Origin of the sequence: Nisaea acidiphila (assembly GCF_024662015.1) — a bacterium.
Classification (GTDB): Bacteria; Pseudomonadota; Alphaproteobacteria; order Thalassobaculales; family Thalassobaculaceae; genus Nisaea; species Nisaea acidiphila.
On sequence record NZ_CP102480.1, the window covers coordinates 2,782,116 to 2,837,278 of the forward strand.

56 protein-coding genes, 1 tRNA gene, 1 pseudogene and 1 riboswitch (2 of these 59 cut by a window edge) are annotated in these 55,163 nt (G+C 64.4%); of the genes and pseudogenes, 23 read left to right on the forward strand and 35 right to left on the reverse strand.

Annotated elements, in window-relative coordinates; all coding sequences use genetic code 11:
* Both NUH88_RS12940 and NUH88_RS12945 read right to left on the reverse strand, forming a co-directional pair.
* On the reverse strand, positions 1-673 hold the 5' portion of the coding sequence (locus tag NUH88_RS12940; protein WP_257766828.1) for a matrixin family metalloprotease. Its footprint begins 611 nt before the window's first position; only the first 673 of its 1,284 coding nucleotides appear in the window; the start codon lies at positions 671-673; its stop codon lies off the left edge, out of view.
* A gap of 136 nt (positions 674-809) precedes the next feature.
* A complete protein-coding gene (locus NUH88_RS12945) occupies positions 810-1,871 on the reverse strand; it encodes an asparaginase (protein WP_257766829.1) in 1,062 nt (353 codons plus the stop codon).
* 122 nt (positions 1,872-1,993) lie between these two features.
* Between NUH88_RS12945 and NUH88_RS12950 the strand changes: the two genes are divergently transcribed.
* Positions 1,994-2,551 (forward strand): RNA methyltransferase, encoded by a 558-nt coding sequence (locus tag NUH88_RS12950; RefSeq protein ID WP_308220060.1) that lies wholly within the window; start codon positions 1,994-1,996, stop codon positions 2,549-2,551.
* Here NUH88_RS12950 and NUH88_RS12955 read toward each other — a convergent pair.
* Both NUH88_RS12955 and NUH88_RS12960 read right to left on the reverse strand, forming a co-directional pair.
* Entirely contained in the window at positions 2,548-3,210 is a 663-nt protein-coding gene (locus NUH88_RS12955; RefSeq protein WP_257766831.1) for a ChrR family anti-sigma-E factor, read from the reverse strand. The genes NUH88_RS12950 and NUH88_RS12955 overlap by 4 nt on opposite strands.
* A gap of 20 nt (positions 3,211-3,230) precedes the next feature.
* On the reverse strand, positions 3,231-3,770 hold the full coding sequence (locus tag NUH88_RS12960; RefSeq protein WP_257772205.1) for a sigma-70 family RNA polymerase sigma factor: 540 nt from the start codon (positions 3,768-3,770) through the stop codon (positions 3,231-3,233).
* Positions 3,771-4,027: 257 nt separating this feature from the next.
* Here NUH88_RS12960 and NUH88_RS12965 point away from each other — a divergent pair, with 257 nt between their 5' ends.
* From NUH88_RS12965 to NUH88_RS12975, 3 genes are all read left to right on the forward strand, one after another.
* Entirely contained in the window at positions 4,028-4,558 is a 531-nt protein-coding gene (locus NUH88_RS12965; RefSeq protein WP_257766832.1) for an invasion associated locus B family protein, read from the forward strand.
* Positions 4,559-4,657: 99 nt separating this feature from the next.
* A complete protein-coding gene (rlmN, locus tag NUH88_RS12970) occupies positions 4,658-5,800 on the forward strand; it encodes a dual-specificity RNA methyltransferase RlmN (RefSeq protein WP_257766833.1) in 1,143 nt (380 codons plus the stop codon).
* 180 nt (positions 5,801-5,980) lie between these two features.
* Positions 5,981-6,697 (forward strand): dimethylsulfonioproprionate lyase family protein, encoded by a 717-nt coding sequence (locus tag NUH88_RS12975; RefSeq protein WP_257766834.1) that lies wholly within the window; start codon positions 5,981-5,983, stop codon positions 6,695-6,697.
* Here the strand turns inward: NUH88_RS12975 and NUH88_RS12980 are convergent.
* The 8 genes from NUH88_RS12980 to NUH88_RS13015 form a co-directional block, all read right to left on the reverse strand.
* Positions 6,694-6,885, reverse strand: coding sequence for a hypothetical protein (locus NUH88_RS12980; RefSeq protein ID WP_257766835.1), 192 nt, complete (start codon positions 6,883-6,885; stop codon positions 6,694-6,696). The two genes, NUH88_RS12975 and NUH88_RS12980, sit on opposite strands and share 4 nt — an antisense overlap.
* Before the next feature lie 30 nt (positions 6,886-6,915).
* On the reverse strand, positions 6,916-7,746 hold the full coding sequence (locus NUH88_RS12985) for a DUF2272 domain-containing protein (protein ID WP_257766836.1): 831 nt from the start codon (positions 7,744-7,746) through the stop codon (positions 6,916-6,918).
* A 42-nt stretch (positions 7,747-7,788) separates the two neighbouring features.
* Positions 7,789-8,706, reverse strand: coding sequence for a hypothetical protein (locus NUH88_RS12990; RefSeq protein ID WP_257766837.1), 918 nt, complete (start codon positions 8,704-8,706; stop codon positions 7,789-7,791).
* Between the two features lie 21 nt (positions 8,707-8,727).
* Complete coding sequence (locus tag NUH88_RS12995; RefSeq protein WP_257766838.1) at positions 8,728-10,545, reverse strand: hypothetical protein; 1,818 nt, start codon at positions 10,543-10,545, stop codon at positions 8,728-8,730.
* Between the two features lie 52 nt (positions 10,546-10,597).
* Positions 10,598-11,071 (reverse strand): hypothetical protein, encoded by a 474-nt coding sequence (locus NUH88_RS13000; protein WP_257766839.1) that lies wholly within the window; start codon positions 11,069-11,071, stop codon positions 10,598-10,600.
* Positions 11,072-11,088: 17 nt separating this feature from the next.
* On the reverse strand, positions 11,089-11,475 hold the full coding sequence (locus NUH88_RS13005; RefSeq protein ID WP_257766840.1) for a hypothetical protein: 387 nt from the start codon (positions 11,473-11,475) through the stop codon (positions 11,089-11,091).
* Between the two features lie 150 nt (positions 11,476-11,625).
* Complete coding sequence (locus NUH88_RS13010; RefSeq protein WP_257766841.1) at positions 11,626-12,261, reverse strand: SIS domain-containing protein; 636 nt, start codon at positions 12,259-12,261, stop codon at positions 11,626-11,628.
* Positions 12,262-12,283: 22 nt separating this feature from the next.
* Positions 12,284-12,655, reverse strand: coding sequence for a hypothetical protein (locus tag NUH88_RS13015; RefSeq protein ID WP_257766842.1), 372 nt, complete (start codon positions 12,653-12,655; stop codon positions 12,284-12,286).
* Positions 12,656-12,835: 180 nt separating this feature from the next.
* Between NUH88_RS13015 and NUH88_RS13020 the strand changes: the two genes are divergently transcribed.
* Together NUH88_RS13020 and NUH88_RS13025 are read left to right on the forward strand one after the other, a co-directional pair.
* Positions 12,836-13,558, forward strand: a complete 723-nt coding sequence (locus NUH88_RS13020) for a Bax inhibitor-1/YccA family protein (RefSeq protein WP_257766843.1) — start codon at positions 12,836-12,838, stop codon at positions 13,556-13,558.
* 177 nt (positions 13,559-13,735) lie between these two features.
* Entirely contained in the window at positions 13,736-14,188 is a 453-nt protein-coding gene (locus tag NUH88_RS13025) for a hypothetical protein (RefSeq protein WP_257766844.1), read from the forward strand.
* On the opposite strand, the gene NUH88_RS13030 is transcribed toward NUH88_RS13025, so the two are convergent.
* Complete coding sequence (locus tag NUH88_RS13030) at positions 14,189-14,686, reverse strand: hypothetical protein (RefSeq protein WP_257766845.1); 498 nt, start codon at positions 14,684-14,686, stop codon at positions 14,189-14,191.
* Positions 14,687-14,692: 6 nt separating this feature from the next.
* Entirely contained in the window at positions 14,693-15,049 is a 357-nt protein-coding gene (locus tag NUH88_RS13035) for an XkdD/Y8K6 family phage-associated protein (protein ID WP_257766846.1), read from the reverse strand.
* A 160-nt stretch (positions 15,050-15,209) separates the two neighbouring features.
* Here NUH88_RS13035 and NUH88_RS13040 point away from each other — a divergent pair, with 160 nt between their 5' ends.
* A complete protein-coding gene (locus tag NUH88_RS13040) occupies positions 15,210-16,052 on the forward strand; it encodes a hypothetical protein (RefSeq protein ID WP_257766847.1) in 843 nt (280 codons plus the stop codon).
* A 30-nt stretch (positions 16,053-16,082) separates the two neighbouring features.
* Here the strand turns inward: NUH88_RS13040 and NUH88_RS13045 are convergent.
* Positions 16,083-16,158: transfer RNA gene (locus NUH88_RS13045), tRNA-Thr, on the reverse strand.
* Between the two features lie 99 nt (positions 16,159-16,257).
* Positions 16,258-17,325 carry a hypothetical protein gene (locus NUH88_RS13050; protein WP_257766848.1) on the reverse strand — a complete coding sequence of 356 codons (1,068 nt, stop codon included), beginning with the start codon at positions 17,323-17,325 and terminating at the stop codon, positions 16,258-16,260.
* A gap of 952 nt (positions 17,326-18,277) precedes the next feature.
* Between NUH88_RS13050 and NUH88_RS13055 the strand changes: the two genes are divergently transcribed.
* On the forward strand, positions 18,278-18,769 hold the full coding sequence (locus NUH88_RS13055) for a Fur family transcriptional regulator (RefSeq protein WP_257772206.1): 492 nt from the start codon (positions 18,278-18,280) through the stop codon (positions 18,767-18,769).
* 40 nt (positions 18,770-18,809) lie between these two features.
* Here NUH88_RS13055 and NUH88_RS13060 read toward each other — a convergent pair whose 3' ends face one another.
* Together NUH88_RS13060 and cobA are read right to left on the reverse strand one after the other, a co-directional pair.
* Positions 18,810-20,141: a cobyrinic acid a,c-diamide synthase CobB gene (locus NUH88_RS13060; protein ID WP_257766849.1), complete on the reverse strand. Its 1,332-nt coding sequence runs from the start codon at positions 20,139-20,141 to the stop codon at positions 18,810-18,812.
* Entirely contained in the window at positions 20,138-20,980 is an 843-nt protein-coding gene (cobA, locus tag NUH88_RS13065) for a uroporphyrinogen-III C-methyltransferase (protein ID WP_257766850.1), read from the reverse strand. Before cobA ends, NUH88_RS13060 begins: the two co-directional genes overlap by 4 nt.
* 152 nt (positions 20,981-21,132) lie before the next feature.
* Here cobA and NUH88_RS13070 point away from each other — a divergent pair, with 152 nt between their 5' ends.
* A complete protein-coding gene (locus NUH88_RS13070) occupies positions 21,133-22,224 on the forward strand; it encodes a cobalt-precorrin-5B (C(1))-methyltransferase (RefSeq protein WP_257766851.1) in 1,092 nt (363 codons plus the stop codon).
* A gap of 3 nt (positions 22,225-22,227) precedes the next feature.
* Positions 22,228-22,983 (forward strand): cobalt-precorrin-6A reductase, encoded by a 756-nt coding sequence (locus NUH88_RS13075; protein ID WP_257766852.1) that lies wholly within the window; start codon positions 22,228-22,230, stop codon positions 22,981-22,983.
* Between the two features lie 68 nt (positions 22,984-23,051).
* Here NUH88_RS13075 and cobM read toward each other — a convergent pair whose 3' ends face one another.
* From cobM to NUH88_RS13105, 6 genes are read right to left on the reverse strand one after another with little or no spacing between them, the layout of a single operon-like run.
* Positions 23,052-23,816, reverse strand: coding sequence for a precorrin-4 C(11)-methyltransferase (gene cobM, locus NUH88_RS13080; RefSeq protein WP_257766853.1), 765 nt, complete (start codon positions 23,814-23,816; stop codon positions 23,052-23,054).
* Positions 23,813-25,612 carry a precorrin-3B C(17)-methyltransferase gene (cobJ, locus tag NUH88_RS13085; protein WP_257766854.1) on the reverse strand — a complete coding sequence of 600 codons (1,800 nt, stop codon included), beginning with the start codon at positions 25,610-25,612 and terminating at the stop codon, positions 23,813-23,815. Before cobJ ends, cobM begins: the two co-directional genes overlap by 4 nt.
* Positions 25,609-26,328, reverse strand: coding sequence for a precorrin-2 C(20)-methyltransferase (gene cobI, locus NUH88_RS13090; protein WP_257766855.1), 720 nt, complete (start codon positions 26,326-26,328; stop codon positions 25,609-25,611). The genes cobJ and cobI overlap by 4 nt, the downstream gene beginning before the upstream one ends.
* The gene (gene cbiE / locus NUH88_RS13095) at positions 26,325-27,554 is read right to left on the reverse strand and encodes a precorrin-6y C5,15-methyltransferase (decarboxylating) subunit CbiE (RefSeq protein ID WP_257766856.1); all 1,230 of its coding nucleotides are present in this window, start codon (positions 27,552-27,554) and stop codon (positions 26,325-26,327) included. The genes cobI and cbiE overlap by 4 nt, the downstream gene beginning before the upstream one ends.
* Positions 27,551-28,204 (reverse strand): precorrin-8X methylmutase, encoded by a 654-nt coding sequence (locus NUH88_RS13100; protein ID WP_257766857.1) that lies wholly within the window; start codon positions 28,202-28,204, stop codon positions 27,551-27,553. Before NUH88_RS13100 ends, cbiE begins: the two co-directional genes overlap by 4 nt.
* A gap of 10 nt (positions 28,205-28,214) precedes the next feature.
* Positions 28,215-29,306, reverse strand: coding sequence for a sirohydrochlorin chelatase (locus NUH88_RS13105; RefSeq protein WP_257766858.1), 1,092 nt, complete (start codon positions 29,304-29,306; stop codon positions 28,215-28,217).
* A gap of 446 nt (positions 29,307-29,752) precedes the next feature.
* Here NUH88_RS13105 and NUH88_RS22300 point away from each other — a divergent pair.
* The 8 genes and pseudogenes from NUH88_RS22300 to NUH88_RS13140 all read left to right on the forward strand — a co-directional run.
* Positions 29,753-30,313, forward strand: a pseudogene (locus tag NUH88_RS22300) (CBS domain-containing protein); the annotation flags it as partial.
* A complete protein-coding gene (locus tag NUH88_RS13110) occupies positions 30,291-30,797 on the forward strand; it encodes a sugar phosphate nucleotidyltransferase (RefSeq protein ID WP_257766859.1) in 507 nt (168 codons plus the stop codon). The pseudogene NUH88_RS22300 and the gene NUH88_RS13110, both read left to right, overlap by 23 nt.
* A gap of 316 nt (positions 30,798-31,113) precedes the next feature.
* Positions 31,114-32,451 carry a surface carbohydrate biosynthesis protein gene (locus tag NUH88_RS13115; protein WP_257766860.1) on the forward strand — a complete coding sequence of 446 codons (1,338 nt, stop codon included), beginning with the start codon at positions 31,114-31,116 and terminating at the stop codon, positions 32,449-32,451.
* 113 nt (positions 32,452-32,564) lie between these two features.
* Positions 32,565-33,365 carry a Rossmann-fold NAD(P)-binding domain-containing protein gene (locus tag NUH88_RS13120; RefSeq protein ID WP_257766861.1) on the forward strand — a complete coding sequence of 267 codons (801 nt, stop codon included), beginning with the start codon at positions 32,565-32,567 and terminating at the stop codon, positions 33,363-33,365.
* 31 nt (positions 33,366-33,396) lie between these two features.
* Positions 33,397-34,050, forward strand: a complete 654-nt coding sequence (locus NUH88_RS13125; RefSeq protein WP_257766862.1) for an acetyltransferase — start codon at positions 33,397-33,399, stop codon at positions 34,048-34,050.
* A gap of 6 nt (positions 34,051-34,056) precedes the next feature.
* On the forward strand, positions 34,057-35,085 hold the full coding sequence (gene neuB / locus NUH88_RS13130; protein WP_257766863.1) for an N-acetylneuraminate synthase: 1,029 nt from the start codon (positions 34,057-34,059) through the stop codon (positions 35,083-35,085).
* 46 nt (positions 35,086-35,131) lie between these two features.
* Positions 35,132-36,376: an adenylate/guanylate cyclase domain-containing protein gene (locus tag NUH88_RS13135; RefSeq protein WP_257766864.1), complete on the forward strand. Its 1,245-nt coding sequence runs from the start codon at positions 35,132-35,134 to the stop codon at positions 36,374-36,376.
* The gene (locus NUH88_RS13140) at positions 36,369-36,821 is read left to right on the forward strand and encodes a GNAT family N-acetyltransferase (RefSeq protein WP_257766865.1); all 453 of its coding nucleotides are present in this window, start codon (positions 36,369-36,371) and stop codon (positions 36,819-36,821) included. Before NUH88_RS13135 ends, NUH88_RS13140 begins: the two co-directional genes overlap by 8 nt.
* Here NUH88_RS13140 and cobO read toward each other — a convergent pair.
* The 3 genes from cobO to cobW are packed head-to-tail and all read right to left on the reverse strand — an operon-like array spanning position 36,818 to position 42,316.
* Positions 36,818-37,450: a cob(I)yrinic acid a,c-diamide adenosyltransferase gene (gene cobO, locus NUH88_RS13145; RefSeq protein ID WP_257766866.1), complete on the reverse strand. Its 633-nt coding sequence runs from the start codon at positions 37,448-37,450 to the stop codon at positions 36,818-36,820. The genes NUH88_RS13140 and cobO overlap by 4 nt on opposite strands.
* A 48-nt stretch (positions 37,451-37,498) precedes the next feature.
* Positions 37,499-41,257, reverse strand: coding sequence for a cobaltochelatase subunit CobN (cobN, locus tag NUH88_RS13150; protein ID WP_257766867.1), 3,759 nt, complete (start codon positions 41,255-41,257; stop codon positions 37,499-37,501).
* Between the two features lie 30 nt (positions 41,258-41,287).
* On the reverse strand, positions 41,288-42,316 hold the full coding sequence (gene cobW, locus NUH88_RS13155) for a cobalamin biosynthesis protein CobW (protein WP_257766868.1): 1,029 nt from the start codon (positions 42,314-42,316) through the stop codon (positions 41,288-41,290).
* 89 nt (positions 42,317-42,405) lie between these two features.
* A riboswitch (cobalamin riboswitch) is annotated at positions 42,406-42,619 on the reverse strand.
* Positions 42,620-42,747: 128 nt separating this feature from the next.
* Between cobW and NUH88_RS13160 the strand changes: the two genes are divergently transcribed.
* Positions 42,748-43,143 carry a hypothetical protein gene (locus NUH88_RS13160; protein WP_257766869.1) on the forward strand — a complete coding sequence of 132 codons (396 nt, stop codon included), beginning with the start codon at positions 42,748-42,750 and terminating at the stop codon, positions 43,141-43,143.
* Between the two features lie 3 nt (positions 43,144-43,146).
* Here the strand turns inward: NUH88_RS13160 and NUH88_RS13165 are convergent, their stop codons facing one another.
* From NUH88_RS13165 to NUH88_RS13195, 7 genes are all read right to left on the reverse strand, one after another.
* Entirely contained in the window at positions 43,147-43,782 is a 636-nt protein-coding gene (locus tag NUH88_RS13165; protein WP_257766870.1) for a putative 2OG-Fe(II) oxygenase, read from the reverse strand.
* A 62-nt stretch (positions 43,783-43,844) separates the two neighbouring features.
* On the reverse strand, positions 43,845-45,044 hold the full coding sequence (locus NUH88_RS13170; RefSeq protein WP_257766871.1) for a class I SAM-dependent DNA methyltransferase: 1,200 nt from the start codon (positions 45,042-45,044) through the stop codon (positions 43,845-43,847).
* A 56-nt stretch (positions 45,045-45,100) separates the two neighbouring features.
* Complete coding sequence (locus NUH88_RS13175; RefSeq protein WP_257766872.1) at positions 45,101-45,814, reverse strand: acylneuraminate cytidylyltransferase family protein; 714 nt, start codon at positions 45,812-45,814, stop codon at positions 45,101-45,103.
* Positions 45,811-46,473, reverse strand: a complete 663-nt coding sequence (locus NUH88_RS13180; protein WP_257766873.1) for a glycosyltransferase family protein — start codon at positions 46,471-46,473, stop codon at positions 45,811-45,813. Before NUH88_RS13180 ends, NUH88_RS13175 begins: the two co-directional genes overlap by 4 nt.
* The gene (locus tag NUH88_RS13185) at positions 46,470-47,150 is read right to left on the reverse strand and encodes a glycosyltransferase family 2 protein (RefSeq protein WP_193188739.1); all 681 of its coding nucleotides are present in this window, start codon (positions 47,148-47,150) and stop codon (positions 46,470-46,472) included. The genes NUH88_RS13180 and NUH88_RS13185 overlap by 4 nt, the downstream gene beginning before the upstream one ends.
* Positions 47,147-47,689 carry a hypothetical protein gene (locus tag NUH88_RS13190; protein WP_257766874.1) on the reverse strand — a complete coding sequence of 181 codons (543 nt, stop codon included), beginning with the start codon at positions 47,687-47,689 and terminating at the stop codon, positions 47,147-47,149. Before NUH88_RS13190 ends, NUH88_RS13185 begins: the two co-directional genes overlap by 4 nt.
* 8 nt (positions 47,690-47,697) lie before the next feature.
* Positions 47,698-48,573: a shikimate dehydrogenase family protein gene (locus tag NUH88_RS13195; RefSeq protein WP_257766875.1), complete on the reverse strand. Its 876-nt coding sequence runs from the start codon at positions 48,571-48,573 to the stop codon at positions 47,698-47,700.
* A 325-nt stretch (positions 48,574-48,898) separates the two neighbouring features.
* On the opposite strand from NUH88_RS13195, the gene NUH88_RS13200 reads away from it, so the two are divergent.
* A complete protein-coding gene (locus tag NUH88_RS13200; RefSeq protein WP_257766876.1) occupies positions 48,899-49,819 on the forward strand; it encodes a pirin family protein in 921 nt (306 codons plus the stop codon).
* Between the two features lie 156 nt (positions 49,820-49,975).
* Here NUH88_RS13200 and NUH88_RS13205 read toward each other — a convergent pair whose 3' ends face one another.
* Positions 49,976-50,842 (reverse strand): phytanoyl-CoA dioxygenase family protein, encoded by an 867-nt coding sequence (locus tag NUH88_RS13205; protein WP_257766877.1) that lies wholly within the window; start codon positions 50,840-50,842, stop codon positions 49,976-49,978.
* Between the two features lie 53 nt (positions 50,843-50,895).
* On the opposite strand from NUH88_RS13205, the gene NUH88_RS13210 reads away from it, so the two are divergent.
* From NUH88_RS13210 to goxB, 3 genes are all read left to right on the forward strand, one after another.
* On the forward strand, positions 50,896-52,224 hold the full coding sequence (locus NUH88_RS13210) for a nucleotide sugar dehydrogenase (protein ID WP_257766878.1): 1,329 nt from the start codon (positions 50,896-50,898) through the stop codon (positions 52,222-52,224).
* 108 nt (positions 52,225-52,332) lie between these two features.
* Positions 52,333-54,387: a CTQ-dependent glycine oxidase GoxA gene (goxA, locus tag NUH88_RS13215; protein ID WP_257766879.1), complete on the forward strand. Its 2,055-nt coding sequence runs from the start codon at positions 52,333-52,335 to the stop codon at positions 54,385-54,387.
* A protein-coding gene (gene goxB, locus NUH88_RS13220; RefSeq protein ID WP_257766880.1) for a glycine oxidase maturase GoxB crosses the window boundary here: on the forward strand, positions 54,384-55,163 show its 5' portion. It continues 372 nt past the right edge of the window; the window shows 780 of its 1,152 coding nt (coding positions 1-780); its start codon is at positions 54,384-54,386; its stop codon lies beyond the right edge, outside the window. Before goxA ends, goxB begins: the two co-directional genes overlap by 4 nt.

Sequence of the window (55,163 nt, forward strand, 5' to 3'; positions counted from 1 at the left end):
TCGTTGAACTCGTGGTGCCGTAAAGCGATTGGATCACCTCGATATCGTATGCGGTGATGGTTGAGAGAGACGTATCGAGATAGGTCGACATGATCGAGGAGGTGTGATCGATATGGGCAAGACCAAGCCCGTGACCGGCTTCGTGGATCGCGGTCGTGAAGAAATACTGGGTGTCGGCCGGGTCCATCACGATCAAGACGTAGTCGACCCCCTGCTCCATTTTTCCGTCGCCGTCGAAATCGACGTAATAGGCCGTTCCCAGCACGCCGCCGCTGCCGTCCGAGTCCGGATCCCAGACGATCAACCAGTCCGCCGCTGCGGTACTGGTCTCGGCGAAGCCAATATCGGCGACCTCGGCCCAGCTGTTCATCGCCGTCTCGAACTCGGTCTGATAGAAGGAGCTGAAGCTCTCATATCCCTGACCGGAGCCGTCGAAGGAGTAATTGATGGTCTCGGTGTCCCAGACGATACCAAGCAGATCGGAGGACTGGACCGAGAGCCCGCCTTCGGCGGCGCGGATCTCGGCGTTGCTTTGGGCTACGCTGTTCTGGCAGAGGGGACAGCTGGAGTCCGCACAGCCTGCATGGTCGTGGCTGGCGACAAAATCGCCGTCGATGCCAATGCTGTGGCCACTGAGGCTGGTAAGCTGATAGGAACTCGCAAAAGCTGCCATTTAAGATCGTTTCCGCAGTCCAGAGACGACGCATAAGCGATTCAGGCACAAAGCAATCTTTGCACCAAATACCTTAACAAAAAATAATCTCGAGGCGCCGGGATGCGGGTGGCGGATATCACACGGCGACCCGGCTTCAGAATGCGGGCGTCGGCCGGATCACGCCGACCAGCCGCCCGGCCCAGTTGCGCACCTCCTGGGAGCAGGCCGCCTCGATGCGCGACTTCTGCACGGCGTCGATCACGCCGAGATGCACGAGGACCGCGAGCACCGCCGCCTGCGAGGCCCGTCCGGCGCCATCGTCGATCTTGATCGCGACGCCATATCCCTTGGCCGGGATCGATGCGGTGTAGTAGCCCTCGGCACCGCCCTTCAGCAGGCAGGTCTCGCCGGTTTCCGCGAGCACCACGGAATTGAAGCTGCCGGTGCCGGACAGCATCAGCGGATTGGCGGCGCAGGCTTTCGCGATCCGGCGGCAGGCCGCGGCCCGTTCGGCGCCGAGCTTGTCCGGCGCGGCGAAGCGGGCCATCGCATAGGCGATCCCGCGGAGCGGCGCGCCGAAGACCGGGATACCGCAGCCGTCGACGCCGCGCGCCGTCTGGCTTAGGTCCATCTCGCCCATTTCGCCGATCAGCTCGATCAGCCGGGTCTGCACCGGATGGTCGGCCCCGGTATAGCCTTTCGTCGGCTCGCCCAGATGGACTGCCGTCGTCAGCATGCCGGAATGCTTGCCGGAACAATTGTTATGCGCGCGGGTCGGCTCGGTCCCGGCCTTGATCAGCGCGTGGGCCGCGCTCTGGCTGTAGGGCAGTTGCGGGCCGCATTCGAGATCGTCGACCGACAGCCCGAGCCGGCCGAGCCAGGGGACCACCTTCTCGGTATGGATCGGCTCGCCCGCGTGGGAGGCGCAACAGAGCGCGATTTCCGCATCGGAGAGATTGAAGGCGTCCGCAGCGCCGCTCTCGATCACCGGCAGGGTCTGCAACGGCTTGATCGCGGAGCGCGGATAGGTCGGACGGTTAACGTCGCCGAGCGCGAGGACGTCCTTGCCGTCCGCGTTGACCACGGAAACGATCCCGCGATGCACGGATTCCACCATGTCGCCGCGGGTCACCTCGATCAGCAGCGGCGCGGCCTCCGCGTCGGCGATGTGCGCACGCACGATACGGTCGTCAGCGGCGAGGCTGTCGGGGCTCATGGGTCGTCTCCTGCTGGGTCATGGTTCTGTCCGGCTCTCGCGGCCGGTGAAGTGGCGATGCTGGCAACTTGCCTTGAGCCACAGGTTCGTGCAACACCGTCGCGATGCGAGGATATTTCGGAGTGGGCGTCGAGGGGATCAGCAAGTCCCGGAACGCCGGAGCGATCTACAGGACGGCGCATGCCTTCGGCGCCAGCTTTGCCTTCAGCGTCCAGGCGGCGATCTCGCTCAGGGAACTGAATCAGGTGGACACGTCCGGGACGGCGGATTCGTTGCCATTCTATCATTTCGACACGGTCGGGGAGATGCTGCTGCCGCGCGGCTGCGCGCTGGTGGGCGTCGAGATCACCGACGATGCGGTGATGCTGCCGAGCTTTCATCATCCGAAGAATGCTGCCTACGTGCTGGGCTCGGAACGCGGGGGGCTTTCGGAGGAGATGGTGGCGCGCTGCGATCACATCGTGAAGATTCCGACCAAGTTCTCGCTCAATGTCGGGCTCGCCGCCGCGCTGGTGATGTATGACCGGCAGACCTCGCTCGGCAATTTCGCGCGCCGCCCGGTCCGGCCCGGCGGTCCGACGGAGCCGCAACCGGAGAAGGTGCCGAGTTTCGGGCCGCCGCTCTGGGTGCGCAAGAAGCGCAAGCGCGATGCGGCCGCCGAGGATGCCGCGAACGACTAGCCCCGCGTCATCCGGTCGAAGAATCGGACCAGAGGATTGGAGAAGCGGAGCGGCCCGCCGGTGATCGCGACGCAGATGCAGCCCCGCTCCGGGTCGGCGAGCGGGGAGTGATGGTCCTCCTCGCCGTTCACCGCGAGATCGCCCCGACCGTAGTGGCCGGTCTCGTCGCTGAAGGCCCCGTCCAGAACCAGGGTGAGTTCGCTGCCCTCGTGACTGTGGTCCGGTACGGCGCGTCCGGGTTTGATGCGGATCAGCGACATCTCGAAACGGTCGTCACCGACCGGAACCCGGTATTCCTCGATGCCCGGACCGCGCTTGCGCCAGGCGAGCCGGGAAAGCGGTGCGCCGAGATAGCCGCGCAGCGGCTGCGGGACGACGGATGCCGTCTCGCCGTCGGCGATCCCGGATGCCTCCGCCTCCGTATCCACATCGTCGTTCGCGGAGATCCGCGAGAGCACGGCATCGAACGCGGTCGCCGAAAGCGGCGCCGGCTCGATCTCCTCCAGCAGGTGACCGCCGATCTGTTCGATCTCGCGCACCGTCCGGCGCAGTTCCGGGCGCAGGGCGAGCTGCGTTGCGACCAGCACCGAAATCGCTTCGGGCAGGGCGCCGCTCGCATAGCCGAGGAGAAGGTCCCCGACCGCGTCGTCTCGTTCCATTGAGGTTGCCTCAGCCATCGTCACTCGAAGTCCCTCATCTCGTGCCTCAGCCGGCTCAGGGCGAGGCGGATCCTTGATTTGACCGTTCCCAGAGGCAGACCGCTTTCCTCGGCGATCTGGCTGTGGGACAGGTCCTCGTAAAATGCCCGGCGGACCAGTTCCGCCTGTTCGTCCGGCAGCGCCCGCATCGCCGCCGCGACCCGGGCGCCGGCTTGCGCGGTTTGCAGCGATCGGTCCGGGGCCGGTTCCTCCGACGGCACCAGTCCCGGATCGTTCGGATCAAGCTCCGGGCGCTTCTCCCGGCGTAGCCGGTCGATCCGCTTGTTCCGGGCGATCGTGAAGATCCAGGTGCTGGCCCCGGCCTGGCGGCGGTCGAAACTCTCCGCCTTGCGCCAGACCATCACCATCGCTTCCTGCGCCACGTCCTCCGCCGCCGCCGGATCCGCGCCCAGCCGCATCAGGTAGGATTTCAGGCGCGGCGCGAAATGCTCGAACAGGAGGCGGAACGCCTCCCTGTCGCGCCTTTCTGCGATCGCCTCGATCAGATCCTCATGCGTCATCGTCAAGCGGCAGCCGGTTTTCTCGCGTGGTATCCGCACCGGTTCTACTGTTTCGTCGGCCCGCGACTCAAGGGCGCGCTCCAACTCGATTGTGCAGGTTTGCTCGAGCATAACGGAGATGTTACGGCTGGGCGGTGGGGACGGATCAATCGGCAACGGAAAAAATTAGGCCGAAATTCTTCTTACTCCCGCCACATTCTTTGCATTGAATCTTTGCCGCTCAGATGGCATCCAAATCCTCAGACGTGAAAACCGGAATGGCTGGCTCAGGACCCATGACGCATTTCCGCTCGTTCTGGCTCGGGGCTGTACTCGCGCTCGGCATCGCCGGCGTGGCGCAGGCCCAGGAGCCGCAGACTATCGGCCGAAACAATGACTGGATTGCCTACACCTACAAGAGCGGTGGCAAGACGGTCTGCTACATGGCCAGCACGCCGCTGAAGGCGGAGGGCAATTATTCCAAGCGCGGGCACATCTACGCGCTGGTGACGCACCATCCCGACGCGGAAAGCCGCGGCGAGTTCAGCATCGTGACGGGCTATACCTACAAGACGGACAGCGAGGTCGATGTCGAGATCGGTTCGCGGACCTACAAGCTTTTCACCGACAAGGACCGGGCCTGGGCGCCGGACGGCAAGACCGACGGCTCCATCGTCTCAGCGATGATCAAGGGGTCGAAAATGGTGGTGAAGGGCGTCTCCTCTCGCGGTACGCGGACCACGGATACCTATTCCCTGCGCGGCTTTACCGCGACCAAGAAACTGATCGACAAGACCTGCAGGAAATAGCCTCGGCCGGCCGGTGCGGGCGAGCCACGTGGGAGCGGCATGGCTGCTCTCTGCCGATTCGGCTTGCCTTGAGGGGCGTCTGGACTCATTTTAGCGCCCATGTCGACAGTAGCAGCCACAGTCACCGAAGCGCCGGTCCAGCCCGCGCTTAAAGATCTGGTCGGTCTCGACCGCGAGCAGCTCGCCGAAGAGCTGAAGATGCTTGGGCTGCCGAAATTCCGCGCCGGTCAGATCTGGCACTGGATCTATCATCGCGGCGTCACCGATTTCGCCGCGATGACGACGCTGGCCAAGCCGCTGCGTGCCCAGCTCGCCGAGCATTACAAGATCGGCCGCCCGGAGATCACCCGCGAGCAGTGGAGCGAGGACGGCACCGCCAAGTGGCTGCTGAAGTTCGACGACGGCAACGAGGCCGAAGCGGTCTTCATCCCCGATGACGACCGGGGCACGCTCTGCATCTCCAGCCAGGTCGGCTGCACGCTCACCTGTTCCTTCTGCCATACCGGCACCCAGCGCCTGGTCCGCAACCTGACCGCCGGCGAGATGGTGGCGCAGATCCTGGTCGCGCTCGACAGGCTGGAGGGCTTCCCGACGGCGCAGGAGGACCGGCGCCTGACCAACATCGTGCTGATGGGCATGGGCGAGCCGCTCTATAATTTCGACAATGTGAAACGCGCGATGATGATCGCCATGGACGGCGAGGGGCTCGGCCTCTCCAAGCGCCGCATCACGCTCTCGACCTCCGGCATCGTCCCCGAGATGGAGCGCTGCGGCGAGGAGATCGGCGTGAACCTTGCCGTGTCCCTGCATGCGGTCAACGACGAGCTGCGCAACACGCTGGTCCCGATCAACAAGAAATACCCGATCAAGGATCTCATCGAGGCCTGCAAGACCTATCCCGGCGTCAACAACGCGCGCCGCATCACCTTCGAATACGTGATGCTGAAGGGCGTGAACGACAGCCTCGAGGATGCCCGCGCGCTGGTGAAGCTGATCGAGGACATTCCGGCCAAGATAAACCTGATCCCGTTCAATCCGTGGCCCGGCGTCGCGTACGAATGCTCCGACGATGAGACCATCGAGAAATTCGCCCAGGTGGTCCTGAACGCCGGCTACGCCTCCCCGGTCCGCACCCCGCGCGGACGGGACATCCTGGCAGCCTGCGGCCAGCTCAAGTCGGCGAGCGAGCGGCTGCGGAAGAAAGACCGCATCGCGGCAATTGCGGCTGCGAGTGCGGGGTAATCCCAGGCGCGTTCTCTCCAAGTGACAATGGATCTCTAAAACGCCGTAATCACAACAGGTTGCGGCGTTTTTGGTGCAGAAATTCTCGCCTGGCCCTGCTTTTCTGTTCAGCGCGTGGGAAAGCTTGGCGAGCAGCTTTCGACGCTCTGCGAAACACGGTCGGCGGAGTTGTATCGGATCATGTTCGAGCTTCGGAGCGAGGCCGTCGCGCCCGCGGAAATCCCTGAGACACTTACCCTGCGCGATTGCCCGAACTGGGGCTATCTCCTGCAGGAATTCGAGACGCTTTACCGTTTCGGCTCAAACGGGGGCAGCAAGGCGATCCGCTCGCACCGGCGGCGGGTGCGGGATACGCTCTCGGCGATCATCGACTCGAATCCGGAGGTGATCACCCGGGTGCCGGACCAGAAGCCGGTGACGGCCCATCTGCCGCGCGCCTTCGATCTCGGCGCGCGCAATGTCCTCGGCGGCATGAGCCGCGCTTTGGAGCGGGTCTCGGACCGCCTCACCTGGGAATACGGCTACGACAAGGTGCCGAAGGCGCTGGCGCGGAAATACGGCTTCTGCCACATCCTGGGGCCGCAGGGACCGGTGAAGTCCGAGCGGCTGATCCTCGGCTTCGTGCTCTTCGCGCCGAACACGACCTATCCGCAGCACAGCCACAAGGATATCGAGGAAAGCTACATCTCGGTCGCCGGCGCCTGGTCGGAGAACGAGCAGGCGGTCTACGCGCCGGGCTCTCTGATCCTGAACAAGCCGGGGCAGGAGCATAGGATCACCACCGGGCAGGTCGATCCCTGTCTGCTCGCCTGGGCCTGGATCGGGCCGGGCGAACGGCTGGCGGCGCCGGAGATGAAGTTCTCGAAAAGCCGCAAGCGGGTCGAGCACGGGATCTAGCGATCCGCGCTGCCGGACCCGAACAGGGCGAGGAACTCTTTCAGCGCGTTTTTGCGGCTGCGGATCGCCCAGGCCGGACGCCAGGCGAGGCGGGCGATGAGATCGGCGCGCTGGGGGCTGTCGGCACATTCGAGCCGGTGGAGCAGCTCCTGTTTCTCCACGTCCTTCAGATGCGGGCTCCTACGCATGGCCGGCGGATCTCCCCGATAAGTACGCGTTCAGGCCGGTTTCAGATAACCGATATGGGCGAAGCCGTCGACATGGCCGTCGCCGAACATGTCGATCGGCGCCCAGCCCTCGGACAGCGCGCCGGCATAGACCAGCGTGCCGTTCGGCATGGTGCCGACCACCTCGCTGTCCTTGTCCGGCAGGCCGCGGAGCCTGAGATGAGGATTGGCGGTGACGACATGCGGATCGCCCGCGGGTTCGGGCGCCGGCATCGGCGCGAAATCCTCGAGGCCGTTCGCGATCACCGTGATCCAGTGCAGCCGCGGATCGGCGATGATACCGTCGCCGTCCAGCCTGAATTTCCGCCGGGTCACGGCGTCCGAGACATTGCCGCCGATGACCGTCACGGCGCCGTCCTCCACGCCGGTCACGATGTCGCCGTGACTGCTGAACCAGTCCGGCAGCGCGTCGTAATCGACCGGCAGGTCGCCCCGGGAGTAGGTGAGGATATCGCCCGGTGCCGGCGCCCGGTCCGTGGGCCTGTGGCCGATAAACGGCGCGGCGCCTCCGTCCTTCGCGGCGCGGACGGCTTTGTGGATATAGGTCGCGTGCCCGGCCGTGCGCGGGAAGGCCTCGCCGGCGCCGGCCCGCTGCATGCAGAAACAGACGAAGGCGGCCGACCAGGGCCAGTCCCGGTGATGCCCGGTCAGATCGTCCCGCCCGGCGCCGATCCGCCAGTAGGTCCCGATCCGGCTGGCATAGGGCTCGACATTCTCCCGCCCGCCGGCCTGGATCACACGGCCGTCCAGATCCCGCTCGGTCCGGCCCATCAGGGCCCATTCCCGTTCGGCGACGGCGACGAGGGCGGATGCGAAGGTCATGGCGCGGCTCCGTTTGTGAGGACGTCTGACGTCAGAGAGGCATCAGGGACAAGTGGTCTCGCGCTCCTTGGCGACATCGACCTCTTTGACGCACCCGGGCGGTAGGCTCGTGATTCCTGTCGAGTTCTGCCATTTTGCAAATTCGGCATCCGGATCTTCGATCCCAGAATCTGCGATTATCTCTTCGAGCCTTTTGAGCTTCCAGTGAACGTCACATCGCAGGTTTTCAAGATCTGCCTTCACGGCTCTCGGTGTGCACGTAGTGGCGACGCCGAATGACGTTTCGTCTATCAGGTCGCTGTATCCGTTCTTGAGGTTCGTGTAGCCTGCAAGACTTGAGATCAGGAAATATGTCTCAAGTTCCTCCCCTGCGAATTTGGAGGATTTCATTCTCGACAGGCTGTCTTCGAAGGCATCGCGGCCGGACCATACGAGACTTTCGATAGCATCGTACCGTGAGATTTTCTCAGGGATGGTCTTTGGAGTTTCGGCATTGATCAAGGCTGCAGCCTGATCATTAGCCACGAGTCCCGGCAATGCCAGCAGGAACAGGTTGTCTCTAGGGTCCGGGCTGTTGCTCAGAGCCTCCGTCCGAATTTGCTCGACAGCATCATAATTTTTGAGCCGCCATAGGGCGATTGCCTTCAAAGTCAGTGTGTTGGCGTAAAGCTTGTTCGCTTTGAGTGCCGCGACTTCATCGCCGTCAAGTGAGTCGATGCCTACAACCAGCTCATGATATTTCTGGAGGATCAAGCGCTGTTCGAGGGGGCCGAACGGTTCAGGGTCGGCATAACGGCGCGTGTTTTCTTCCTTTGCGATTTCAGTAAGGACGGTTTGGAAATCTCGCTGGGTCTTGACCGCGCCACAGGCACTCATGAAGCTCGCGAGCGCTAGTGGAATGAGACATCGCGCAATTGCGCTGTGGAATGTCTGGTGGCTGCCGTACGTTCTTACGTCCATTATACCTTCCTCTCTTGCCTATCAGCTTTGGCTGCCGATTGCCGTCCGGAGATCTTTGACGAAGATCTCCAGAGAGAACGGTTCGCCATTGGCGATTTTGCCGACCTGCTGGTCGAGGGATTGCTTGAACTTGCTGATCACAGTGTCGTCGAGACCGGTATCAGCTATTGCATCCAGGCTGAGGTCGATCAGTCCTTCGAGCACGGTGCGCCGGAGCAGGACTGTTGATTCTCTTGATACAGACCCGGTTCCTATGGCGGCTTCCAAAATGTAATCGAGTATTACCGCGAGCCGTTGTCTGCCATCGCTGAATGTCTCAAGGAACTCGGCGCGGCGAGCTGCTGCCAGGACGGAGACCTTGAGAATGCTCTTCAGTGTCTCCGGAGCGATCCGCGCATCGTCACGTTCTTCGAGCACGGTGAGCACGGAAGACAGCATCTCTTGCAGCGTCCCGTCGATCTGCCCTGCTTTGCTGATGACCCACCCTGGATTCTCGATAATTTCGTCCAAGAGTGTTTCGACGATCTCGGTGATGCCGTCCGCACCTAGTCTCGGCCGCCATTCCCCTCCATCGCTGGCAGCGATCAGGGTCAGGGCTTGTTTGGCGGCAGTCAGAAGAAGATGCTTCTTCGGGTCGTGCGCGGTATCCGGCCAGAACAGGGACAGGTTTTCTCCGCTCCTTAGAAGCACGACCTGCATGATTCTCGATGTCAATCCCGGCGTCTTCAGGTCTTCGAAACCATGGACATCCTGTGCGATTTGCCGCACGAGCTTGCTTAAGGCGGTATTGCCGCCCGCGATGAGATTCGGATGCTCGGAGATCGTTTCGAGCGCTGCGGCGGCGATGGCTTCGATACCTGCGGGACCGAATGCTGCGCCCGTTCGACCGAGCTCAGTGTCTAGTACGAGTTCAAGGACTGTCTCGCCGACATTCGAGACCAGTGCGCCTGCTCCCTTGTCACCTATCCCGAGGAACTTGTCCGGGGCCGACAGTACGGTCTCTCCCGCCGTCGAAAGCACGGTTCGAAAGACCTCTTCGGCCCATTTTCGGACTTGGGTTTCGCGCACGATATTCGGGCCTGACGCTGACCGCTCTTGCTTTATTAGTGCGGTAACTTTTTCCGACAGGCCTGCTGCGGTGACTTTGATGACGTCCTGATACGCGGAGGAGTCGGAAATGAACTCCGGGTTCTCCGAAATGGTATCCAGAACAGCGGTCATCAGCCGTCCCGGAAGGTCTCCTAGTTCGGCCTCTGCGAAATCTACGTCGTCAAAACCTGTTAGGAAGGCGAGAAGGGCCTTCTCTTCCTCCGTATTCATCTCCTCAAGGCCGGGGCCCGAAGTGTAGTAGTCGATGCCGATCTCGATGAAGGTTCCGGCGAAGCGCTGAACAGCGCTCGGATAGCTTTCCTTGTCTCTTTTCCATTGGCGAACTGTGACTAGGGAAGAGAGAGATTGGGAATCAAAATAGGAACCGTCTTTCAATGGTTTGTATTCTTTCCGGCCCTCTGTCTGAAGAAGGCGTTCATCATTGAAAGCGAGAAGAATTTCCTCCTTATCCACATCCGTCAGCGGTGGAGCTGACGTGTCCGTAGTTCGAAGAAGACTTTTTGCGACGATCTCCCGGACTCGGGAATCGACGTCGACGCCCCTATCAATCTTGATACTGAAATGCGTCACAGCCGACGCGACGTCTGTCCTGAGCTTGAAATCCGGCAGCGGAAGTGTGAGCGCACGGTTGCGCGTATTGTCGATATAGGCGGCGCGGGCCTGCTGGCCGAGCTTTATGGCGCTGCGGATGCCGAATAGCACGACTTGTGCGGAGGCGGATGAGATCATCGGATGGGATCCTTCGGTTATCTCTGCTCAGCGTGTCTCCCGGTTCGGGCGATCACTGCCAGCCGGGTGCCTTCGCCGTTTCCGCGGCCTGCTGCGCGCCTTTCTTCTGGCTGGTTTCGGCGACCTTCTGGGTGACCTTCGAGCCGAGATAGCTGCCGCTGCTGATGCCGATCAGATAGAGCACGTTCTCGGAGACGCCGGGCAGGGCGAGCGCTCCGAAGAAGGCCGACGCGCTCGCCGCGTCGATCTGGTTCTTGGCCTTCAGGACCTCCGCGAACTCGGAGGCGAAGGCGATGTATTGCACGACCAGCAGGAAGTAGGACGGCACGATCGCGAAGGTGAAGAGCATGAACTGGAAGCGCGAGAGACTCGCCTTGCCGTCCTCGCTGATCAGGCCCTTGAGATCGATGTTCCCTTTCCACAGCTTCGCAAGAAGGATAAAGCCGAGCGCTATGAAGCCGACGGTGATCGCGACGGTGGTGATCCCGAGCGACAGTTCGAGCCATCCGGCAAAATTCGAGGGCATTGCAGGCTCTCCAAAGGTTAGGCAGACGGAGTCCGCACGGAAATGCGGCGCATCGTCTGGACGAGTTTCGGGAGGAGATAGGCGGCGTTGCTGCCGCCGATCAGGAAGACGAGAGTTTCCGGAATATCGAGCTCCAGGCTCGCCGGGTCGACGCCGGATGCGAGACTGAGGTCGAGTACCTCGCCGACTGTCGAGAACAGCAGGATCGGCGCTGCGACGGCGCTGGCAAGGAAGGATTGCAGGAGGGTAGCGGCCTCGCCGGGCGATCCGGACGCGAAAGACGCGGCATAGAGGAAATCGCGGGCGAGTTTCCAGGCGACGATGCCGAAGAGGAGCACGAGTTGCAGGCCGAGCGCCCATGTAAGGGCGCTCAAAACGATCGGCAATGTCATCCCGGCTGACACGCTCTCGCCCTCCCCCTGAAGCTAAGCGTGATTAAGGCGTGGCACAATTAAAGCAATACGTGTTCTTCGGGGGAAAATAACCCCCGTCCGCAGAGACTTTGTTTTTGATCTTTTGAAAGAGGCAGTCTCTCGCGAGCCTGCCCGGGTGGATTATTCCGCCGCCATCCGCCGCCGCTTGAGAGCGCCCGGATTACGGTCGTCCGCCGTTCCCCAGCCGAGCGAGAGGTCGAGGATGGCGTGGATCAGGGCACTGTGCGCGATCTCGACGAAACCGTACTCGTCGCCGGCGACATGGAAGTTGAGATCTCCGGAGAGCCGTAGCGGGTTGTCGGCGTCGAAGCCGGAGAAGGTTATGACCGTGCAGTTCTTTTCCCGTGCCTTATCAACGGCCGCGAGGATGTTCGGCGATGAGCCGCTACTGCTGATCGCGACCAGCACGTCTCCTTCCTGCGCATAATAGCCGACCTGATCTGCGAACAGCGCTTCCGGCCCGATATCGTTGGCGAGTGCGGTCAGCATCGCCCCGTCATTCAGGGCGAGCGCGCGGATGCCGCCGTTCTTGGAGAAGTCGAGGGCGTAGTGGGAGGCCATGGACGCACTGGCGCCGTTGCCGATGAAGATCAGCTTATTGCCGGCCTGGTGCGCCGCGTGGCCGCGTTGCAGGAAATCCTCGATCCCGGCGGCAATCGTTATTGGCCGTCCGGCGCGGTCCGAAACACCCGCCTCGCGCGTCAGCCGCGCAAGGGTCTCGAAATAGGTCGCCGTGCGTTCCGCGAGGCTGGCCATCGGTCCGGATCCCGTCCGTAATTCAATCCGTCAGACTGTCTTCTAACATATCTCGGTCCGAACCGCCTTCCTCTTCGCCGTCCGGCTTTCCCGCGGTGACCACGCGGAAGCCGAGTTCGTCTTCCGGCGGGAGCGTCGTCATGGCCGAGAGCACACCTTCGCGGCGGGCGTCGAGCAGCAACCGGCCGAGGGGCTGAAAATGGCTGCCGCCACCTTCCCCGTCGGGCGAGTCGATCAGCACCCTGACCGAGCGCGGCGCGCGGAACCTGCTGCGCTCCAGCATGCGTTCTACGGAGGCCGCGGAATGCGGCAGGTCGAGGCCGCGCAGATCCAGTTCGTATTCCGCTTCCCGATTTTCGCCGAAAAGCGGTTTCAGTTCTCCGTGATCGGCCATGGGGCCGCTTCCTTCCGGTTGGAACAAACCTCTGTCAGATCATTTGGGACATGACGGCGATCATCGCAAGCATCCATTTCCGGCGTTCGAAATCGCTCCGGATTCGGTTGAAAACACCTTCTGTGTTCATTATTTCTGCTCTGAAGCATTTTTTGACCTTCGGCTCGTTGGGAGTGAGACATGGAATTGGATCGCAGACATCTGACAGCCGCCGAGGCGGAGGCCGCACAAATCGACGTCGGCCTGCGCAACTACATGCTCGGCGTCTACAACCACATGACGATCGGCCTCGCGCTGACCGGCTTCTTCGCGCTCGGGACCAAGATCCTTGCGATGAGTTCGCCGGCATTCGCGCAGCTGATTTTCGCCTCACCGCTGAAATGGGTGATCATGCTGGCGCCGCTCGGCATGGTGTTCTTCCTCGCGGCCCGCATCCAGTCGATGCAGGCCGCAACCGCACGGACGACCTTCTTTGTCTATGCCGGCGTGATGGGCGTCAGTATGGCCAGCATTTTCTTCGTCTTCACGGGCGAGAGCATCGTGCGCGTGTTTTTCATCACCGCCGCCGCTTTCGCCGGTCTCAGCCTCTTCGGCTATACGACGAAGCGCAGCCTCTCCGGCATGGGCTCGTTCCTGTTCATGGGCCTGATCGGCATCCTGATCGCCAGTGTCGTGAACATCTTCATGGCCTCGACCATGCTGCAGTTCATGATCTCGGCCGGTGGTGTGCTGGTCTTTGCCGGGCTGACCGCCTACGACACCCAGAACATCAAGAACATGTATCTGGAGTCCGACGGGCACGAGGTTGCTACAAAGAAGTCGGTCATGGGCGCGCTTCAGCTCTATCTCGATTTCATCATGATGTTCCAGTACCTCCTTATGCTCTTCGGCAATCGCGAATAACCTGTAGCAGATACGAAATGGAAGGGGCCGCCCGGGATGCCGGAGCGGCCCTTTTCCTTGTTTGCGGCAATTCACCGAAATGCCGTTAACCGCTCCTAAAGATTAATTTATATATAAAGCCGTGACGTCCGGTCGGCCGGGCGAAAGCGCATAGGTTGAGTTAAAGGCGCGCAGGCGATGGCGGTTCAGACACTTTACGAGGTCCACACTCTCAAGGGCGGCAACTGGGCGGTCGATTCGACCTATCCGGACCGTGACGGCGCGATCGAGGTCGCGAAGTCCCTGCATGGCGAGAAGCAGTTCCAGGCCGTTAAGGTGGTCAAGGACACCTACGACCCGGCCACCGGTCAGGGTAAGGAAATCGTCGTCTTCGACACCACTTCGAAGGTGAACCGGGACAAGCCCGCTCCGGCCGCGGCGCCGCAGGCGGCCGCTCCGACACCGCCGGGCGCGGCCGCCGTGTTGAACCCGTCCCCGGCGCAGAAGCGCTCGCAGAAAGGCAAGAACACCAAGAGCGACTACGCCATGGCGATCAAGGTCTCGGCGCTCCTGGTGCTTATCCTCGCCGGCGGTCTCGGCGCGATCTTCCTGCTGCATAACGCGGGCGGGTTCTTCCAGAAAATGTTCTGATCAGGGCCAGCGGCGATTGATCCGTTGCATGCCGATCGCGGTGAAATGCTCGTCGAAATCGGTCGGCGGTCCCGCGATCTCGTGGATCAGTCTGACCAGTCCGTAGCGCGTCACCGGGATTTCCATGCCGTCTTCGGTCCATTCCGGGGGCAGCGGCAGCAGACAGCGGTTGCGGCCGACATTGACGATGATGTCCCGAAACGCCAGCCGACCTTCCCAGTAGCAGTCGAGGAGATGCGTGCGGGCATTCTCCGCCGCATAGGGGTTGGGTGCGGGCACGTGGTAGTTTGCCGTTTCCACCATGCCGTATCCGAGCGTGATGCGGATGTCCTTCTTGTAGGTCAGGTGCAGTTTGTGCTGGTCGGCCGCAAGGCCGGTTTCCTCGCCCTTGGCGTTGGTGCGCGTTACGAAGCGGTGACGGAATGTCGGGCGCAGGATCGGGCCCCAGTCGGCGATTTCGCTACCGGAGATCCGTTTCACGAGGTCCTGCAGGTTCATGCGTGCTTATCCATCGAGGCGGGCATCGGAGGGATCGCGGAGGGGCCATTCCGGAATTTCCCGGCCGGTCGCCTCCTTCAGCACGGTGCGGGCATTGTCGAGGATCATGCGGGCGCGGGTAACCAGGCGCTCCGAGCCGAGGATCGCGTCGGCAATCTCGGGCTGCGAGACCAGCAGCAGGACTTCGTCCAGGCACTCCGAAAGATCCGCGGAGGCGGCGATGATCTGAGCGTTGCCCTGGCGTTCCGTCGCCTCTCCCGTCCAGCTGACAGTGCCGATCTGGCTCGGGGCCGCACCGCGCGCATAAGACCAGATCTCGCCGCTCTGGTTCATCCGCCATGGGCCGGGTGTGTATTTCGGCATCTCGGTCTCCCTCGCGTCTGTCGCCGCCAGCTTACCCCCGCTTCCGGCCGGAGAGAATCCCGGAGGCACCCAGGACCACGAGTGTCGCGCGCCGGGATTCTCAAGACGGCGAAGCTTTGCTATGATTCTACAAGATATTGTAGTTCCGTTGAGGACGATTATGAAATCTCTCTATATCTGCGCCCTTCTTCTGCCGGTGCTGACGCTCGGCGGCTGCGGTCTGGGCGACCTCTTCGGAAGCGGGACGGAGGACATGCGTGTCCGTGGTCTGGTCCGCGACGAGCTTGACCGGGTCGAGATGGAGCGTGGCCAGCGGAGGCGGGAATATATCGATGAACGGATCGCGAAGGAGGTCGCGGCGCAGGATACGGGCGCGGCGCGGCTGACCGCTCTTGAGTCGAGGCTAGGCGAATTGCAGACGGATCTCAGTATCGTGTCGCGCAAGGTCGAGAAGCGCATCGAGCTCGGTGAGGAGAGCGCTCCGACCGCCGGGCGGAGCGCAGCCGTTGGGAGAGGGGGAGCCGTCGATAAGGAAGAGCTCGACGCGCTCCGGGGCGATGTCGATGCGGCGCTCCGGGCCGTAAGCAAACTCGGCGCAGACCTCGAAAGCCGCGACGCGCAGGGCAACGCCCGGTTCGAGCGTCTGGAACTGCGGACCAGCCAGCTGGACTGGCCGCGGGACTCCGGCGCCCAGGGCCTCCATCTTGCTTCTTACCGCACCCATGACGCGGCGCTTGCCGGCTGGGAAGTGATGCGCACGCAGTTCCCGGAACTGCTGGCGGATCAGGAACCCGTTCTGGTGGAGGTTCCGACGGTTGCAGGACTCTTCGTTCGATTGATGGTCGGCCCGGGTGCGTCGAGAGATTGGCTGCTGCGTGCACGTAACGAGATCCGCGAAAGCGGCGAATACGCGATGATCATGCCGATGCCCGGAAGCAGGGTGCCGCCAGCAAAAATCATGGAAATCCCGAAGGCGCCGAAGAAACTCGTCCCCGGCTCGTGACGCCGTTTCGGAATGCTTTCTTTTGGGAAGTGGTGCCGCAGAAGGGACTCGAACCCCCGACCCCATCATTACGAATGACGTGCTCTACCAACTGAGCTACTGCGGCATTCCCTGCGCGGGAACGGCTACTTAAGACGTCCCGGCCCTCGGCGCAAGGGAAAATCGGACAGCTATTGCCTCGGACCTGCCCTCCGGAGAGCGCGACTCAGTTGTGATATCGGTTGGCGATCCGCCTTTCTGTCTCGGCAAGGGCATTCAGGCCCGGCAGGATTTCGGATTCCAGGAATTCGAGCCGCCGCTGGTGCGATCCGCCGCGGGTGCTGAAGCGCTCGGTCCAAAGATTGAACTTCACCACCAGGCCGCATAGCACTGAGCCTGTTGAGGCGTGCTGATCGGTGATTTGCGAGCGCAGCCGGTGGAAGGAGTCCGCCGTCGGGTTTTCCCAGAACTCGTCCGAGCTCTGATCGAAATAGGTGAAACGCTGCCGCACTGATTCGACAATCTCCTGAAGCGCCTGAAGTCCCTTTGCAACCCGGATTTGCAGCGCCGGATTGTCTCGCGCCATGGGGGAACGGAGAAATTCCTGGGTCCAGGGGCGGAAGGTCCGGATCCGTTTTTCCGATTCCGTGAGGCAACTGCGGAAATAAGAGAACCCGAGAAAGGTGTCGCCGTAATTCTCGAGGAAGCGGGGAATCTCGTTCACCGTGGTTTCGAGATCGGCCGCCAGGCGTTCAAGCTCTTTCAGGACCGTTTCCCGGTCCGGGTTGCGCAGGTACTCGACGAGATTGCCGTAGCTGCCCAACTGAGCGCTGTCCTTGGCGAACAGCCGCCTGATGATCGGCCTTGTATAATGCTTCATGAACTGAGTCAGTTCCCGGTATTTCTCCGGAGAAAGCTTTAGCGCATCGAAATGCTCGAAACCGATATCGAGCTCCCGGAGCGCCACCCGCAGCGTATAGACATCGTAGCTGCCGACCGCCGCCAGGCGCTTCAGCATCGCAACGTCGCTGAGCAGCTCCGGGTCGCTCGAATTGAAATGGTTCGGCAGGGAGTCTGGCTGCACCTGGCCGCTTCCGGATTCGCCGTCCCTGAAAAGTTCGACCACGCCGTTGAGTTGCGCGTTCTTGATCAGCGAATGACGTTTGAGGGCCTGAGTCTTGAGGGGCAGCAATCCAAGAGGCAGCCGGTGAAGGCTGTCCATTTCGGCGGTATCTATCGCCAGGCTGGCGGGACCGGTCTCGGCGGCGCCGACCTGCAAGGGGGACATTTCCATGTACCGGGCTTCGCAAGATTGGGGCCGAGGGCGAGACCTGTCGTGACTCCATAGACTTACCGCGTATTTCTCAACCTGTGCGTCAGTAGGAATCGGGGGGAATTAGACCGAAATTGGCGGAATCTGCCTAGCAAGAGGCAATAGATTCCCCCCCGAAAGCGATCCGGCATACTGGCAGACGTTGTGCCCGGTAAGACGCACGGCTCAATTCCCTGACCAGTTCGCCGACCTCAAGAGGGCTGTCTGCCTGCCCCTCGGGGAGAGGCTGCGCGCCTGACGGCAAAGGCCAGATTCCAATCAGGAGATCGTTCGCCAAATTTTCGGTAAGGGAGAGCGGAAGGGTCATGCTGAAGCAGCGTTTGAGGGTACCGGACCGGCTCTCTATTCCGACGAATTGTGCGCCCGGTTTCCGGCTTTCCGCGACGGACCGCATCAGCCGAAAGATATTCGCGCGCCCCGCTATCGACATCCGCTTCTGCCGTGCGGCGTGGCCCCGGCGAAAGTCTCCGGCAAGCGCTCCGGCCTGTTCGCCTACCAGTTCGCATCGGAACTCGTCGGGAAGCGTTCGAAGCAAGGCGAGATGAGGCAGCAGAGGCGCGCCGAGCGCGAGGGGGCTTAGCGCCTGTCGAGGCTTACCCTCCGGTAGTGCCAACCATACATCGTAGAGTCGGCAAACCAGTTCCTTGTTCACCAGCAATTGTGAGCATTCTGACGTCACAGTTTGCCTCCAGAACTCTGGATTGTATTTTTGTACAATATCATTGAAATGCAATTTATTTGAGTCTCGAAATTGCGCCGCGTCCTACAACCATGCGCCGCCAGCCGGGGCGCGAAGGCGGTCGCGAAATGTGTCGGAATGCTGGTTTGTCTTGTTAACGGCGCTGTTATATTCTCACCCAGCGTAAGTGGTCCCGACAGAACGGAGCGTTGTCAGGGAATGGCTGAAGCCAACATGGAATCGAGGGTTGCCGCCCTGTGTCTCGAAAAGGGACTGAAAATGACGGAGCCGCGGCGCGTCATCGCGCGCGTCCTGTCCGAGGCGGAAGACCATCCGGACGTCGAGTCGCTGCATGAGCGTGTGCGGGAGATCGACCGGTCGATCTCGATCGCAACGGTCTACCGGACAATGAAGCTGTTCGAAGAGGCGAATATCGTCACCAAGCGCGATTTCGGCGATGGCCGTGCGCGCTACGAGGAAATAAACGGTGAGGAAGACCATCACCATCACATGATCGATGTGACGACCGGAAACGTGATCGAGTTCTATAACGAGGAACTTGAGGCGCTGAAGGAATTCATCGCTCGCGAACTCGGCTTCGAACTGGTGGACCACCATCTGGAGCTGTTCGGCGTTCCGCTGAAGAAAGCGGAAGCCAAGACGACCGCTCCGAAATACAAGCCCAAGGCGAAGACCAAGATCATCAGCGGCAAGCCGCCGGCCTGATCCGGTTTTCGCTCTACCGCAACCGGTATTGGCCGGATGATCAGATACCCGAGCGGTCGATCAGATGCAGGAAGGACCCGAACACGGGTCCACTGCACCCGCCGACTTCCCCGAGTGCGCTACCGGCTGCGTCTGTAATTCCGAAGAGCGCCGTTCCGGGGACGCTTCCCGACATCGCCGCATAGTGGAATTCGTGCCCGCGCAATTTTGTGCCGGCGGGGCCGAACGGGGTACCGATCAAGGTCTCGATATCCCGGTAGCCCAGATGACGCTTCGGCACGGCGAAGCTGGTTGCGTGGGGCAGCAGGCCGAGCATGGGGTGATCGGCTCCGTCTGCATCGGTCAGATTCCTCCCGAGAACCATATATCCGCCGCATTCGCCGTAGACCGCTTTTCCGCTCTCCGCGAGATTTCGCATGCCGGCGATGAAGCCGGAAGCGGCCGAGAGCCGACCGGCATGAAGTTCCGGATAACCTCCGGGCAGATAGACGGCATCCGCGTCCCGGGCGGGAGATTCGTCGGAGAGCGGAGAGAAGAAGGAGAGCTCCGCTCCCGCCGACCGCCAGCCGTCGAGGATGTGCGGATAGGAAAAGGCGAAGGCCGCGTCGCGCGCGACGGCGATGCGCTGGCCGAGGGGCGGGAGCGGCGGTGTGGACCAGGCCCCGGTTAAATCGGTACCCGGTAGCGCTGCGGCGATGATCGCTTCCAGATCGAGATCCGCTTCCATCCGGTCCGCCGCCTGTTCAAGGAAAGCCTCCAGGTCGGGGTGCTCGCCCGCCTGGACCAGTCCGAGATGACGGCTCGGCCGCTCGATGGCGCCGTCTCTCGCGACTGCGCCCAGGACCGGGTGATGGCTATCCAGAAGGGCGCGGCGGAGCATTTCCTCATGCCGGTCGCTGCCGACCTTGTTGAGGATGACCCCGGCGAGCCGGACCTCCGGATCGTGGGCCGCGAAACCGGCGACGAGGGCGGCGACGGACTGGGCTTGCCGTCCGACATCGACGACCAGCAGGACCGGCCAGCCGGTGCGCCGCGCGATGCTGGCGGTGGAGCCGTCGCCATAGGGATCGTGCTCCTCGCCGAGATTGGCGCCGTCGAACAGGCCCATCACGCCCTCGACGACCAGAAGATCCGCGCCCGGTCCCCGCGTCGCGGCGAGGGTCTCCGGACGCATGGCCCAGCTATCGAGATTGGGGCAGGGACGGCCTGTCGCGGCGGCATGAAATGCTGGATCGATATAATCCGGTCCGACCTTGGCGCTCGCGATATCCACGCCGCGGCGGCGGAGCGCGCGGAGCAGGCCGAGGGTGATCGTGGTCTTGCCGCTACCCGATGCCGGCGCCGCGACGATCAGGCCGCGCGGAGCGCTCATCCGGTCTGTTCGCTGTCGTCCCGCCCGAGGCTGAGCGGGTCCGGTTCGAGGACCTTACCACTCGCCGCGCCGAGCCAGTCGAGCCCGGAGCGGAGGCGGACGATTTCGCCGATGGCGACGATGGCGGGCGGCTTCACATTGTGGCGCTCGATATCGGTCGCGGCATTGCCGAGGCTGGTCTCCAGCACGCTCATTTCCGGCAGGGAAGCGTTGGTCACCACGGCGACCGGCTCACTCGCCGGACGTCCGGCGGCGATCAGTTTCTCCGAAATCGCACCGATATGCTTGATCGCCATGTAGAGCACCAGCGCCGGGCTGCCCTTGGCGACCGCGTCCCAGTCGACGCCGGTGACGTTTCCGGTCGCGTCATGTCCGGTGATCATCGTGATGGCATGGTTGGTATCCCGATGGGTCAGCGGAATACCGGCGAAGGCGAGGCCGCCGATCCCGGCGGTGATGCCGGGGCAGATGCGGAACGGCACCCCGGCCTGCACGAGGGTCAGGGCCTCCTCGCCGCCGCGTCCGAAGACGAAGGGGTCGCCCCCTTTCAGCCGCAGCACCCGCTTGCCCTGGCGGGCGAGCTGGATCAGGCGGAGCGATATGTCGGCCTGTTTCGGCGAGGGCTTCCCGCCGCGCTTGCCGGCATATTCCCGCGGCGTCTCTTCCGGTGCGAGGGCGAGGATATCGTCGCCGACCAGCGCGTCATAGACGATGATGTCCGCCGCCTGCAGTGCCGCGTGCGCCTGCAGCGTCAGCAGTCCCGCATGGCCGGGGCCGGCGCCTACCAGCCAGACGGAACCGGGCGCGAAATCGGCGGCGAAATCAGTCATGGTGCTCATGGTTCCAAACCTACTCCCGCGCAATCCCCAATGCCAGTGCGGTATCGCTTTCATACTGATGCGGAACGCTTTGGTCTCTCTGCCATATCCGCGCCTTCTTGCCGCGTGAATTCGACATGGATGGCGGGCGCCGGACGGTCTAAGACAGTGCCATGGCTAGGAAACCGGACGGACCCTTGAGGCGCGGCTGGACTACGGGCGCCTGCGCGACGGCGGCGACGAAGGCGGCCTATACCGCGCTGCTGACCGGCCGCTTCCCGGACCCGGTTTCGATCGCCCTGCCAAAGGGCGAGCAGCCGGTTTTCCCGCTTTCCCGGGAATCGCTTTCCGACGGCGCCGCGACGGCCGCCATCGTGAAAGATGCGGGCGATGATCCGGACGTCACCCACCTGGCCACTATCTTCGTCACCGTCCGCCCCGCCGCTCCCGGCAGCGGTGTCGCGTTCAAAGCCGGCCCGGGGGTCGGCACCGTGACCAAGGCCGGCCTGCCGATCCCGCCGGGCGAGCCCGCGATCAATCCGGTGCCGCGCGAGTTGATGCGCGAGGTCGTCGAGGAGGTGGCGGCGGCGCATGGCGGGGCGGGCGATGTCGAGATCGAGATTTCCGTGCCCGGCGGCGAGGAGCTGGCAAAGAAAACCTGGAACCCGCGTCTCGGGATTGTCGGAGGGCTTTCGATCCTCGGCACCACCGGCGTGGTGGTTCCCTTTTCCTGTTCCGCCTGGATCCATTCCATCCATCGCGGCATCGACGTCGCGCGCGCCGAGGATTTCCCGCTGATCGCCGCCTGCACCGGTTCGACCTCGGAGGCGGCTGTGGCGAAGCGGCATGGATTGCCGGAAACCGCCTTTATCGATATGGGCGATTTCGCGGGCGGGATGCTGAAATATCTCCGCCGCTATCCGGTGCCGAAACTGATCATCGGCGGCGGCTTCGCCAAGCTGGCGAAGCTGGCCGAGGGACATATGGATCTGCATTCCGGCCGTAGCCAGATCGACATGGACTGGCTTGCCGCCCAGCTCGGCGAGGTCGGGGGGGCGGCTGCGCAGGTGCTGGCGGCGCGGGAGGCGAATACGGGTCTCGAGGTGCTGAACATCGCGAAGGCGGCCGGCCTGCCGCTCGGCGCCCGGATCGCCATGCTCGCGCGTGCGGAGGCGCTTGCGATGCTGAATGGCGAGAGGACCGAGATCGTTGTCGAGGTGTTCGACCGCGAGGGCGCTCTCGTCGGCAGCGCGGGTGAGGTCTGAGCCATGGCGCGTCTGCTCGTCCTCGGCGGAACCGAGATCGCGAACCGATTTGTCGCGGCGGTCCGCGAGGCGCATCCGGAACTGGAGGTGATCCTCTCCCTCGCCGGACGCACGCGCGACCCGAGACTTCCCGACTGCGAGACCCGGAGCGGCGGGTTCGGCGGGGTGGAGGGACTCTCGGCTTATCTGAAAGCCGAAGGCATCACGGCGCTGGTCGATGCGACCCATCCCTATGCCGCGCAGATCTCGGCCAATGCGGCTGCGGCGGCGAAGGCGGCGTCGGCGCCGTGCCTGCATCTTGTCCGGCCGGAGTGGGTCGCGGGGCCGGACGACGTTTGGCACGTGGCGGAGAGCAACGAGGCCGCCGCGCGCCATCTGGAAGTCCTTTCGGCCGCTGAGCCGCGCAAGGTGTTCCTCTCGATCGGACGGCAGGAGCTGGCGCCTTACAAAGCGCTCGGCAACTGCTCCTTCGTGGTGCGCTCGGTCGAACCGCCGGAGGAGGGCGATCTTTCTTCCGGTGCGGAGTTGATCCTCGCCCGGGGGCCGTTCTCCGAGGCGGACGAGATCGCGTTTCTGAAAGATCGGCGGATCGACCTTATAGTCTCGAAGAACAGCGGCGGGACCGCGACATACGGAAAAATCGCCGCCGCCCGCGCGCTCGGCCTGCCGGTGGTAATGGTGGAACGGCCGGCGCTGCCCGGAGGCGACGTCGCCGGGACTGTGGAAACCGCAATATCCTGGCTTTCCGGCATTTCCTAAAAGTCGTCATCCCCACGCAAGTGGGGATGACGACCTTGGTTGAGTGCTCAATTGAGTGCTGAGAGGCGCTAAACCTTCACCTCAGGCCGCAGCACGTGCGTATGCGCGGCGTCGTAGAGTGCACTGTCGCGGAAATCCTCCTCGCCGAGGACGCGGCCGACGAGAATCAGTGCGGTCCGCGTGATCTTCGCGTCCCGCACCTTGCCCCGGATGTCCGAGAGCGTGCCGCGGATCACCTGCTGGTCGGGCCAGCTCGCGCGGTAGATCACCGCGACCGGACACTCGGCGCCGTAATGCGGTGTCAGCGCCCTCTCGATATGGCGCAGGTTGCGGATCGAGAGATGGATTGCCAGCGTGGCCTTCGAGCGGCCGAGCTCCTCCAGTTCCTCGCCCTCGGGCATCGCGCTCGACTGCATCGTCGTGCGGGTGAGGATGACGGTCTGGCTGATCTCGGGAAGCGTCAGCTCGGTCTGCAGCGCGGCGGCGGCAGCGGTATAGGCTGGCACGCCCGGGATGATCTCGAATGGGATTCCCACGGCACGCAGGCGGCGGATCTGTTCGGCGATGGCGCCGTAGAGCGAGGGATCGCCCGAATGCACCCGGGCAACATCCTCGCCGCGGCCGTGCACCGCCTCGATCTCGGCCATGATCTCGTCGAGCGTCATTGGCGCGGTGTCGATCACCCGCGCGCCCTCCGGCGCATGGGCGACGACCGCTTCCGGCACCAGCGAGCCGGCATAGAGGCAGGCGGGACAGCGCGCGATCAGATCGCGCCCCTTGATCGTGAGCAGGTCCGGGTCGCCGGGGCCGGCGCCGATAAAATAGACCGTCATTCCGCCGCCTCGTCTTTCTTGTCGTCCGCCCGGATAGAGGTGCCCGCCTTCCCGGCATAACCGCGCGGGGTATAGACATGCTTGCCCGTGAACCGTGTCTCGCTGGAGCCCACCATCACCAGCGTCATCATGTCGACCTGGTCGACCGACAGCGCCTGCAGCGTGGTCACTGTTACCGTCTCGTCCGGCCGGCCGAGAGAGCGTCCGAGAATGACCGGCGTCTCCGGCGGTCGGTGCTGCAGCAGCACCTCGCGGGCATGGGCCAGCTGGGTGCGGCGGCGCATCGAGACCGGATTGTAGAAGGAGATGACGAAATCGCCCTCGGCGGCGGCCTTCACGCGGGTCTGGATCGCGTCCCAGGGCGTGAGCAGATCCGAAAGCGAGATTGTGCAGAAATCGTGACCGAGCGGCGCGCCGATCCGGGCGGCGCAGGCCTGCAGGGCGGAGATGCCGGGCGTGACGAAGACCTCCAGCCGCTCCCAGTCCTTGCGCCCGGCCTTGTCGAGCAGCTCGTAGACCAGCGTCGCCATCGCATAGATGCCGATATCGCCGGAGGAGACGAGGGCCACCGACTTGCCTTCCGCCGCGAGATCGAGCGCATAGGCGGCCCGCTTCTCTTCCTCGCCGAGGGCGAAATCGTGCCGCTCCTTGCCAGCGGCGAGCGGGCCGAGCAGGTCGATATAGAGCCCGTAGCCGACGATCACCTCGGCCGAGCGAATGGCGGCGGAGGCTTCCGGCGTGCGCCAGTCGGCGGCACCGGGTCCGATGCCGACAAGGGCGAGGCGGCCGCGCGCAGTGCCGGTCGCTTTTCCGTCGATGATCGCGGGAGCCTCGGCAATGGCACAGGTCGCGCGCTTCGACTTGAGCTTCGGCACGATCAGCGCGGCGTCCGGACCGGCGGCGGCGAGTGCGGCGCCTTCGCTGACGCCGTGGCAGCCGACCTCCTTGAAGACGATCTCGGACGGGGTGGCGAGGCGCGGCGTCTCTTCCTCCAGCCGGGCGGCATCGAAGAAGCGGACCGGGCGGCCGCAATGCGCGCCGAGGGCGTGCACCGCCGCTTCGTCCATCTTCACGTCGATTGAAAAGATCCCGGCCACGGCCTCCGGCGCGAGCCCTGCATCCGCGAGGGTTTCCTCGACCAGCCGAATCAGTTCTTCCGGTTCCGCGTCGCGCTCGCAGCCGACGCCGATTGCGAGGCGTTCGGGGTGGTAGGTCAGCGTATCGGGCGCAGGTTCCGCGCGCTGGATTGAAGCGGAGAGTTTCAGCTCGGCCTCCGCGTCGCTCGGCAGGTCGTTCTCCGCGAGCCAGTCGAGCGCCGGATCGATCATGGCGGCCTCGCCGCGGAGCAGGGCGGCGGTGGCGCTCTTGTAGTCGCTCTCCGGCGCCAGATGCCAGCCGGCGGGCGGCGCGTCGAGGGCGACGCCGAGCGCGAGGTCGCTTGCGGTGGTGATCGCTGCGATCCCACCGAGGGCCGCTGCCGCTTCCCGTGCGAGATCGTTGGCGCCGCGATGGCCGCCGAGGAGCGGGATGACGGCCGAACCGTCCTCGGCGATGGCGAGCACCGGCGGCTCGCTCGTCTTGTCGGAGAGCAGCGGCGCCAGGAGGCGGATCAGCGCGCCAGCCGCGCCGACGAAAAGGATCGGCTCGCCTGCGGTGAATAGGCCGCGCAGATGCCCGGCCGTGTCGGCAAAGACAGTATCCGCCGGCGCGCTACGCGCCTGCAGCTCCTGCCCGAGGCCTTCCGCGAGCTTCCGCCCCGTCGCGAAACCGGAGGGGGAGAGGACGACAACGCTCATAGCTCACTTCCTTCGAGAAAGGCTTCGCCGCGCTTGTGCAGGAGGATCATGGAGAAATACGGCACGGTTTCGGGGTCGACCTCGGAGAGGGCGAGACAGCGCTGGTTCTCCATCGTCGCGTGTTCGATATAGCGCGCATCGTCTTCCAGCCCGAGTTCGCGGAGGAGATCGCGAATGCGGGCGAAATGGCGACCGATCTTCATGATCACGATTCCGTCCGAGGCCGCCAGCCGGGCGCGCAGCTCCGCGTCTTCCAGCGGTGCCGGCAGAACGGTCAGAATGTCGTTGCGCGAGACCAGCGGCGCACCGAGCGCGGCGGCCGATGCCATCGGAGAAGAGATGCCGGGCACCACCTCGACCGAATGGCTCTTCGCCAGCCGCTCGTAGAGATACATGAAGGAGCCGTAGAAGAACGGATCGCCCTCGCAGAGCACGACGACATTCCGGCCGGCATCGAGCGCGGCGCCGATGCGGAGCGCCGCCTCGTCATAGATCTTCGCGGCGGGAAAGCGGGAGGCGACCATCGGCATGCGGATGGCATATTCCTCAAGCCCATGCGGGATGTGCGGCGCGGCGATCCGGCGGGCGAGGCTCTGGCCGACCTCGGGTGCCGGATAGCAGACGAGATCCGCTGCCTGCAGCCGCTTCAGGGCCTTGAGGGTGATGAGATCCGGATCGCCCGGACCGACCCCGATGCCAGTCAGCAATCCGGTCATGAGCGCGGCGCTCCCGGCTTGCGCGCCGACCATTGGGTGACCGGCATCAGGGGGCGCCAGCCGTGATAGGGACCGACCGGCTCCAGCCGCGAGACGGCGATTCGCGTCAGCTCCCCGCCGAGTGTCGCGCGCGCCTCGGTGAGTTCCGCCTCGCCCTCCAGCGTCACCACGTTGGCAACCAGACGTCCGCCTGGCTTCAGCGCGTTCCAGCAGATTTCCAGCAGGCCCGGCGCGGTGATGCCGCCGCCGAGGAAGACCGCGTCCGGTTCCTCCAGCCCGTCGAGCGCATCCGGTGCGGTGCCCTCGACGATTTTCAGAAAAGGCACGCCGAGCGTTTCCGCATTGCGACGGATGTTTTCGATCCGGTCGGATCGCGGCTCGACCGCGATCGCGCGGGCGAGCGGATCGGTGCGCATCCATTCGATGGCGATGGAGCCGGATCCGGCGCCCACGTCCCAGAGCAGCTGACCCGGACCGGGGCGCAGCGCGGCGAGGGTCACGGCGCGGACCTCGCGCTTGGTGAGTTGCCCGTCGCTCTCGAAGAAACTGTCATCGAGGCCTGGCGTCGTGCCGAGCGCCAGGGGTTTCGACGGCCCGGAGAGCTGTATCGCGACGGTGTTGAAATCGGCGCCGGGGGCGTGCGGCCAGTCCTCGGCGCTGCCCTCCAGCCGGGCTTCCTTCGGTCCGCCCATGTGCTCAAAAACGGTGATCGCGCTCTTGCCGAAGCCGGCGCCGGTGAGGAAAGCGGCGACCTGGCCCGGCGTCTCCCGCCCTTCGCTCAGCAGGATCAGCTTCGCGCCCGGCTGCAAGGCGGCGGCGAGCAGGGAGAGGGGGCGTCCATGAACGGTCAGGATTCTCACCTCCGCGAGCGGCCAGCCGAGACGGGCGGCAGCCAGCGAGAAGGCGGAGGGAGTCGGGATGACGACCATCTCCCCGACCGACAGTATCTTCGCTAAAGTCGCGCCGATGCCGTGCTGCATCGGATCGCCGGTCGCCAGCACGGCAACCTTCCGACCGCGCAGCTCGTGAATTCTGTCGATAAAATCCTGCAGCGGCGAGGGCCATTCGATGCGCTCGCGCCCGTCCTCCGGGAGCATGGCAAGATGACGGGCGCCGCCGATCAGGATCTCCGCACCCTTCAGCAATTCGCGGGCATTCCGGGAGAGGCCGTCGAGCCCGTCCTCGCCGATCCCGATGATGCGGAGCCAGGGTGTCTCGGTCCTCATGCTGCCGCGTCCTTGCCGGCAAGAATGGCCAGCGCGTTCACGGCCGCCGAGGCCATCGCGCTGCCGCCGCGCCGGCCCTGAAGTGTCAGGAACGGCGGGAGGCCGCCTGTTTGGGTCAGCGCCGCTTTCGATTCCGCCGCGCCGACGAACCCGACCGGGAAGCCGAGAATGACGGCCGGGCGCGGACCGCCCTCGAGGATCAGTTCCATCAGCCGGAAGAGCGCGGTCGGCGCGTTGCCGATGGCGACCACGGCGCCGCCGAGCTTCTCCCGCCAGAGCCCGACCTGCGCGGCGGAGAGGGTGGTCTCCTCTTCCTTTGCCAGCGCCCGTACATGGGGATCGCGGATCAGGCAGAGCACTTCATTCTCCTGCGGAAGCAGCCGCGGTGTAATGCCGTGCGCGACCATGGCAGCATCGCAGATCACTGGCGCGCCCGCCGCCAGTGCCGCGAGTCCTGCGGAGACCGAGCCGTCAGAAAAGATCAGATCGGGCGCGATCTCCGGCATGCCGCAGGCATGAACCAGCCGGACCGCCACCTCGGCCTCCTCGGCAGCGAAACGCGCGAGGTCGGTCTCGGCGCGTACAATTTCGAAGGATTGCCGGTAGATGGAATCCGGATCTTTCTCGTAGCTGAAGACAGGCGCGGACACGGGCCGGGGCTCAGTTGTCGGTCAGAGTACGAGGGCCGAGCGGATGGTCCGCATGCGGGTACGGATGGTGGTGATGGTCGTGCCCGTGTCCATGATCGTGATCGTGGGAATGGCCATGGCTATGGTGATGGTGACCGTCCCCATGATGATGGTGGTGATGCCCGTGATCGTGGTGATGGTCATGATCATGGCTGTGCCCGTCCCGGTCCCCGGTGCCGATGCCTTCCACATGATGGTGATGGCTTTCCTGGGGCAGACCGACCTCCGCCTCGAAGCCGAGCACCTGCTGGCGGTACTTGCACATCTGGCAGTTCATGTTGCCGGTGCCCTCGTCGATCTCGCGCACCCGGTCGAGGAAGGTCTCGATCACAAGCGGGTGGTCGTTCAGGTACGGCGCCTTGACGAACTCGATCTCCGGATGGCGCGCCGCGACCTTGTCGACATAGTCGTAGATCCGCGTCACCAGGATCCCGGTGAAGAGGAAATAGGGGAAGACGACGATGCGCTTGTAGCCGAGTTTGGCGGCATGCTCGAGCGCCGGTTCGACCAGCGGGAAGGTGACGCCGGAATAGGCGGTCTCGCCCCAGCCGAAGCCCATGCCCTCCCAGAGCATGCGCATCACCTTGGCGACGTTGGAGTTAGCGTCCGGATCGGAGGCGCCGCGGCCGACCACGACCAGCATGGTCTCGTGCCGGGAGACGCCGTCGCCCGCTTCCTTCAGCGCCTCCTCGATGCGCTCGCCGGCGGCGCGGATCATCTTCAGGTCGATTCCGAGTTCGCGCCCGTAGCGGATCGTCACGTCTTCGGCGCCGGCCGCGTAGGTGTTCAGGACGGACGGGATGTCGTTCTTGGCGTGGCCGGCGGCGAACAGCATCCCGGGCACGGCGAGCACGTCGGTGACCCCCTGTTCGCGCAGCGCGTCGAGGCCGTTGCGGATGATCGGGGTGGCGAACTCCAGATAGCCGTAATCGACCGGCAGGTGCGGCAGCTGTTCCTTGATGCGGATCGCAAGCTTCGCGAACTCGTCCACGGCCGCCTGATCGCGGCTGCCGTGTCCGCAGATCATCACACCCTGTTTCCCGCCGGAATTTCCGTCTGTCATGCTCATATCTTCCCCACCGCCGCGCGCACGGGGACGCGGAGAAAGGCTCTCCGCCCACGAGCCGCCGCGGATATCCTTCTTTTGGATCTATCCGCCCCCGGACCGTGCCGGGGCGCCCGTCACGTCAGTGTCCCGGGCCGCTGGTTTCTGGATAGAGGGTTCGGAGGAGCGCGACAAGTCCGGATCGGGCGGGAACTGTTTCGGAAGCGGCGTGAGAAGTTTTTTAGAGGCTTTCATGTCCGGGCCCGGGTGATCGGACGTGCCGTCGGGCCCTATGGCAAGCTGCGATCCCCTTATGAGCAACTCTTCCTATTGCCGCTCGTTTTGGCATAAAGAGGATATCAGCAGTTGCTTGGCCGGTCCGTACTGTCGGCTGGCCATATTACCGCTGGCAGTCTATGTAGCGCTGACAAATGTCCGGTTCTGGGGACAACGTTATGGATTTTATGGATGTCTTGGTCTCTGAGGACGACGACATACTTTCGGTGCTGCGAAGGATTGACAGCGGGCGATCGCAAATCGCTCTAGTCGTCGATTCCGAGAGAAGGCTTGAAGGAACGGTAACGGACGGCGATATCCGCAGGGCGATTCTGGCCGGGCATTCCTTGAATGTACCTGTCGGAAAGATCATGAACCGCCCTCCCTATACCGCCGCTGCAAACGCCACGAGTGCGGAATTGCTGGCGATCATGCAGCGTCGTGTCATTCATCAGATCCCATTGGTCGATGACGGGGGACGGGTCGTACGGCTGGTCACGCTCGACGAATTGATGGAAGAGCGTAGATTATCGAACCGCGTCGTTATCATGGCAGGCGGGCTCGGAACGAGGTTGCGTCCCTTGACCGAGACGATTCCGAAACCGATGCTTCAAATCGGCGGGCAGCCGCTTCTGCAAACGATCATTGAAAGTCTCGCCTCTTACGGCTTCTACCGAATGACCATTTCGGTGAATTATCTTGGCGATCTGATCAAGGCTCATTTCGGTGACGGTTCCCGTTGGGGGGTCGATATCGATTACCTGGACGAGCCTGACAAGAAAGGTACGGCGGGAAGCCTTTCGCTGCTCGCTGAACCTCCCTCCGTCCGAGCCATTTCTGGTCATCAACGGAGATATTCTCACCTCCCTGAATTTCCAGCATCTGATCGAGTTTCACCAGGTCAAGGAAAGCTGCGCGACCATGGCCGTATACGAACACAAGATCCAGGTGCCCTACGGTGTTGTGGAGGCGGACGGCGACCGGATGGTCCGCATCATGGAGAAGCCGCACCACAGTTTCTTCGTGAACGCGGGGATCTATGTTCTGAACCCGGAGATTCTGGAGCTGATACCGAAGCAGGGCGTAATGGACATGCCGAGTCTCTTTGAAGAATTGCTGCGGTCCGGCCGCCATTCGGCAGTCTTCACGATTCGAGACCATTGGCTCGATATCGGGCATCCGCAAGACCTCGAAAGAGCCGAGGATCGCTTCGAGGAAATGTTCCGGTCCTGAAACCGGCTTAAGCTGCGGCGGTCGCCATCATCTCCGGTTTTCATACAGTCCAGCGCGTTTCATCTTGGGAGAACTCTCAGTTTTGAAGGTCTTCCCAGGCTGCAATTCACTCATTCGGTGGCGGTAGAACCGGTTCCGGCGTCAATGCGGCATGGCAAGACCGGCGCCCGATGTCCGAGCGGAAGCGATAAACTCCTTCTTGGATAGAATTGCCCGCCCCGAGTTGCGGCCGGCATCCGCGTTTCAACCCGGTAGACACGCCCTTCCGATTCCGCGTACACAAAATCTGGATTCCCACACCTAGAGAGCCTCAAAAATGAGCGTTTCCCGCATTCTATATCTGCCGATCGAAGAGGCGGTGCGAGATCTTGATGCACGCATTTTGCTGGCTCTCCGGGCGGTCGACGCTGGCTGGCAGGTGGTGTTCGGCCAACAGTGGCTCTTGGTGCGCAATCTCCGGGCCATGCCCGCCGGGGTGATCTATTTCAAAGGGGCCAACCGTATCCAATCCAGTTGGATGCAGGAGGCGACCAGAACCGGAAACCTTGTCATCGCCTGCGATGAAGAGGCCACCGTCTTGGCGCGGCCGGATATCTTGAAGCGAAATGTGAATGATGAAGCTCTTCAGCTCGTTCATGCTTTCTTTGCCCAAGGGCGTCATCAGCGCGATGTTCTTTCGCAGCTATATCCGCAATTCGCTTCGAAAATTCGGATGTCCGGAAGTACGCGTTTTGACCTTCTTCGTCCTCAATATCTGCAGCCGAGACTCGAAAGAGCGAAGGCTCTCAAGGAGCAGTACGGCGACTTCATACTGATCAACACGAATTTCGGGTATGCGAACTCGAATTGGGGGTCGCCGGAAGATTTCGAGAAGATATTGGAAAATGTCGGAATTGCGGATTTTTCCCGCGAGGAAGACAGACAGATGGTCAAAGACCGCTACGACTTCGAGAAAAGCACGATGGATGCGTTCATGTCGCTCATCCCTCGCCTTGCTGAACGGTTCCCCGATCAGAGTTTTGTGATACGCCCGCACCCGGCTGAGGACAGTGCGATTTGGGAAGAACTTATCAATGACAAGGTGAAGAATGCTCACGCCATATTCGAAGGTTCGGTCATTGATTGGATTTTGGCTTCGAAGCTGCTGATCCAGAACTCTTGCACGACAGGTATTGAAGCAGCCTTTATGAAGTGCCCCTGTGTTTCCTATGCCATCGGGGACCACCCGTTTTTGGATGTCTACACCTCAAATCGGGTGAGCAATATCATCTTTGACGAAAACACTCTCATCGATGTTGTTGATCAGGTCTGCAAAGGAAATCCGGAAAAAGTTGCTCAGTATTTTCTGAAGGGAGGGGACTTCGCCGAGTATTTCCACCTGGAAGATAAGCGCCTAGCATGTGATGTGCTCTTCGAGCAGATCGTTGAAATTGTGAGCGGCCGGTTGGACGAAAGCGGCCGATGGGAAAAACGAGACGGTTACCTCGAAAGCTATCCACGGCAAAAGTGGCAGGTGAACAAGTTCGACAAGAGCCTCGGCCAGATGGTGAAGGACGTGAGTCGGATTGCAGATGGTAATAAATTCGCCCATCCCGGTGAGATGCGGCTCGAAAACGTCGCCGACTCGCTCTTTCTCCTGACAAGGCCGGATTGAAGCCGGTATTCTGAAGAAATAACGTTCTTTTAAGGCTAGATGTGACGACCGGTTCCCGTTCCTCGCTGTTCTGCTTTGGGCTAGGTTTCACTTGCGCGCGTCTGGCGGCCCGCTTGAAGGCCGCACGTTGGGATGTCGCCGGAACCAGCCGGTCACCAAGAGCATCCGACAATGCCGATCTGGTCACTTTTGACGGGACATCGCCGATTGAGCCCGCAATTTTCCGGGGCGTCACACACATCATCGCATCGATCCCGCCGGGCGAGGCGGGAGACCCGGCACTGGTACGGCATGCCGCCGATTTGCGCATGCTGCCGGATCTGCGCTGGGTCGGCTATCTCTCGACACCGGCGGTTTACGGCGACAGGGGCGGCGCGCTGGTAAGCGAGGAGGACGCGCCGCGCCCGGGCTCCGAACGCGGGCGGCGCCGGCTTGCCGCGGAGCGGGCCTGGGTCGAGGCATTTGAGGGGACAGCCGTGTCGGTGCAGGTCTTCCGCCTGTCCGGGATATACGGTCCGGGGCGGAGCGCGCTCGATCAGCTGCGAGCCGGGACGGCCAGGATCATCGACAAGCCGGGTCAGGTCTTCAATCGGATTCATGTGGACGATATCGGCACCATCCTCATGGCGTCCATGGAACGGCCGCACCACGGCCGGGTCTATAATGTCGCCGATGACGAGGCCTGTCCGAGCGGTGACGTGATCCGCTACGCCGCCGAGCTGCTGGGAGTGCAGCCGCCGGCGCCGATTTCCTATGACAGCGCGGAACTGTCGCCGATGGCGCGCTCCTTCTATGCCGAGTGCAAGCGGCTCGATACGACCCGGATCAAGACCGAACTTGGCGTCGAACTGGCTTACCCGACCTACCGGGAAGGTTTGCGGCGCATTCTTGACGACTTGGAAAGCGCCGCGTAGAGCGGAGATGTCATTCACAAAGGGGGCAAGTGTGTCACGGGCACCGGTCCATATTGTCGGCTGCGGCGGGCACGCGAAGGTCATCGCGGCGATGATTGAGGGCGGAACTCGCTACGAGGTCGCCTCTTTCGTGGATCGCGATGCCCGCGCAGAGGCTACATTTCTCGATCGGCCGGTGATCGGCGAGAATGCATTCCTCGCGGCCGGGTCGGGAGAGGCCGTGGTCGTCGGGCTCGGAGAATGGCTGCGGCGCAAGGACGCCGTCGCGCGGCTCCGCGCTGCCGGTTGGACCGATTTCCCGGCGGTGATCGACCCGTCGGCGGTGGTGGCGGCTGATGTCCAGGTCGGCGAGGGGGCCGTCCTGATGCCCGGCACCGTGGTTAATCCTGGCACGGAGATCGGTGCCTTCTGCGTGCTGAATACGGGTGCGGTTCTCGATCACGATTGCAGTATGGCGGATGGCTCGGCCCTGGCGCCAGGCGTGACCGTCGGCGGCGGATGCCGGATCGGCGCCGGGGCCTATCTCGGGATCGGCGCGTCCCTCGCGCATGGTTGTTCCGTCGGGAACGGCGCGGTCCTGGGAGGCGGCGGTTTCCTCATGCAGGACGCCGGTCCGGGAGAGTTCTGGGCCGGTGTGCCGGCAACGTTCGTCCGCAAGCGCGCGGCTGACGAAACCGTTTTGTGATTGGCTATGACACAGGAATTTGAGCGTCGCCGCACCTTCGTCATCGCGGAGGCAGGTGTGAACCATAACGGCGATCTCGCCCTGGCCCGCCGGCTTGTCGAGATTGCGGCCGAGGCGGGCGCGGATGCCGTCAAGTTCCAGACTTTCACTGCCGCCAGCCTTGTCGCGGCGTCGGCGCCGATGGCCGAGTATCAGAAGGCCAACACCGGCAGCGACGCGTCCCAGAAAGACCTGCTTTCAGAGCTCGAGCTTCCGTTCGAGGCCTTTGTAGAGCTCGCTGAACTCGCACGAGAGAAGGGGGTCGAGTTCATGTCGACCGCCTTCGATCCGGAGAGCCTTTCCCATCTCCTCGAGCTCGGGGTGCGCCGCCTGAAAATCCCGTCCGGCGAAATCACCAATCCGGAACTTGTCTCGGCCATCGGGGCTGCGGGCCTTCCGGTGATCATGTCGACCGGGATGGCCGATCTTGTCGAGGTCGGGCAGGCGCTCGGCTGGCTCGAGGAAAGCGGCGCGCGGGAGATATCTCTGCTGCATTGCGTCAGCGACTATCCGGCTGATCCCGCGGACGCCAACCTTGCGGCGATGGACACGCTGCGCGCGGCCTTCGGGCGCCCGGTCGGCTGGTCCGACCATACGCTCGGCGATACGGTGACGATCGCCGCCGTCGCCCGCGGTGCCGAGATCGTCGAGAAGCATTTCACCCTCGATACGGATCTTCCCGGCCCCGACCACAAGGCGTCGCTCGATCCGGCCGGGCTGAAGCGGATGGTGGAAAACATCCGCATCACAGAATCGGCAATCGGTTCCGGCGAAAAGAAGCCGACCGCGGCGGAGCGGAAGGTCGCCCTCGTCGCCCGCCGCAGCATCGCCTCGAAGCGGGAGATCGCGGCCGGTGCCGGAATCGTGATGGAGGACCTCACCTTCCTCAGGCCGGGCACCGGGCTCCCGCCCGCGGAGGCGAAAACTCTCGTCGGACGGCGGGCGGCGCGGACTATTCCGGCCGGGACGATTATCGTCCTTTCCGACCTTTCCTGAGCGGTTCGGGCTTGCGGTCTTCCGGACCGCTCCCCATTTTCCGCGCATGCCGACGAAACTGCAGCCCCTTTCCGTCCCCTCCTCGATCCTCTCGGTCGAGGATTCCCTGACCGCACGCGAGATTTCCGACTGGTTGCTCAAGGGCTCCCGCGAGCAGCTCGATCTCGGGAAGCTCTGGGATGAATTCTGCCGCCGTCTGGCGCTGGCCGGCGTTCCGGTCGAGCGCGGCACCGCAATCCTGATGGCGCTGCACGCGATCAAGGAAGGCGTGCATTGCGAATGGCGCATGGGCCAGGGCTCTGAGGTCGAGCCCTGGCACTACGCGCCCGGCAATGCGCAGATCTATCAGGAGAGCCCGCTGCGCCTCGTGCACGAGAAGGGGAGCTGGCTGCATCGCCGGATCGACAGAGACAGCGCGACCGAGTTCCCAATCCTGCAGGACCTGCTCGCGCTCGGATACACGGACTATGTCTGTATTCCGATCATTTTCGCCAACGGCATGCAGAACGCCGTCACGTTCGCCAGCCGGGAGCCGGAAGGCTTTTCCCAGCGCGATCTGGCTCTGCTGCGCGAGGTCATGCCGACGGCGAAGATTGTGCTTGAGCTGATGACGATCTACCGCAGCATGGACGATGTGCTTGCGATGTATGTCGGCCGCGAGCCGGGCGGCCGCATCCTCGCGGGCGAGGTCCGGCGCGGTACGGTGAACCGGATGCAGGCGGCGATCCTGATCGCGGACATGCGGAACTTTACCCTGCTCTCCGACCGGCTCGGCGATCTGCAGACGGTCGAGCTGCTGGATGCCTATTACGACTGCATCATTCCGCCGATCCTGGAGCGCGGCGGCGAGGTCCTGAAATTCACCGGCGACGGCGTGCTGGCGATCTTCCAGGACGGAAGCGGATCGGGCACCTGCCAGATGTGCCGCGGCAACGCTCTGGAGGCGGCGCTGGAAGGTCAGGCCTGTCTCGATGCGCTCGACACCACGCGTTGGGGCGAGGATGTCGAGGTCAGGGCCGGGATCGCCCTGCATCACGGAGAGGTCGCTTTCGGCAATGTCGGCTCCGGCGAGCGGCTCGACTTCACCGTCATCGGCAAGGACGTTAATCTCGCCGCCCGGCTCGGAGCCAAATGCCGGACGCTCGGCGAGCCGGTGCTGATGTCGAAATCCTTTGCCGAACAGCTTTGTTCGGGCTCCACCTATCTCGGCGATTTTCCGCTGCGCGGCCTGCCTGGAACGCACGATATCTATGTGCCGGAACGGAGCGCTGACGGGACGTGTCGTGTCTGAGCCGGTGGAGGCGGCGGAGCTTGTCTTCGCGCGGTTCGAGGCGAACGATCTTGCCGAGTACCAGTCCTGGTTTACGGATGGCGAGCTGTCGCGCCGCCTCTCCTATCCAGACGAAAGATGGTTTTCCTATCTCGGTGCCGATCATGTCGCCTGCTGGGCCGTAAAATCCGGAGCGGGCGAAATGATCGCGGTCGTTCAGGCCGACCGGGAACCGGATGGAGCCTGTTTCTTCGATATCGCGCTCCGCCCGCAACTGAGGGGGCAGGGACTGGGCCGGAAGGTGCTTGATGCCTTTATCTCTGGGCCGGCACGGGCTTATCGGGAGCTGCGGGCAACCGTCGTGCCCGACAACCAGGCCAGCATCGCCATGGTGCGCCGGCGCGGGTTCCGGCAAGGGGAAGCGCCGGACGAGGACGGTTTCCTGCAGTTCAGTCTGACGGTCTAGAACTCGATCCCGGCCTGCGCCTTGAAGCCGGAGCGGAAGGGATGCTTGATCTGAGTCATCTCGGTGACGAGATGGGCGGCCTCGATCAGCTCTTCCTTGGCGTTGCGGCCGGTGACGATGACATGCAGGTCCGGGCGCTTGTTCCTCAGCGTCTCCAGAACCTCCTCCAGCGGCAGATAATCGTACCGCAGGACGATGTTGAGTTCGTCCAGCAGCACCATGTTGATCTTCGGGTCGGCCATCAGCTCTTTCGCCTGTTCCCAGGCGGCGCGGGCGGCGGCGACGTCGCGGTTGAGATCCTGGGTGTCCCAGGTGAAGCCCTCGCCCATGGTGCGGATGAAGACCTGGTCGGCGAAGGCCTCGAGGATCTTGCGTTCGCCGGTCTCCCACTTGCCTTTGACGAACTGCACGACGCCGACATTCATGCCGTGGCCGATGGCGCGGCAGACCATGCCGAAGGCGGCGGTGCTCTTGCCTTTGCCTTTGCCGGTATGGACGATCAGCAGCCCGCCGGTCTCGGTCTTGGTCGCCATGATCTTGTTCCGGGCGGCCTTCTTTTTCGCCATCTTCTCGGCGTGGCGGGCGGCCTTTTCCGGATCGATTTCGCTGTCCTGATTCTCGTCGCTCATGGTCTCTCTCCCTCGTCCCTCATCATGGCACCGTCGCGACCGCTTCGGTCAACCGGCGAGCGCCGTCAAATCGCCGTGCACCGCGTTCCGGCGCGGGCGCCAGAGCCCGCGATCGAGGGCTTCCTTCAGCCGCGCCGCCATCTCCTTCAGCGCCGCCGGATTGTGCCGCTCGAGGAACTCCCGCACCGACGGGTCCTCCAAGTAGGCATCGTAGACAGCGTCGAAATGATGGTCGCCGACGCAGCGCGCGGTGGCGGCGAAGGCGAACATGTAATCGACGGTGGCCGCCATCTCGAAGGCGCCCTTGTAGCCGTGCCGCATCACGCCCGCGATCCATTTCGGGTTCACCACGCGGGCCCGCACGACGCGCGCGATCTCCTCGTCGAGCGAACGGATGCGCGGGCTCTCCGGGCGCGAATGGTCGTTGTGATAGACCTTCGGCTGGCTGCCCGAGAGATGCCGGATCGCGGCGGTGATGCCGCCCTCGAACTGGTAATAGTCGTCACTGTCGAGCAAATCGTGCTCGCGATTGTCCTGATTGTGCAGGACCAGCTCCACGTCCTTCAGACGCGATTCGAACAGCGCATGAGCGGCCTCGCCCTCGGCGCCCTTGCCGTAAGCATAGCCGCCCCAGGCGACATAGGCGCGTCCGAGGTCCTCTTCGCTCTCCCAGAGCTGCTCGTCGATCATCGCCTGAAGGCCCGCTCCATAGGCACCCGGTTTGGAGCCGAAGACGCGATAGCCGGCCCGCTGCTCGGCGGCCTCCCGGCTGGCGCCGGCCTTCTCGAAAGCGACCGCGTCGGCGCGGTAGCGGGCGGCGAGCGGGTTTTCGGCCGGGCTCTCGTCCAGCTTGGCGACCGCACGGGCGGCGCTGTCGAGCAGGTCGATCTGGAACGGGAAGGCGTCGCGGAAGAAGCCGGAGACGCGGAAGGTGACGTCGACGCGCGGCCGGTCGAGCACCGAGGCGGGCAGGATCTCGAAACCGGTGACGCGGCCGCTCGCAACGTCCCATTCCGGACGGACGCCCATCAGGGCGAGGGCCTGGGCGATATCGTCGCCGCCGGTGCGCATGTTGGCGGTGCCCCAGGCGGAGAGCGCGAGCCGTTCCGGCCAGGTGCCGTTCTCCTGCCGGTAGCGTTCGAGCAGCAGGGAGGCGGATTTCCAGCCGAGCTGCCAGGCGGCGGGCGTCGGCACCGCGCGGGTATCGACGGAATAGAAATTGCGGCCGGTCGGCAGCACGTCCGGCCGTCCGCGGGTCGGTGCACCGGAGGAGCCGGGCGCCACGAAGCGGCCCGCAAGACCTTTCAGCAACCCGTCCAGCTCTGCGCCGCCGCAGCTTGTCACGGTCGGACGCAGATGCGCATCGACCGCCTCCAGCACGGTGCGACTTCGCTCCCAGATCGGGTCCGGCTCGGCGGTCCCGGCGACAAGCGCGTGGGCGAGAAGCTCCAGCCGCTCGACCGTATCACCGTGGCTGCGCCAGGGAGCGTCGTCGACGGCAGCGAGCGCTTCCGGCCGTGCGCCGGTCCAGTCCTCGGCCATGTCGGCTGCCAGCGGATCGAACGGTTCGCCTGCCACTTCCAGCCCGAGATCGCGGGCGAGCGCGCGCTGCAGGGAGGCATCGCCGCCCTCGCCCTGTCCGCGAGGCACGCGGACCAGCGCGGTCAGCAGATCGTCCAGCAGCCGCCCTTCCGGCGCGGCGCCGAAAATGTGCAACCCGTCGCGAATTTGAAGTTCCTTCAGCTCGCAGAGATAACCGTCGAGCTGGTTCAGCTTCTCCGCCTCGTCGTCGGTGGGAGTGAGCCCGAGATCCTTGTCGAGGCCGATGGCGGCCATCTTCTCCAGGATCTGCTCCGAGAGCAGTTTCAGGCGCCGCGGATCGACCCCGGCGGCCTGGTAATATTCGTCGACCAGCCCCTCCAGCTCCTTCAGCGGGCCGTAGCTCTCGGCGCGGGTCAGCGGCGGGGTCAGGTGGTCGACGATCACTGCGGCCGACCGGCGCTTCGCCTGCGTGCCCTCGCCCGGATCGTTGACGATGAAGGGGTAGAGATGCGGCATCGGGCCGAAGACGGCTTCCGGATAGCACTCCTCCGAAAGCGCCAGCGCCTTGCCGGGCAGCCATTCCATGTTGCCGTGTTTGCCCATATGGATGACGGCATGGGCCTCGAATTCCTGCCGCAGCCAGACATAGAAGGCGAGATAGCCGTGCGGCGGAACGAGGTCCGGGGAGTGATAGGTCTCGGTCGGATCGATATTGTAGCCGCGCGCCGGCTGGATCCCGACGACGACACTGCCGAGGGTCAGGACGGAGAGCCGGAAGGCATCGCCGATGACGAAGGGATCGCTCTCGGGGGCGCCCCAGCGGGCTTCGATCTCGCGCCGGACCTTGTCTGGCAGAGTGGCGTAGGCGGTCTTGTAGGCATCGAGGGAGAGCGTGGCGCCGCCCTTGCGGCCGGCGCGATCGGAGAGATCGTTGGTCGGACCGGAGGACATGCGTCCGATCAGGGCATCGCCGTTGATCGGGATGTCGCGGACGCCGTAACCCGCATCGCTCATGGCCCGGAGCACGTTCACCGTCCCCGCCGGCGTGTCGAGCCCGACGCCGTTGCCGAGTCGCCCGTCGCGGTTCGGGTAGTTCGCCAGCACCAGCGCGATCCGGCGTTCTTTCGCCGCCGTCGCGCGGAGCTTTGCCCAGCCCGCCGCGAGCTTCGCCGTGAAGGCGACGCGGTCCGGGACCGGGGCGTAGGTGACGATGGAACATTCCGTCGCTTCGTCCCGCCGTGCCTCAGCCTTGAAGGAAACGGCGCGGGCGAGCACGCGGCCGTCGACTTCCGGCAGGGCGACGTTCATGGCGATGTCGCGGGCGGAGAGGCCGGCCGTGGAGCCTTCCCAGCCCTCCCGGTTGCCGCCGGAGAAGATCACCTGCAGCACGGTGCAGTCGGCCGGATCGAACGGTGTCGCGCTGCCGGGTGCGCCGGGCTTGGAGACGGCGAAGCCGGTGGCGTTCAGGATCACGCCGGGCGGGGCCTGTTCGATGGCCTCCCGGATCAGGTCGGCGGAGACCGGGTCCTTCAGGCTGGAGACATAGAGCGGTACCGGGGCCAGACCTTCGGCGCGCATAGCCTCGACCAGCGCGTCGACCGGCGCCGTGTTTCCGGCCTGCACGAGCGCCCGGTAGAAAACGATCGGTGCCGGGGGCGCCTCCGGTGCGGAGGCGGCCAGCACCTCTTCCAGCGACGGGTGGTTATGGCCCGGCAGATAATAGCCCGCCTTCGGCAGCGGTGCCGGTTCGCGCCAGTCCGTCTCCGTCCCGATCAGGCTTGCGGCATAGCGCACGGCTTCCGCCGCGTTGCCGATCCCGCCCTCGATCAGGTAGCGCCATAGGCGCTGGCAGGCGGCGGTGTCGAGGGTACCGTGCCCGGTCAGTTCCGGGTCCGGCTGGTCGTCGCCGGGCAGGAAGGCGAGCGGGATTTCTCTGCGGCGGCAGTAGGCCGAGAGCTGCTCGACGCCGTAGGGCCAGTAGCCGCTGCCGCCGATCACGCGCGCGACGATAAGCTTCGCATGCGCCGCCATCTCCTCGACATAGAGGTCGACGGAGAGGTTGTGGCCAAGCTGCATGAGGTTGGCGAGACGCAGGCTCGGGAACGGGCCGTCATGTCCTGCCCGCACCTGCGCATAGCCCTGGGCGAGGCAGGAGAGTTCGGTGTCCGCCGCGCTCAGGAACAGGATGTCGCCGGGGGTCTGGTCGAGATCGACCGCCTCGCTGCCGTCGGTGACCGTGCCGGGTGTCGCCGCCAGAAGATGCATGGGGCCTCCGGGTGGGAGAGGGCGGGTGCGTTAGCCGGCGATGGCGGCGGCGATGGCGGCACGGTCGAGCCCGTGATGGCCAATCACGACAAGCCGGGATTCCCGTGTCTCGCCGCCCTTCCAGTCGCGGTCGAAATAGCGCTGGATGCGCGGGCCGACGCCTTGGATCACCTGGCGCATCGGTTTGCCCGGAATGTCGAGGAAGCCCTTCACGCGGAGGATGTCGTGGTCCCGCACGGCGGCGATGATGCGCTCTTCCAGCGCGTCCACGTCCTCGACCGAGGAGAGCGGCAGCACGAAGCTGTCGAAATCGTCATGGTCGTGCTCGTGCCCGTCGTCATGGTGCGAGGGCCGGCTGTCGAGATCGTCCTCCGCCGCGGCGCCGAGACCGAGCAGCACGTCCGCTCCGAGCTGGCCGTGGGCACTGGCGACGGTCTTTACCCCGCCCCTGAGATAGGAGGAGACGGTTTCCCGCACCTTGACGAGCCCGGCTTCGTCCATGAGGTCGGTCTTGTTCAGCACCACCATGTCGGCGCATTGCAGCTGTTCCTCGAACAGCTCCTCGAGCGGGCTCTCGTGGTCGAGCGACTCGTCGGCTTCGCGCTGGCCCTGCACCGCGTCATGATCGTCGGCGAAGCGGCCCTCGGAGACGGCGGCGGCGTCGATCACCGCGATCACGCCGTCGACGGTGGTGCGGGTGCGCACTTCCGGCCAGGCAAAGGCCTTCACCAGCGGCTTCGGCAGGGCGAGGCCGGAGGTCTCGATGATGATGTGGTCCGGCTTGTCCGGGCGGGCGAGGATCGCCTCGATGGTCGGCAGGAAATCGTCCGCGACGGTGCAGCAGATGCAGCCGTTGGCGAGCTCGATCACATCCTCGTCGCTGCAGCCCTCGATGCCGCAGCCGGTCAAGAGCTCGCGGTCGACGCCGAGATCGCCGAACTCGTTGATGATGAAGGCGAAGCGGCGGCCGCCGTTGTTCTCAACCAGGTGCCGGATCATGCTGGTCTTGCCGGCACCGAGAAATCCGGTGATGACTGTGGCGGGGATCTTCTCACTCATGTCTGCCTCCTCGGGCCTTCCTCAGGCCGGTGATGTCACGTCTCGTCACCGAACGGAAGACCGTGCCCCGGACACACCCCGGACCGAAGCGGGCGACGATGCTGACGGCAGGTCTCCTGGCTCGCCGGGTCACCGCGCTCCGTCCACCTTCCCGGCGGCAGTTGCCTGCCGCCAGTGGCCTCCGGACGAAGCGCTCGCCGGCTACAGTTGCGGGGGCAGCCGTGACTTGATCGCGGCAGTTTGCGCCGGACCTTCACGTTCCCTTTTGATCCCCGGTGGGGAACCGTCAACGGGTCTCTTGTCCGACGCGCCCGGAGCGCTGTCAATAGGCAGGGACCGGCCGAATCGACTCAGACGGTTAAATTCAGCTATAATTACACTATCTGAATCTAGTAACCGGTTTTTGCCGGGTCCTTTTCGGAAGTCATCGTATGGCAATCGCGTCAACGACTTCAGCTTCGCAGCAACTCGTCGCGCTCAACCTTACGGGTGCCTCGCAGTCAGCCGCCACGACGGCCTCCGTCCCGGAAGCGCCCGAGCCTGTATCGGCAGCGGATAGTCCTGCGGTGACGGCGGCGTCCGTCATCGGCAGTTCCTCTTCCGCCCAGCAGAGCCAGGCCGTCTCGCAGGCGCAATCCGCGTTGCAGGCGGCCGAGCAGGTTGTGGCGCAGCGCGAGGCCGATCTCCGGGACGCACGGGGCGCGGCAGCTTCCGCTTCGGATACGGCGGAACAGCGCCGTCAGGCTCTCTTCGATGCCGAGTCGGCCGAGCGGGTTGCCCTCGCAGAGCAGCTTGAGCGCGGGGCGCTGCTTAATCTCTCCGTTTGAGCGTTATTTACGCTTCAGATCCGAAATTTCCGCATTGATTGTCAGCGACACCCGTTCGCCGTCGCCGAAATACGGGTTCGTATGGAAATGCAGCCAGCTCGGGAAGACCATGAGCTGCCCGTTCTGCGGCGTAACCATTACCGAGCGCCCGACGGTATCGATCGGCAGACTGGCGAGTTCGGCCTGGGCCCGGGGGTCGTCGATCTCGATGGTGCCACTCTCCGGTGCGTCCGCATTCGGCGCGTCACCGGCCTCGACGGTGTAGACCATCGTCAGATGGTGGCCGGGCGAGAGATGCCGCTTTTCGTAGCCGCCATAGCGCAGCACCGTGACATATCCCGTGAGTTCGGTTTCGAAGCTGCTTTCGCCGCCCACGATTTGCGGGATGACGGTTTGGGCCGCCCCGAGCGCTGTCTGACGGATGGTGTCGATACCTTTATCCGGCCAGTCGAACAGGTTGTCCGTTGAGCGCCAGCCGCCGACCGCGCCGCCGGCATTCGCCTCGCCGGCCGCCTCCCGGCCGAGCGCGGCAGCCTTCAGCGCGTCGTTGAGCGGAGCGGCACCCTCGATCGCGAACATGAAAAGGCGGGTCGGAAAGACTTCCAGAATATCCCTGCGGGAATCGAATTTGAGCTCCATCGGCCGGTCCCTCTCGGCAAATACGCGATCCGAAATCCTTAGCATGCCGGAGCGGCAGCGGGTCAAACTCTGGATTGTCGCAGTTTTGTGAATGCGAGGAACAAGGTCGCCAGCGGCATGTCACCCTCGTCGCGCATCGAGCCCTGCCGCAACTCGGTCAAAGACAGTCCCGCATGCTCTGCCGTATCGCGAAGGTAGCCGGCACTATGGCAGTGAACGCCGTCGCGGCCGATGCCAATTCCATTCTCGTCCGGGCCGGTGAGTTCGTGTGCCGTCATCAACAATGTGCCGCCCGGCGCCAAGCGGTTCGATATGGACGTAAAGAGCGGACCGAGATCGCCAATATAGGCGCTGACATCAGCTGCGATTGCGAGGTCGTAGACCTCGTCTTCACGGGAAAGCACCTCGACGGCATGCCCGACCGTGAGCCGGTCATAGATCGCCTTCTCCTCGGCGCGCCGTACCATCTCCTTGGCAATGTCGATGCCAGACAGGTGATTGCAATGCGGCCGGAATGCCGCGCCTGAGAGGCCGGTGCCGCATCCGATATCGACGGCGCGCGGGATGTTGCGGCCTTCCGACAGGATTCCCAGTTCGACGCCGAGCCGCCTCAGGGTCTCCGGGCCTGAATAGTTCAACCGGTCGGTCAGGTGCGCGTCGAACTTCTCGGCGTAATTGTCGAAGACCTTTGCCACATAGGTGCTGCTGAACGCTTCGCGGATTGGCGTCACGCCGTGACGGGCGAGATCGCGACGTGCGCCCATCGTGTCTTCGGGATCAATGTGGAGCGACGACCGGTAGAGCCGGATCGCCTCTTCCTTGCGTCCTGCCAGATCGAGAAACTGGCCGAGGAGGAAGGTTGCATCGAGGCTTGACGGCTCCGCAAGCCGCAGTCGGCGGAGCGTCCGGACGGCGCGCGGCCTCCTGTTGCTTCCGAACGCGCGTAAGGCAGCCAATACGGCGGCCGGACCATGCAGGGGATCGAGTACGAGCAGCCATTCCGCCACGCGCGCTTCGGGGTCGACAGCACCGAGATCGTTCAGATTGCCGGCAGTGGCGGGATTGAGGATCAGAGCGCGTTTGAGCGCACGGGAGGATTTTGCTCCCATTGCGCGCTGGGCGACCGCGAGGTTCGTCCAGTGCCGCGGTTCACCGGCATTCTGCCTGGCAAGATCGAGCAGGATCGGAAGCGCGACCGGCCAGTCGCCGGCTTCGAGCGCGGCGCGCAGGATCTCGCTATCGGGGTCGACGTCCGCATTCATCCCGGCAAGGTAGTGGAGCCGGCTGCATTACGGAAGAAGCGGTCGTAAATACCGGTTCAGCGGCCGCCGTTCTTCGCGAAATACTCCAAGGCCTTTTCGGCCATGTAGAGATCGAAAGCGTCGTGGATGTCGATGCCGGAGGCGAAATCGTCGATCTCCAGGATGTCGACCTTCATGCCGGTGCGCTTGCCGGCGCGGATCAGGTCGGCGCGGATCGCGGAGGCGAGGCCGGTATCCTCGCGGAACAGCGGCTTGCGGGTTTGGCGCGGTCCGTAGATCGCCATCCAGTCGAACACCCGCTCCCACTCGCCTTGCTCGTTGCGGGACCAGAAATTCTTGTGCGTCTTGTTGGCGACGAAGACGGTCTCGAGGGCATCGTCCGCCTTCAGGCGGTTGACGCATTCCGCGATCCATTCCGGCTTGCGGAAGATGTCGGTCGGCTGCAAGAAGACGACGATGCCGAACGGGCCGTCCAGCGCCTCGGCGCGCTCAAGCGCGTCCTTCAGCACCGGCTCGGTCGGGGTCAGGTCCTCGGCCAGCGCCCCCTCGCGCAGGAACGGGCACCAGGCGCCGGCGGCGACGGCCGCGTCCCGGATCTCCTCGTTGTCGGTGGTCACCAGAACCCGGTCGCAGACCCCGGAGGCGAGCGCATGCTCGACGGAATGGGCAATCAGCGGCTTGCCGCCGATCGGCTTCACGTTCTTGCCCGGCAGGCCCTTGGAGCCGCCACGGGCGGGCAGGATGGCGAGAACGCAGTCGGACTTGGTCATGCGATGGAATTCCTGAACTCGGTGAAACGGTCCGCGACCATCTCGGCCATGGCGAGGCTCATGTCGTCGCGGATATCGACAAGGGCCCAGAACTGGTCGACCACCTCGAAGCCGACCGCGTCGCCGAGCCGGCGCCCTTCGCGGATCAGCTCCGGACGGGTGGCGAGCGCGAGGCCGACGACCTCCTGGAAATAGGTCGAGCTGCGGCGGTCGCCGCCGGGGCCGAGGGCCTGGATCGTCTTGTCCGGATCGAGGCGCCAGAGGCTGGCGTCGAACTGGCGCACGCAGACCACGCTGTCGAGATGTTCGCGCGCGGCAAGATTCTCCGCCGTGCGCCGGATCAGGCCGCGCGGGCGGAACGGGTGGGTCGGCTCGATCACCACGACCTGCTCCGCCGGGAAGGCGTCCAGCACGTCGACGAGGGCGTCGGTGTAGGATTCGGCCGTCCGGTCGTGGATGGTGATGCGGTCGGCATAGGGCGCGGCCTGCTGCTTCACCGCGTTGTCGTCCGCGGTCAGCACGATCCGCGCGTCCGGCAGATCCTCGAGCGCCGCCTCGATGGTGCGCACGAGACTGGAGGTGCCGTCGAGCGGCTTGACGATCCGGGGCGTGGAACTGGCGCCGGAATAGACCGGGATGATGATCAGCGTGTCACTCATGGCGCGCTCGTCCGGATGTAGTCGATGACCTCGGCGACGCGCTTGGCGCGGCCCTCGTCGCGGCCCTGGTGGATGCCGTGATGGTGATAGACCCGAAGCCCCGGCTCGTAGAGGATCTCGTGGCCGAGCGCGATCATGCGCTTGCCCCATTCCCGGTCCTCGACGCCGCGGATCTCCTCGTCGAACGGGTGCTCGTCCCAGATCGACTTGCGGATGCCCGAGTTCGCGTTGTGGAAGAAATAGTCCCGGCGCTGGCGCACCCGCTCGTCGCGGAAGGTGGTCCAGAGATCGCGGCGGTCGACCGCGCTGGTATCCGGCAGCGGCTCCTGGCGGCCGTAAATGCCGCAGAGCTTCGGATCGCCGTTGGGCCCGAGATGGGCGAGCAGATAGTCGGCCCAGAGCTCGTCCACCGGCACGCAGTGCGAGGAGATCAGCGCCACCGTGTCGTATTTCGCCGCGGCGATGCCGATATTCAGCGCCCGTCCGTAGGAGAACTCCTCGCGGCTGATATACTTGATGTTCACGCCGTAGGCCTCGGCGATCGGCAGCGTGTCGTCGGTACTGTCGTTGTCGACCAGGATGACGTCGATATCCTTCACCCGCTGGTGCTTCAGCGCGGTCAGGCAGCGGCCGATCCAGGCGGCCTCGTTCTTGGCCCGGAGCACGACGCTGATCATGGCTTCCTCCAATCGTCCTCGTCGACGACCCCGAAATCGAGGGCGGCGCCCTCTCCGAGCTCGTAGAGCGCCTTCTTGCCGAGGATCGTCTGCTTCAGGCTGGCGCAGATCCCCGGCCCGCCCTTCTCCTCGGCGATGTCGACGGTTTCCAGCGCTTTGCCGAGCGGGATCGGCCGCGCCGCCTTCAGGGTCGGCCGGGCGAGGCGGTGCAGCTCCAGCCGCGCCACCGGCGTCGGTGCGAAGAGGATCGGGCCCTTCAGCTCGCCCGCTTCCTCCAACACCCGGAGCCGTTCCAGCGCGTCGAGTTCGTGCACCAGATAGGCGGCGCGCGTGCCCGCTTTCAGCAGCGGCGCTTTGGTCAGATGGTCGGCCGGGATGACGATGTCGAAATCGCCCGCGACCGCGTCCAGCTCCTCGTGCCGGATGGCGTCGAGATGGATCGGCCAGGCTTCCGCCTCGACCGTGTCCGCATGGTCGCCGAGCAGGATCACGCCATGCTCGAAGGGATGCTCGTGCTCGCCGAGAGGCCGGATCTTCATCGCGCCACTTACCCCGCGTTCCGCATGGCGTCGCGCACCCGGTCGATGGTCAGCGCGCCCGGGTTTGCCTTCTGGAAGGCGATCACCGCCTGGTCGAGATTCATGCCGAGCCCGTTGCGGGTCTTGAGCCCCCGCGCTGCGGCCTTGCCAAGCAGCTCGGTTTCCAGCGGCTGGTAGATGATGTCATAGACCAGCGCGTCCGACGGCAGCGCCGTGATCAGCGTGTCCGCCTCCGCGCCGAGCGGCGTGCCCGCCGGGCCGTCCTGGTAGCCCGCCGTGGTGCAGTTCACCAACACGCCACAATCCGAAAGCTGTTCCGTCGTCAGCGGCAGGGGCACGGAAGAGACATTGTCGCCGAGCCGGATAGCCGCCTCCTTCGCCTTGGCTTCGGTGCGGTTGGCGACGGCCAGTTCCTTCACCGCGCCGGCGAGATAGGCCGCGACCGCGATCCCGGCGCCGCCGAGCCCGATCAGCACCGCCTTGCGGCTGGCAAGATCCGGCAGCGCGTCTTCGATCTGCGAGAGCGCGCCCGCGCCGTCCGTGTTGGCGCCGACGAGGTCGTCCCCGTCCCGGTAGATCGCGTTCACCGCGCCGATCCGCTCCGCCTCCGGCTCCAGCCGGTCGAGCAATGCCGCGATCGCCTGCTTGTGGGGCACCGCGACCGCGCCTCCGATATAGCGTTTGTCGGCCTTGAGCGCCGCGACGAGCCCCGCGAGATTCGCCGGCGTCACGTCCATCGGCACCATCGCCGCGTCGATGCAGGCGGCCTTGAAGGCGGCGTTCCAGAGCAGCGGCGAGCGCGCGCCCCTGGACGGCGTCAGGCCGAGGATCACGGCGTATTTCGAGGTCGTGATGTTCGGGTCGTTGTCGAGAAAGTCCTGCACGTGGAGAGCGTCCCGGTTGGCAGTGCGACACGCGGCGGAAATGCGCCGAAAAAACTGGGTGATGGTTTAGCGCAGGTGGGGCGGGGGAGGAAAGAGGGGAGAACGCCTCCCTTTGGCCGTCATCCCGGACCCCGATCCGGGATCTTTCCGAGACGGGCTGCGTTCTTCGATCACAAAGATCCCGGCTCAAGGCCGGGATGACGGTGAAGCAGGCAAACACATTGTCCCCGCCTGCGAACAATCTCCCCCTCCAAATGCGCTATGATCGCCCCATCTCTCACTCCGTGCGGCCATTCCGCCGCGCCCTGAGACCTGGAGACAAGCCATGTCGATCCGTGCCGTGAAATCCGAGTCCCATGCCCGTCCGACGATGGAAGGGGCGGGGGTGCATCTGCACCGGGTGTTCGGCTTCGGTGATCCGACCGAGTCCGATCCGTTCCTGATGATGGACGATTTCCGCAACGACGATCCGGCGAAATACAAGGCCGGCTTCCCTTGGCATCCGCATCGCGGCATCGAGACCATCACCTATGTGCTGGCGGGCGAGGTCGAGCACGGGGATTCGCTCGGCAATCACGGCGTGCTCGGGGCCGGCTCGGTGCAGTGGATGACGGCGGGCTCCGGGATCATGCACCAGGAGATGCCGCGCGGGAACGCGGCCGGGCAGATGCACGGTTTCCAGCTCTGGGCCAACCTGCCTTCGTCGGAAAAGATGACGACGCCGCGCTACCAGGACATTTCCGGCGCCGACATTCCGGAGATCGTGGACGATGACGGCACCAAGGTGAAGATCGTCACCGGCGAGTTCTGGGGCAAGCGCGGCCCGGTCGACGGGATCGCGGCCAACCCGCTCTATCTCGACATCTCGGTGCCGCCGAACACGACGAAAAGGCTACCGGTCGATACCCACATGAACGCCTTCGCCTATGTCTTCGCCGGCGCGGGCCGCTTCCGCGACGCCTCCGACCCGGTCGGCGTGCTGGTGGAAAAGGAGTTCCAGGGCGAGGAGCTGAACCTCCGCGACATGACCGGCAACCGCACGCTGGTGCGCTTCGACACGGGCGACGAGATCACTGTGACGGCTGGCCCCGAGGGCGTGCGCTTCCTGCTGGTCGCCGGCAAGCCGATCAAGGAGCCGGTCGCCTGGCACGGGCCGATCGTGATGAACACCCGCGAGGAGCTGATGCAGGCGATCCGCGACCTGAACGAGGGGACCTTCATCCGCGAGGGCGCGACGGGGATCTGAGGAGCGCGTGGACCTCTAAAATCCAACCCTCCCAAATCAGTCGTCATCCCCACGCAAGTGGGGACCCAGGGAAGACGGGCTCGGCTCTACGATCCCTGGGTCCCCGCTTCCGCGGGAATGACGACCTTATTTAGGGCGCTCAGAAAGCGTGCCGCCTTACCCTTTATGCTTGGCCTGCTGGTCGAAGAAGGACGCGGTCGAGGGCAGCTGCGGCAGGGTGATCTCGTAGGGGATAGAGCGGACGCGTCCGGTGCGCACGCCGCGTACCACCGCCCCTTCAAACTTGTTCGGCATCGGGCTCGGCGAGACCGGGACCGCGTCTTCCGCCGAATAGACCGAGATGAAGAGGGTGCGCGGTTTCGCCGAGAGGTTCGGCGCCGAGCCGTGCAGGAGGCGGGTGTGCATCAGGCAGACCGAGCCCGCTGGGCCGGTGCAGAGCGACGCCTTGGCCTTGCACTCCGCCGCCACCTCATCATCGATCGCGCCGGTGAAGATTCCGTCGTGCCAGAGCCCGTGGATCTCGCCCCGGTGCGAGCCCGCCAGCACCTCGAGCGGACCGTTCTCCTCCGTTACCTCGTCGACCATCAGCAGTGCCGTGATCACGTCGTCGTTGGTATGCGGGGTGAAGGGGAAATCCTGGTGCCATTTCACCTGGGTCGCGCCGCCGGGCAGCTTCGAGTTGATCTTGGAATGGTGGAACTTCACGTTCGGGCCGATGAGATCCGCGACGCAGTCGGTCATGCGGCTGGAGGCCATCGCCTCGTAATAGGCCTCGGAAACCTCGACCGGCGCGTTGACCCGGCGCAGGCCGGGTTTCTCGGCCGTATGGCCCGGCTCGAGATCGAAGCGCGGTTTCTCGTTGATGGTCTCGCCATAGGCGGTGTCGTGCGCCTTGCTCTCCTCGACCCAGCCGTCGAAGGTGTCGCGCAGCCGCCCGAGCAGGTCCGGCGAGACCGCGTTTTCGATGGTGAGGAAGCCGTCGCGCCAGAAGGCATCCTTTTCCGCGTCGCTGAGGCCGGCCATCATCTTTCTCCCGTGCTTGCGCGTGATCCGGCTTCAGGCTACGGACTGAGCCCATGAACGTGCAAGCATTCCTCGACAGGGTGGCGGCGAAAGAGGCGCGGGTCGGCGTGATCGGCCTCGGCTATGTCGGCCTGCCGCTGGCGCTGGCCTGCCTCCGGGCCGGCTTTCCGGTCACCGGCTACGATATAGACGGCGCCAAGGTGGAAATGCTGAAGGCCGAGCGCTCCTACCTGCCGCATATTCCGGTGGACGGCATCGGCGCCGAGGTGGCCTCCGGACGCTTCCGGCCGACCTCTGACATTTCCGACCTCGGCGACACGGACGCGGTGCTGATCTGCGTGCCGACGCCGCTGACGCCGGAGCGCGACCCGGACCTCCGCTATGTCCGTGACACCGTCGCCGCACTGGCGCCCGTGCTGAAGAGGGGCGCGTTGGTGGTGCTTGAATCGACGACCTATCCGGGCACCACGGAAGATGTGCTGCTGCCGATCCTCGAAGGCGCGGGCTTGAAGCTCGGCGAAGATCTCTTTCTCGCCTTCGCGCCGGAGCGGGAAGATCCCGGCAACGCGAACTACTCCATCGGTCGCATCCCGAAGGTGGTCGGCGGCATGGACGCGGCCTCCGGACAGGCTGCCGAAGCGCTCTACGGCGCGGTGCTGGAGAGGGTGGTGCCGGTCTCCTCCGCCTCGACGGCGGAGGCGGTGAAGATCACCGAGAACGTCTTCCGCGCGGTCAATATCGCGCTGGTGAACGAGCTGAAGCTGATCTACGGCGCCATGGGCATCGATGTCTGGGAAGTGATCGAGGCTGCCTCGACCAAGCCGTTCGGTTACATGCCGTTCTATCCGGGGCCCGGCCTCGGCGGGCACTGCATCCCGATCGATCCATTCTATCTCGCCTGGAAGGCGCGCAGCGTCGGGCAGTCGACCCGTTTCATCGAGCTCGCGGGCGAGATCAACCGGGCGATGCCGGATTATGTGATCGATCGCCTGCGCGAGGCGGTCGATCTGCAATCGGGCAAGGGGTTGCGCGGCGCCGATATCCTGCTGATCGGCATGGCTTATAAAAAGAACGTCGCCGACCAGCGCGAAAGTCCGGCGCTGACCATTCTGGAGAAGCTCGACGCGGCGGGGGCGTCGGTCTCTTTCCACGATCCCTGGATCCCGGAAATCCTGCCGAGCCGGGAGTTCGGCGCGCTCGCCGGCAAAGCGAGCGTGGCGCTGACGGCGGAACGGGTCGCGGCAGCTGACGCGGTGTTGATCGTCACCGATCACGACGATGTTGATTATGCCCTGGTCGCGGATCGGGCCCGGCTCGTGGTCGATACCCGCAACGCCATGGGCGCGCGGGGCTTCGAGGGAACCCATATCGTCACCGCCTGACGCGGATGCCGGATTCTCCTTTTCCGAGAAAAAATAAACGAGAGCGCTGTTGCCGCGTATCCGGCGGTGGCACTCTGCCCGCAGGCCATTCAATTCGGGGAGGAACCTGTGGGACAGAAAGTCGAAAGAAAGAACGCGCGCGGCGGCGGGGTCCGCAGACGGGATTTCCTGGCAGGGGGCGCGGCAGGCATGCTGGCCGCCAATCTCGCCTGGCAGCCGAAAGCGGCCGTGGCCGCCGGCCACGCGAAAGCGGCGCCCGAGGGAGCGGAGATCGCCAAGGTGCGGATCTATCCCGCCATCGGGATCTGCCGCGTCGGCGGCAGCAAGGAATGGTTTTTGGCCCCGGAGGTACCCGGGCTTCCTCCGAAGCCCGAAGGCGGCTTCAAGGATGGCGACCGCAGGATCAAGAAGCAGGTTCAGCGCTTCCGTGTCTATGCCTTCGATTCCCAGGACCGGGTGATCGGGGAACTCAAGGACGGCGATGCGACGATTTCCTGGTCGGCCCATCTCGTCAATGCGAAAGCCGCCTGGTACGGCTTCAACAACCCGCTCGACAACGGGAACCTGGCGCCGGGACTACCGGGGCAGAAGCGGAACCAGTATTTCACCGACAACGCGGAACGCGAGCGGATGCTGGTGATCGACGGTGGCCGGAAGACCATTTCCGGCGCCGGCGTCAATCCGGACGGCACCGAGGCGCGCTACGCTTTCGAAGGCACGTTCTGGGGGGAGGAGAAGGTCGGTCTCGGCGATCTGCGGACCGATGCGGAAGGCCGTCTTCTGGTCGTGCCGCCGGACGGCGTGTCCAACTCGCCGACCAACGCGGGGATCACCAGCTTTGCCGACAATGACGGCTGGCACGACGACTGGTGCGACGGGCCGGTAACCGCGACGGTGCAGCTCGCCAACGGCATCACGTTCGAGGCTGACCCCGCCTGGGTCGCCTGCGTCGGGCCGAACTTCGCGCCGGACATTCCGCCGATCTCGACGATGTACGACGTGATCAGCAACCTGAATGTCGAGGAGAGATGGGCGGAAGCGCCGGAAGCTCCGATTTCCTTCCGTAAGTATATCTACCCGACCTTCCGCCGGGCGGCCCTGATGGAATGGCTGACCGATGCGGCCAATCTGCGGCAGGGCTGGCTCGGAGAAGCGGATTTTTCGGATCCGGCCTTCATCGCCAGGCTGGCGGATCCGAGCGAGGGGAACAGGGCGTTCCGTCTGTCCGTCTTCGAGAAATTCCGCAACCCCTACAACACGACGCCGGACGCCTTCAAGGAGGAGCGGCTGAAGATCCCCTACATGATGGGAGACGGGGTCAATTACTCCGGCAGCCCGCTGCAGTGGTTCCAGTTTCCGAAGCTGCAATATGACCATCTGGCGCTGTGGGCCGAGGGCAAGTTCTTCGATGACTGGAAGGACGCGGAAGCCGATGCGGTCGAGCGGCTCGACGACCTGCCGCTCGAGCAGAGGCCTCAGGCGCTGACGGAAGCCGCGCTGGAGCCGTGCTCCGGCGGCGCGTTCCACCCCGGGGTCGAACTGACCTACTATCTGCGCCTGGCGCCGATGTATCAGCGCTATACGAACGACGATGCGGAGCTCTTCAGGCTGGCTCACGGGGACCGCCCGAGCATCGTGCAGGATCTCGGTTTTCTGCTGACGCCGGAGATCGCCTTCAAAGGCTACAAGGACACGCCACCCCCCATCGGCCCGCAGATGCCGGGAGATCTGACGCGCTGGATGGGGCTGCCCTGGCAGTGCGACGCTTTCTCCTGTCAGCAGGTGCTGATGCAGGAGAATTACCCGACCGCGGTCTGGTGGCCGGCCCTGCTTCCGATCGATGTCCTGCCCGAGGTCTATTACAAGGAACTGATGAACGAGACGCTTTCCACGAGTGAGCGCCGGAAATTCTTCGACAGCCGGGTCGCCTGGTCCCGTGCCGTTGCCGGGATCGGCTATCATGCCAACGGCAGTTACTGGGACGGCATCACCAACATGATCACCCTCTGGGAGCGGATGGGCTTCGTCGTGAAATTGCCCGGACCGAAGGATCCGAAGGCGCCTGAAGGCATTCCGAAGGAAGTCTATGTCGAGGTCGGGCGCGCCGACACGATGGAGTTCCGTTTCGACTGGAAACCGAAAGACGGAATGCTGCCGGAATGAGCGGCGGGCGAGGGCCGGCGGTCGCGGATATCGCGGTCGTCGGCAGCGGGATCGCAGCGACAGCCGCCGTGATCCGGCTGCTTCGTCAGGGACATGATCCTCTCTGGATCGCTCCGGAGCTGGTGGCGGAAGACATCCCGGGAGAACATCTTTCGCCCGCCGCGCGGCCGATGCTGGAGGAGATCGGCGCCTCGGGACTTCTCGCCAAGGCGTGTCACCGGGCGGAGCAGTCTGTCTTCTCCGCCTGGGGAAGCGATCGGCTGGCGGAACGCAGCGGGATCGTCCATCTCGAAGGCCCGGGAACCGTTCTCGACCGAAGCGTCTTCGAACGAGATCTCAGGGCGCTTGCGATCGCTTCCGGGGCGTGGCCGGTCGCCGCCCGGCTGACCGATGTCAGTCGTGAGGACGGTTACTGGGATATCGAAGTGGATGATGGGGCGAGAATCGGCCGCTCCGCTGCGCGCTTCATCCTGGACGGGTCGGGGCGCGCCGCCGTCGTGGCCGGTGTACAGGCGCCGGACCATGCCGCCCGCTTCCGGTCCGACCGTTTGGTCGCGCTCTGCGCTTTCCTCCCGCAAGAGCAGGGTGCGGCGGTCGTACCAACCCGAGCGACGCTGCTGGAGACCGTCCCGGACGGCTGGTGGTACGCGTGTCTTCTGGCGGACGGCAGGCTGGTGCTGAATTTCTATACGGATCCGGATCTGCTGCCGCGGGAGGCGACGCGCACGCTGGAACCGTTCCGGGCATTGCTGGCAGACACCTCCTATGTCGCCCGA

Bases quoted from the DNA above. Each gene is read 5' to 3' on its own strand.
- NUH88_RS13020 (WP_257766843.1), top strand. From the start codon at position 12,836: ATGGAATTGGATCGCAGACATCTGACAGCCGCCGAGGCGGAGGCCGCA.
- NUH88_RS12955 (WP_257766831.1), bottom strand. From the start codon at position 3,210: ATGGAACGAGACGACGCGGTCGGGGACCTTCTCCTCGGCTATGCGAGC.
- NUH88_RS13070 (WP_257766851.1), top strand. From the start codon at position 21,133: ATGGCTAGGAAACCGGACGGACCCTTGAGGCGCGGCTGGACTACGGGC.
- NUH88_RS12960 (WP_257772205.1), bottom strand. From the start codon at position 3,770: ATGACGCATGAGGATCTGATCGAGGCGATCGCAGAAAGGCGCGACAGG.
- NUH88_RS13190 (WP_257766874.1), bottom strand. From the start codon at position 47,689: ATGAAGATCCGGCCTCTCGGCGAGCACGAGCATCCCTTCGAGCATGGC.
- NUH88_RS13075 (WP_257766852.1), top strand. From the start codon at position 22,228: ATGGCGCGTCTGCTCGTCCTCGGCGGAACCGAGATCGCGAACCGATTT.
- NUH88_RS13180 (WP_257766873.1), bottom strand. From the start codon at position 46,473: ATGAGTGACACGCTGATCATCATCCCGGTCTATTCCGGCGCCAGTTCC.
- NUH88_RS13200 (WP_257766876.1), top strand. From the start codon at position 48,899: ATGTCGATCCGTGCCGTGAAATCCGAGTCCCATGCCCGTCCGACGATG.
- cobJ (WP_257766854.1), bottom strand. From the start codon at position 25,612: ATGAGCGTTGTCGTCCTCTCCCCCTCCGGTTTCGCGACGGGGCGGAAG.
- NUH88_RS13030 (WP_257766845.1), bottom strand. From the start codon at position 14,686: ATGAACCTGCAGGACCTCGTGAAACGGATCTCCGGTAGCGAAATCGCC.
- NUH88_RS13115 (WP_257766860.1), top strand. From the start codon at position 31,114: ATGAGCGTTTCCCGCATTCTATATCTGCCGATCGAAGAGGCGGTGCGA.
- cobM (WP_257766853.1), bottom strand. From the start codon at position 23,816: ATGACGGTCTATTTTATCGGCGCCGGCCCCGGCGACCCGGACCTGCTC.
- NUH88_RS12985 (WP_257766836.1), bottom strand. From the start codon at position 7,746: ATGACCTTCGCATCCGCCCTCGTCGCCGTCGCCGAACGGGAATGGGCC.
- cobN (WP_257766867.1), bottom strand. From the start codon at position 41,257: ATGCATCTTCTGGCGGCGACACCCGGCACGGTCACCGACGGCAGCGAG.
- NUH88_RS13160 (WP_257766869.1), top strand. From the start codon at position 42,748: ATGGCAATCGCGTCAACGACTTCAGCTTCGCAGCAACTCGTCGCGCTC.
- NUH88_RS13050 (WP_257766848.1), bottom strand. From the start codon at position 17,325: ATGGAAATGTCCCCCTTGCAGGTCGGCGCCGCCGAGACCGGTCCCGCC.
- NUH88_RS13135 (WP_257766864.1), top strand. From the start codon at position 35,132: ATGCCGACGAAACTGCAGCCCCTTTCCGTCCCCTCCTCGATCCTCTCG.
- NUH88_RS12945 (WP_257766829.1), bottom strand. From the start codon at position 1,871: ATGAGCCCCGACAGCCTCGCCGCTGACGACCGTATCGTGCGTGCGCAC.
- NUH88_RS13035 (WP_257766846.1), bottom strand. From the start codon at position 15,049: ATGCCGAAATACACACCCGGCCCATGGCGGATGAACCAGAGCGGCGAG.
- cobA (WP_257766850.1), bottom strand. From the start codon at position 20,980: ATGAGCACCATGACTGATTTCGCCGCCGATTTCGCGCCCGGTTCCGTC.
- NUH88_RS13210 (WP_257766878.1), top strand. From the start codon at position 50,896: ATGAACGTGCAAGCATTCCTCGACAGGGTGGCGGCGAAAGAGGCGCGG.
- NUH88_RS13170 (WP_257766871.1), bottom strand. From the start codon at position 45,044: ATGAATGCGGACGTCGACCCCGATAGCGAGATCCTGCGCGCCGCGCTC.
- cobI (WP_257766855.1), bottom strand. From the start codon at position 26,328: ATGACCGGATTGCTGACTGGCATCGGGGTCGGTCCGGGCGATCCGGAT.
- cbiE (WP_257766856.1), bottom strand. From the start codon at position 27,554: ATGAGGACCGAGACACCCTGGCTCCGCATCATCGGGATCGGCGAGGAC.
- NUH88_RS13010 (WP_257766841.1), bottom strand. From the start codon at position 12,261: ATGGCCAGCCTCGCGGAACGCACGGCGACCTATTTCGAGACCCTTGCG.
- NUH88_RS12975 (WP_257766834.1), top strand. From the start codon at position 5,981: ATGTTCGAGCTTCGGAGCGAGGCCGTCGCGCCCGCGGAAATCCCTGAG.
- NUH88_RS13055 (WP_257772206.1), top strand. From the start codon at position 18,278: ATGGAATCGAGGGTTGCCGCCCTGTGTCTCGAAAAGGGACTGAAAATG.
- NUH88_RS13185 (WP_193188739.1), bottom strand. From the start codon at position 47,150: ATGATCAGCGTCGTGCTCCGGGCCAAGAACGAGGCCGCCTGGATCGGC.
- rlmN (WP_257766833.1), top strand. From the start codon at position 4,658: ATGTCGACAGTAGCAGCCACAGTCACCGAAGCGCCGGTCCAGCCCGCG.
- cobW (WP_257766868.1), bottom strand. From the start codon at position 42,316: ATGAGTGAGAAGATCCCCGCCACAGTCATCACCGGATTTCTCGGTGCC.
- NUH88_RS12980 (WP_257766835.1), bottom strand. From the start codon at position 6,885: ATGCGTAGGAGCCCGCATCTGAAGGACGTGGAGAAACAGGAGCTGCTC.
- NUH88_RS13025 (WP_257766844.1), top strand. From the start codon at position 13,736: ATGGCGGTTCAGACACTTTACGAGGTCCACACTCTCAAGGGCGGCAAC.
- NUH88_RS13175 (WP_257766872.1), bottom strand. From the start codon at position 45,814: ATGACCAAGTCCGACTGCGTTCTCGCCATCCTGCCCGCCCGTGGCGGC.
- NUH88_RS12995 (WP_257766838.1), bottom strand. From the start codon at position 10,545: ATGATCTCATCCGCCTCCGCACAAGTCGTGCTATTCGGCATCCGCAGC.
- NUH88_RS13165 (WP_257766870.1), bottom strand. From the start codon at position 43,782: ATGGAGCTCAAATTCGATTCCCGCAGGGATATTCTGGAAGTCTTTCCG.
- neuB (WP_257766863.1), top strand. From the start codon at position 34,057: ATGACACAGGAATTTGAGCGTCGCCGCACCTTCGTCATCGCGGAGGCA.
- NUH88_RS13105 (WP_257766858.1), bottom strand. From the start codon at position 29,306: ATGACAGACGGAAATTCCGGCGGGAAACAGGGTGTGATGATCTGCGGA.
- NUH88_RS13205 (WP_257766877.1), bottom strand. From the start codon at position 50,842: ATGGCCGGCCTCAGCGACGCGGAAAAGGATGCCTTCTGGCGCGACGGC.
- NUH88_RS12990 (WP_257766837.1), bottom strand. From the start codon at position 8,706: ATGGACGTAAGAACGTACGGCAGCCACCAGACATTCCACAGCGCAATT.
- NUH88_RS13015 (WP_257766842.1), bottom strand. From the start codon at position 12,655: ATGGCCGATCACGGAGAACTGAAACCGCTTTTCGGCGAAAATCGGGAA.
- NUH88_RS13060 (WP_257766849.1), bottom strand. From the start codon at position 20,141: ATGAGCGCTCCGCGCGGCCTGATCGTCGCGGCGCCGGCATCGGGTAGC.
- NUH88_RS12965 (WP_257766832.1), top strand. From the start codon at position 4,028: ATGGCTGGCTCAGGACCCATGACGCATTTCCGCTCGTTCTGGCTCGGG.
- cobO (WP_257766866.1), bottom strand. From the start codon at position 37,450: ATGAGCGACGAGAATCAGGACAGCGAAATCGATCCGGAAAAGGCCGCC.
- NUH88_RS13040 (WP_257766847.1), top strand. From the start codon at position 15,210: ATGAAATCTCTCTATATCTGCGCCCTTCTTCTGCCGGTGCTGACGCTC.
- NUH88_RS13000 (WP_257766839.1), bottom strand. From the start codon at position 11,071: ATGCCCTCGAATTTTGCCGGATGGCTCGAACTGTCGCTCGGGATCACC.